43 protein-coding genes (1 of these 43 running past the window's edge) are annotated in these 57,671 nt (G+C 67.5%); 18 read left to right on the forward strand and 25 right to left on the reverse strand.

The window, feature by feature from the left end:
• Window positions 1-103: 103 nt before the first annotated feature.
• Window positions 104-1,129 (reverse strand): outer membrane protein, encoded by a 1,026-nt coding sequence (locus tag VIF40_RS01525; protein ID WP_331935755.1) that lies wholly within the window; start codon window positions 1,127-1,129, stop codon window positions 104-106.
• A gap of 302 nt (window positions 1,130-1,431) precedes the next feature.
• Here VIF40_RS01525 and VIF40_RS01530 point away from each other — a divergent pair, with 302 nt between their 5' ends.
• Entirely contained in the window at window positions 1,432-2,709 is a 1,278-nt protein-coding gene (locus VIF40_RS01530; RefSeq protein ID WP_331935756.1) for a cystathionine gamma-synthase family protein, read from the forward strand.
• Here VIF40_RS01530 and VIF40_RS01535 read toward each other — a convergent pair.
• A complete protein-coding gene (locus VIF40_RS01535) occupies window positions 2,694-2,966 on the reverse strand; it encodes a hypothetical protein (RefSeq protein ID WP_331935757.1) in 273 nt (90 codons plus the stop codon). The genes VIF40_RS01530 and VIF40_RS01535 overlap by 16 nt on opposite strands.
• Window positions 2,967-3,193: 227 nt before the next feature.
• On the opposite strand from VIF40_RS01535, the gene VIF40_RS01540 reads away from it, so the two are divergent.
• The 3 genes from VIF40_RS01540 to VIF40_RS01550 are packed head-to-tail and all read left to right on the forward strand — an operon-like array spanning window position 3,194 to window position 5,426.
• On the forward strand, window positions 3,194-3,535 hold the full coding sequence (locus tag VIF40_RS01540; RefSeq protein WP_331935758.1) for an antibiotic biosynthesis monooxygenase: 342 nt from the start codon (window positions 3,194-3,196) through the stop codon (window positions 3,533-3,535).
• Window positions 3,532-4,779 (forward strand): DUF2325 domain-containing protein, encoded by a 1,248-nt coding sequence (locus VIF40_RS01545; RefSeq protein ID WP_331935759.1) that lies wholly within the window; start codon window positions 3,532-3,534, stop codon window positions 4,777-4,779. Before VIF40_RS01540 ends, VIF40_RS01545 begins: the two co-directional genes overlap by 4 nt.
• On the forward strand, window positions 4,776-5,426 hold the full coding sequence (locus VIF40_RS01550; protein ID WP_331935760.1) for a 4'-phosphopantetheinyl transferase family protein: 651 nt from the start codon (window positions 4,776-4,778) through the stop codon (window positions 5,424-5,426). The genes VIF40_RS01545 and VIF40_RS01550 overlap by 4 nt, the downstream gene beginning before the upstream one ends.
• Here VIF40_RS01550 and VIF40_RS01555 read toward each other — a convergent pair.
• A complete protein-coding gene (locus tag VIF40_RS01555) occupies window positions 5,423-7,453 on the reverse strand; it encodes a thioredoxin domain-containing protein (protein ID WP_331935761.1) in 2,031 nt (676 codons plus the stop codon). The genes VIF40_RS01550 and VIF40_RS01555 overlap by 4 nt on opposite strands.
• A gap of 137 nt (window positions 7,454-7,590) precedes the next feature.
• Here VIF40_RS01555 and VIF40_RS01560 point away from each other — a divergent pair, with 137 nt between their 5' ends.
• Window positions 7,591-9,204 carry a flavin monoamine oxidase family protein gene (locus VIF40_RS01560; protein WP_331935762.1) on the forward strand — a complete coding sequence of 538 codons (1,614 nt, stop codon included), beginning with the start codon at window positions 7,591-7,593 and terminating at the stop codon, window positions 9,202-9,204.
• On the opposite strand, the gene VIF40_RS01565 is transcribed toward VIF40_RS01560, so the two are convergent.
• The 5 genes from VIF40_RS01565 to VIF40_RS01585 all read right to left on the reverse strand — a co-directional run bounded on the left by VIF40_RS01565 (window position 9,180) and on the right by VIF40_RS01585 (window position 15,206).
• The gene (locus VIF40_RS01565; RefSeq protein ID WP_331935763.1) at window positions 9,180-9,485 is read right to left on the reverse strand and encodes a hypothetical protein; all 306 of its coding nucleotides are present in this window, start codon (window positions 9,483-9,485) and stop codon (window positions 9,180-9,182) included. The two genes, VIF40_RS01560 and VIF40_RS01565, sit on opposite strands and share 25 nt — an antisense overlap.
• A 137-nt stretch (window positions 9,486-9,622) precedes the next feature.
• Window positions 9,623-10,021 (reverse strand): PRC-barrel domain-containing protein, encoded by a 399-nt coding sequence (locus VIF40_RS01570; protein ID WP_331935764.1) that lies wholly within the window; start codon window positions 10,019-10,021, stop codon window positions 9,623-9,625.
• 93 nt (window positions 10,022-10,114) lie between these two features.
• Complete coding sequence (locus VIF40_RS01575; protein WP_331935765.1) at window positions 10,115-12,403, reverse strand: amylo-alpha-1,6-glucosidase; 2,289 nt, start codon at window positions 12,401-12,403, stop codon at window positions 10,115-10,117.
• Window positions 12,357-13,535 (reverse strand): glycosyltransferase family 4 protein, encoded by a 1,179-nt coding sequence (locus tag VIF40_RS01580; RefSeq protein WP_414684737.1) that lies wholly within the window; start codon window positions 13,533-13,535, stop codon window positions 12,357-12,359. Before VIF40_RS01580 ends, VIF40_RS01575 begins: the two co-directional genes overlap by 47 nt.
• 69 nt (window positions 13,536-13,604) lie before the next feature.
• On the reverse strand, window positions 13,605-15,206 hold the full coding sequence (locus VIF40_RS01585; RefSeq protein ID WP_331935767.1) for a CHAD domain-containing protein: 1,602 nt from the start codon (window positions 15,204-15,206) through the stop codon (window positions 13,605-13,607).
• A 208-nt stretch (window positions 15,207-15,414) separates the two neighbouring features.
• Between VIF40_RS01585 and VIF40_RS01590 the strand changes: the two genes are divergently transcribed.
• Window positions 15,415-16,269: a nickel/cobalt efflux transporter gene (locus VIF40_RS01590; protein ID WP_331935768.1), complete on the forward strand. Its 855-nt coding sequence runs from the start codon at window positions 15,415-15,417 to the stop codon at window positions 16,267-16,269.
• A gap of 9 nt (window positions 16,270-16,278) precedes the next feature.
• Here VIF40_RS01590 and VIF40_RS01595 read toward each other — a convergent pair whose 3' ends face one another.
• From VIF40_RS01595 to VIF40_RS01605, 3 genes are read right to left on the reverse strand one after another with little or no spacing between them, the layout of a single operon-like run.
• Complete coding sequence (locus VIF40_RS01595; protein ID WP_331935769.1) at window positions 16,279-17,151, reverse strand: NAD(P)-dependent oxidoreductase; 873 nt, start codon at window positions 17,149-17,151, stop codon at window positions 16,279-16,281.
• Between the two features lie 13 nt (window positions 17,152-17,164).
• Window positions 17,165-19,984 (reverse strand): heavy metal translocating P-type ATPase, encoded by a 2,820-nt coding sequence (locus VIF40_RS01600; RefSeq protein ID WP_331935770.1) that lies wholly within the window; start codon window positions 19,982-19,984, stop codon window positions 17,165-17,167.
• 27 nt (window positions 19,985-20,011) lie between these two features.
• Window positions 20,012-20,497: an isoprenylcysteine carboxylmethyltransferase family protein gene (locus tag VIF40_RS01605; RefSeq protein ID WP_331935771.1), complete on the reverse strand. Its 486-nt coding sequence runs from the start codon at window positions 20,495-20,497 to the stop codon at window positions 20,012-20,014.
• Between the two features lie 162 nt (window positions 20,498-20,659).
• Here VIF40_RS01605 and VIF40_RS01610 point away from each other — a divergent pair, with 162 nt between their 5' ends.
• From VIF40_RS01610 to VIF40_RS01620, 3 genes are read left to right on the forward strand one after another with little or no spacing between them, the layout of a single operon-like run.
• Window positions 20,660-21,817, forward strand: coding sequence for an 8-amino-7-oxononanoate synthase (locus VIF40_RS01610; RefSeq protein ID WP_331935772.1), 1,158 nt, complete (start codon window positions 20,660-20,662; stop codon window positions 21,815-21,817).
• The gene (bioD, locus tag VIF40_RS01615) at window positions 21,814-22,443 is read left to right on the forward strand and encodes a dethiobiotin synthase (protein ID WP_331935773.1); all 630 of its coding nucleotides are present in this window, start codon (window positions 21,814-21,816) and stop codon (window positions 22,441-22,443) included. The genes VIF40_RS01610 and bioD overlap by 4 nt, the downstream gene beginning before the upstream one ends.
• 1 nt (window position 22,444) lies before the next feature.
• Window positions 22,445-23,701: an adenosylmethionine--8-amino-7-oxononanoate transaminase gene (locus VIF40_RS01620; RefSeq protein ID WP_331935774.1), complete on the forward strand. Its 1,257-nt coding sequence runs from the start codon at window positions 22,445-22,447 to the stop codon at window positions 23,699-23,701.
• A gap of 60 nt (window positions 23,702-23,761) precedes the next feature.
• On the opposite strand, the gene VIF40_RS01625 is transcribed toward VIF40_RS01620, so the two are convergent.
• From VIF40_RS01625 to VIF40_RS01635, 3 genes are all read right to left on the reverse strand, one after another.
• Entirely contained in the window at window positions 23,762-25,468 is a 1,707-nt protein-coding gene (locus VIF40_RS01625) for an AMP-binding protein (RefSeq protein WP_331935775.1), read from the reverse strand.
• 180 nt (window positions 25,469-25,648) lie between these two features.
• Window positions 25,649-26,692: a nickel/cobalt transporter gene (locus VIF40_RS01630; RefSeq protein WP_414684735.1), complete on the reverse strand. Its 1,044-nt coding sequence runs from the start codon at window positions 26,690-26,692 to the stop codon at window positions 25,649-25,651.
• A complete protein-coding gene (locus VIF40_RS01635) occupies window positions 26,689-27,333 on the reverse strand; it encodes a DUF1007 family protein (RefSeq protein WP_414684736.1) in 645 nt (214 codons plus the stop codon). Before VIF40_RS01635 ends, VIF40_RS01630 begins: the two co-directional genes overlap by 4 nt.
• Before the next feature lie 500 nt (window positions 27,334-27,833).
• Between VIF40_RS01635 and VIF40_RS01640 the strand changes: the two genes are divergently transcribed.
• On the forward strand, window positions 27,834-31,343 hold the full coding sequence (locus tag VIF40_RS01640) for an indolepyruvate ferredoxin oxidoreductase family protein (protein WP_331935776.1): 3,510 nt from the start codon (window positions 27,834-27,836) through the stop codon (window positions 31,341-31,343).
• Window positions 31,344-31,585: 242 nt separating this feature from the next.
• Here the strand turns inward: VIF40_RS01640 and VIF40_RS01645 are convergent, their stop codons facing one another.
• Window positions 31,586-31,984, reverse strand: a complete 399-nt coding sequence (locus VIF40_RS01645) for a DUF2147 domain-containing protein (RefSeq protein WP_331935777.1) — start codon at window positions 31,982-31,984, stop codon at window positions 31,586-31,588.
• A gap of 48 nt (window positions 31,985-32,032) precedes the next feature.
• Between VIF40_RS01645 and VIF40_RS01650 the strand changes: the two genes are divergently transcribed.
• The 5 genes from VIF40_RS01650 (at window position 32,033) to VIF40_RS01670 (ending at window position 36,488) form a co-directional block, all read left to right on the forward strand.
• Window positions 32,033-32,836 (forward strand): cobalt-precorrin-6A reductase, encoded by an 804-nt coding sequence (locus VIF40_RS01650; RefSeq protein ID WP_331935778.1) that lies wholly within the window; start codon window positions 32,033-32,035, stop codon window positions 32,834-32,836.
• Window positions 32,837-34,297: a cobyric acid synthase gene (locus tag VIF40_RS01655; RefSeq protein WP_331935779.1), complete on the forward strand. Its 1,461-nt coding sequence runs from the start codon at window positions 32,837-32,839 to the stop codon at window positions 34,295-34,297.
• On the forward strand, window positions 34,294-35,319 hold the full coding sequence (gene cobD, locus VIF40_RS01660; RefSeq protein ID WP_331935780.1) for a threonine-phosphate decarboxylase CobD: 1,026 nt from the start codon (window positions 34,294-34,296) through the stop codon (window positions 35,317-35,319). The genes VIF40_RS01655 and cobD overlap by 4 nt, the downstream gene beginning before the upstream one ends.
• Entirely contained in the window at window positions 35,297-36,010 is a 714-nt protein-coding gene (gene bluB, locus VIF40_RS01665) for a 5,6-dimethylbenzimidazole synthase (protein WP_331935781.1), read from the forward strand. The genes cobD and bluB overlap by 23 nt, the downstream gene beginning before the upstream one ends.
• Window positions 36,011-36,200: 190 nt before the next feature.
• On the forward strand, window positions 36,201-36,488 hold the full coding sequence (locus VIF40_RS01670; RefSeq protein WP_331935782.1) for a hypothetical protein: 288 nt from the start codon (window positions 36,201-36,203) through the stop codon (window positions 36,486-36,488).
• Between the two features lie 113 nt (window positions 36,489-36,601).
• Here the strand turns inward: VIF40_RS01670 and VIF40_RS01675 are convergent, their stop codons facing one another.
• The 7 genes from VIF40_RS01675 to VIF40_RS01705 all read right to left on the reverse strand — a co-directional run bounded on the left by VIF40_RS01675 (window position 36,602) and on the right by VIF40_RS01705 (window position 49,655).
• Window positions 36,602-39,718, reverse strand: coding sequence for an efflux RND transporter permease subunit (locus tag VIF40_RS01675; protein WP_331935783.1), 3,117 nt, complete (start codon window positions 39,716-39,718; stop codon window positions 36,602-36,604).
• A 225-nt stretch (window positions 39,719-39,943) separates the two neighbouring features.
• Complete coding sequence (locus VIF40_RS01680) at window positions 39,944-43,114, reverse strand: efflux RND transporter permease subunit (RefSeq protein ID WP_331935784.1); 3,171 nt, start codon at window positions 43,112-43,114, stop codon at window positions 39,944-39,946.
• Between the two features lie 7 nt (window positions 43,115-43,121).
• Window positions 43,122-44,438, reverse strand: a complete 1,317-nt coding sequence (locus VIF40_RS01685) for an efflux RND transporter periplasmic adaptor subunit (RefSeq protein WP_331935785.1) — start codon at window positions 44,436-44,438, stop codon at window positions 43,122-43,124.
• Complete coding sequence (locus VIF40_RS01690; protein ID WP_414684738.1) at window positions 44,435-45,994, reverse strand: efflux transporter outer membrane subunit; 1,560 nt, start codon at window positions 45,992-45,994, stop codon at window positions 44,435-44,437. Before VIF40_RS01690 ends, VIF40_RS01685 begins: the two co-directional genes overlap by 4 nt.
• Window positions 45,995-46,211: 217 nt before the next feature.
• On the reverse strand, window positions 46,212-46,673 hold the full coding sequence (locus VIF40_RS01695; protein ID WP_331935787.1) for a DUF2147 domain-containing protein: 462 nt from the start codon (window positions 46,671-46,673) through the stop codon (window positions 46,212-46,214).
• A gap of 3 nt (window positions 46,674-46,676) precedes the next feature.
• On the reverse strand, window positions 46,677-49,358 hold the full coding sequence (locus VIF40_RS01700) for an MMPL family transporter (RefSeq protein WP_331935788.1): 2,682 nt from the start codon (window positions 49,356-49,358) through the stop codon (window positions 46,677-46,679).
• Between the two features lie 87 nt (window positions 49,359-49,445).
• Window positions 49,446-49,655 carry a DUF1674 domain-containing protein gene (locus VIF40_RS01705; protein ID WP_331935789.1) on the reverse strand — a complete coding sequence of 70 codons (210 nt, stop codon included), beginning with the start codon at window positions 49,653-49,655 and terminating at the stop codon, window positions 49,446-49,448.
• 88 nt (window positions 49,656-49,743) lie between these two features.
• Between VIF40_RS01705 and VIF40_RS01710 the strand changes: the two genes are divergently transcribed.
• Window positions 49,744-51,144 carry an RsmB/NOP family class I SAM-dependent RNA methyltransferase gene (locus VIF40_RS01710; protein WP_331935790.1) on the forward strand — a complete coding sequence of 467 codons (1,401 nt, stop codon included), beginning with the start codon at window positions 49,744-49,746 and terminating at the stop codon, window positions 51,142-51,144.
• A gap of 134 nt (window positions 51,145-51,278) precedes the next feature.
• Window positions 51,279-52,946 carry a heparinase II/III family protein gene (locus tag VIF40_RS01715; RefSeq protein ID WP_331935791.1) on the forward strand — a complete coding sequence of 556 codons (1,668 nt, stop codon included), beginning with the start codon at window positions 51,279-51,281 and terminating at the stop codon, window positions 52,944-52,946.
• A gap of 77 nt (window positions 52,947-53,023) precedes the next feature.
• Here VIF40_RS01715 and VIF40_RS01720 read toward each other — a convergent pair whose 3' ends face one another.
• Entirely contained in the window at window positions 53,024-53,290 is a 267-nt protein-coding gene (locus VIF40_RS01720; RefSeq protein ID WP_331935792.1) for a GIY-YIG nuclease family protein, read from the reverse strand.
• Window positions 53,291-54,911: 1,621 nt separating this feature from the next.
• On the opposite strand from VIF40_RS01720, the gene purH reads away from it, so the two are divergent.
• Window positions 54,912-56,504 carry a bifunctional phosphoribosylaminoimidazolecarboxamide formyltransferase/IMP cyclohydrolase gene (purH, locus tag VIF40_RS01725; RefSeq protein WP_331935793.1) on the forward strand — a complete coding sequence of 531 codons (1,593 nt, stop codon included), beginning with the start codon at window positions 54,912-54,914 and terminating at the stop codon, window positions 56,502-56,504.
• 79 nt (window positions 56,505-56,583) lie between these two features.
• Here the strand turns inward: purH and VIF40_RS01730 are convergent, their stop codons facing one another.
• Both VIF40_RS01730 and prfA read right to left on the reverse strand, forming a co-directional pair.
• Window positions 56,584-56,856, reverse strand: coding sequence for a hypothetical protein (locus VIF40_RS01730; protein WP_331935794.1), 273 nt, complete (start codon window positions 56,854-56,856; stop codon window positions 56,584-56,586).
• A gap of 98 nt (window positions 56,857-56,954) precedes the next feature.
• Window positions 56,955-57,671, reverse strand: partial view of a peptide chain release factor 1 gene (prfA, locus tag VIF40_RS01735; RefSeq protein WP_331935795.1) — the 3' portion only. It continues 354 nt past the right edge of the window; the window shows 717 of its 1,071 coding nt (coding positions 355-1,071); the start codon falls outside the window, past its right edge; the stop codon is at window positions 56,955-56,957.

Consider the following 57,671-nt stretch of genomic DNA (forward strand, 5'->3'; position numbering starts at 1 on the left):
TCGCATTCTCCTAGCGCGATCCGCGCCGAAATATCCACGCCCAAATGCGAAGAGCCCGGCCGTGGCGGCCGGGCTCTCGGGATTCCGCGATGAAGTGGTCGGATCAATATCTCGCGACGACCGGCACCACCGGCGCCGAGATGAAGTGATAGTTGATGCCGACGCGCGCGATGTGTCCGTCGAATTTCACGCGCGTGGTGCCTTGATTGATCGTCGTCAGCTGCGGCGAGGTGAAGCCCAGCACGGTGAGGCTCGGACCGACCGCGGTCAGCGGGCCGTTCAGATAGTGAACCGTTCCGAGATCATAATAGAGATATTCCGCCTTGAAGCTCAGGTTCGGAGCGAACAACCATTCGATGCCGCCGCCGACCGTCCAACCGATGCGCGATTCGTCGTAGCGAGCGGTGCCGCCGATCGATCCGTAGGGCACATTGAGCGCCGCGAGCTGCACGCCGCCCGCGCTCACGGAAAGATTGTTGTTGACGAAATAAGATTGGTTCGTCGTCGCGTGAGCGCCGCCATAGGCCAGACCGCCGGTGGCGTAGATCAGCAGCGACGGGCCCCAGATGTAGCCCAAGCGGCCGCGAACCGTGCCGAGCCAATCCGTGCGCGACGTGACGGTCGTCGTTCCCGCCGCGGAGCGATTGAAGGAGGCCGAGAGGATGCCGAGCGGGCCCGTCACGTTGAATGCATTCCACGAAGATCCGCCGACGAAACTATTGTCGCTGCGAATTCCGGCGCCCTGGAGATCGGCTTCGAGACCGACGAGGAAGCTGTTGCCGAATTGATAATTGTAGCCGACCTGGCCGCCGCCGATGAATCCGTTGCGCTGGCCGTAGCCGGTCCCGCTCGCCGCGAGGCCGGCCGAGCCGGCGCGAGGATCGATGACGAGCGGCGCGAGGAAGCCGGACGGGCCGAGCGAGTCGTAGACATTGGCGGTCGCGACTTCGACATTGTTCGAGGCGCCGAAGGAGTAGCCGGCGTTCAGACCGAGATAAAACCCGGTCCACATGGGCGGCGGCGGCAGTAGGGGCGCCAGCGGCGCCTTCAGAGCGGGGAGGTCCGCGGCCAGCGCCGCTCCAGCGGATAGAGCCAGTGCAATCGCGGTGGCTGAGAAAAACGTCTTCATCGAGGAATCCTTTTCAACAAAGTTTGTAACCGCATGTGGCCGCGCGCTGTCGCTGTCCGCTCGCCGTGGGGTAATGCGGCTATTGAAATGCTAAGTCCCGCTCCGAGATTCGGTCAACGACGGCGAGCCGCAATCGCGCGAAACATCGTCGAATTTCTGTGACTGTGACGCGCAAGCGACCTTAGTGGAAAAAGCTACGTATTCATTTGTGTGGATGAGCATGCGAGACGCGAGCGCGAGCGTGAAAATAGATTGAGAATCTAAAGTAATTCATGTGCGCGCCGATCAGAGGGAGAGTCGTCATGAGCAGCGAACGCTATCACAAGACAAGCATCGGCGAGCACCGTCTCCACGCCGAGACATTGATGCTCGGCTACGGCTACGATCCGGCTCTCTCCGAAGGATCGGTGAAGCCTCCGGTGTTTCTCACGTCCACATTCGCGTTTCGCACGGCGGAGGAAGGACGCGACTATTTCGACTACATGGCCGGCCGCAGCGCGCCCGAGCGCGGCGCCGAGCCGGGCCTCGTCTATTCGCGCTTCAATCATCCCAATCTCGAGATCCTCGAGGATCGTCTCGCCGTGCATGAGAATGCGGAAGCGGGGCTGGTTTTTTCGTCCGGCATGTCGGCGATCGTCACGACGATCCTCGCCTATGCGAAGCCGGGCGACGTCATTCTGCACAGCCGTCCGCTCTATGGCGGAACGGAAGTGCTGATCGGCCGCACGCTCGCGCCTTTCCAGCTGCGAAGCGTCGGCTTCGCCGATGGTCTCGACGAAAGCGTCGTGCGCGGCGCGGCCGAGCGCGCGATGGCGGCGGGCAATGTCGCGATCATCTTCGTGGAGACGCCGTCCAATCCGATGAACAGTCTCGTCGACATCGCCATGGTGGCGCGCATCGCGCAGGAGATCGGCGCGCGTCAGGGTCGCCGTCCGATCCTATGCTGCGACAACACATTGCTCGGCCCGGTGTTCCAATCGCCGCTCGAGCATGGCGCCGATCTGTCGCTCTACTCGCTCACCAAATATGTCGGCGGCCACAGCGATCTCATCGGCGGCGCGGTCATCGGCGCCCATGCGGCGCTCGCGCCGATCCGCGCCATGCGCAACGCCATCGGCACGCAGCTCGATCCGCATTCCTGCTGGATGCTGGCGCGCTCGCTGGAGACATTGTCGCTGCGCATGCGCCGCGCCGCGAGCAATGCGGCGATCGTCGCCGAATATCTCGCCGCCCATCCCAAGGTCGCGCGTGTGCATTATCCGCCACTGCTGCCGCAAGATCATCCGGCGCGCGCGCTCATGGGGCGCCAGTCGAGCGCCGCCGGCTCCACCTTCTCCTTCGATGTCGAGGGCGGCGAGAAGGAGGCTTTCGCCTTTCTGAACCGGCTGCAGATCTTCAAGCTCGCCGTCAGCCTCGGCGGCACGGAATCGCTGGTCTGCCATCCTGCGACCACTGTGCATTCGGGGCTGACGGAGGAGGCGCGGCGCGAGATCGGCATCACGTCGGCATTGGTGCGCATGTCGATCGGCATAGAGCATCCCGACGATCTCGTCGCCGATATCGCTCAGGCTTTTGCCTGAGCGACCGCGTCTTTCCGCTTTGCGGTCGACGCGCGCCAACTGTCCGCCGCATCGCGACGCATGACGCGCGCCGCGAAATCGGCGCAGCGTCGACGCAGGCATTCGTCTGGACATTCGGTCGAATAATGGTCGCTCGCTGCGGTCATGCAGAACTCCGCGAGCGCGCTCTCGCTCGCGCTCTCGCTCGCCGGCGCGGCGCGCGCCGCCCGCTCGAGCAGGGCGTCGATCTTGCGTTTCTCTCCTTCGATGTCGCACATTCGGCGGTCTCCTTCGGTTCCATCGACGCCGATGATGGCGGCGTTTCTGGCGATATCGTGGAGAGCCGGCTGGAAAGCTTGCAGAGTGGTGATTTTGGAAAAGAGCGATGATTTTGGAACTCTTGCAGCGTCCGGGGCCGAGGCGGGGCTTGATCGCGACGCGGCGCCGGGCGACGATGGCCCCAACCAAGGCCGCCGCGCGCGGCCGACGAACTAAGGAGCTCGACATGTTCATCGCGATGAATCGCTTCAAAGTGGTCAAGGGAGAGGAAAAGGCGTTCGAGCAGATCTGGGCGTCGCGCCGCACGCGTCTCGAGGAGATGGAGGGCTTTGTCTCCTTCCATCTCTTGCGCGGGCCCGAGCGCGAGGATCATACGCTCTACGCCTCGCACACGATGTGGGAGACCAAGGCGAGCTTCCTCGCCTGGACGACGTCGCAGCAGTTTCGCGATTCGCATAAGAACGCCGGCAAGAACAAGCCGCTCTATGTCGGTCATCCGGAATTCGAGGGATTCGACGCCGTGCTCGAGCAGACAAATGCGCGCGACGTCGCGGAGACGGCGCTATGAGCGAGCGGCGGCAGCTGGTCTCGCTGAGCGTGCTGAAATCCGCGATGGCGAGCGAGGGGTTCGAGCTCGCGCCCGCCGCGCGGCGGGAGGCGGGCGCGCGCCGCCGCATATGGGAGATCATCGGCGCGTCGCATTGCTCGATCATCGGCACCTGCCTGACGATCGCGGAATTGCGCAAGATCGCGCGGCGCACCGGATTTCTCGGAGACGAGGCGCGCTATGGCGATTATCAGATCCATGGCCTCTTCGTCGAGAAGATGCATGACGAGAATGTCGTCGCCCGCGCGGTGCAAAAGCATCTCGACACGAAATATGAGGGCGCGATCCGCAAGGCCAAGGCGCTGGGCGGCGATGATGCGCTTCTCGCCTATTGGGAGACCGCCGTCGACAATGGGTTCGTTCCCGGCGCCTATTGGGCGCTGATCGGCCATCCACGCCTCACGTCGAGCGTGGAGACGCGCATTTTCGGCGACATTCACATGATGTCGCACATCAGCGGCGCTGCGCATCGCGGCGATGCGCGCGAGGTCGTCGAGGCGCGACGCGAGAAGGCGGAGATCGCGCGGCGTCTCGCCAATGTCATCGGCGAGCGCAATGACGAGCTCGCGCGGCTGCGCGCCGAGATCGGCCGGATGAGCGTCGAGCTTCGCGAAGGGCGCGCGCTTTCCGCCGAATGCGAGAGCCTGCGCCGTGAAGTCGACGCCCTGCGCGCCGAGGAGAGAAGCGACGAGACGTTGCGCGAGCTGGCGGCGATTCGTCTCGCCCACGCCGATCTGCGCGAGGATCACGTGCGCCTCGAGCGCCGTCTCGAGCGCCTCACGGCGAAGGAGGCGCGCTCCGTCGCGGCGGAGCCGGCGCGGAGCGTGCCGCCGACGGTCGCGTCCGAGATCGCCGTCGAGGCCGAGCCGCGCGAGTGCGAGACGGATCTGTGCGGGCGTTGCATTCTCTATGTCGGCGGGCGGCCGCGCACGGTCTGCCGGCTGCAGCGTCTCGTCGAGCGCCGCAATGGCTCGCTGATTCATCATGACGGGGGCATGGAGGACAATCGCGCCATGCTCGGCGAGCTGGTGCGGCGCGCCGATGCGGTGTTCTTCCCTGTCGATTGCGTCAGTCATCGCGCGGTCGGCGCGGTGAAGAGCCTGTGCGAGAGCCATGGCATTCCCTATTGTCCGTTGCGCAGCGCGAGCGCATCGGCTTTCGAGCGGGCGATCGAGACGCTCGGCGCGCGCGAGGAGCAGGCTTGACGCGCTTATGGTCTCCGGCGGTCGGCGAAGGGCGGATCGAGGTCCTGCGGCTCGATTTCGATCTCGCCGCACCCTGGCCCGACGCCGATTGGAATGTGCTGAACACGGAGGAGCGCGAGCGCGCCTTGCGCTTCTTTCGGCATGAGGATCGGCTTCGCATGGTCTCGACGCGCGCCGCTCTGCGCCGCCTGCTCGGCGAGAGGATCGGCGCCGATCCGGCGACGCTGCGTTTTACGGCCGGGCGCTATGGCAGGCCGGAGCTCGCCGGCGGCGGCGTCTCCTTCAATGTCTCGCATTCCGGCGATTGCGCGCTCGTCGCCTTCTCGCGGCATTGGGCCGTCGGCGTCGACATAGAGCGCGTGGATGCGACCGCGGATGTCGCCGGCCTCGCCACGATCACGCTGACGCGAGAGGAGCGTGAAGGGATAGACGTCGCTGGATTTTTCGAGCGCTGGGTGGCCAAGGAGGCGGCGTTGAAGGCGCTCGGGCTCGGCATAACGGAGAAGCTTCAGGCTTTCTCCGTCTGGCCGGGGCAGGGCGAGCTCTATGAGCTGTGCCACGCCGAGACGGAATGGGGCGATCTTCGCGCGGCGCGGCTCGCGGCGCCGCCGGGCTATGCGGCGGCGCTCGCCTGGAAGACGCCTTAGCGCGGCGCTCGCAAAGCCTCCTGGAGGTCCGCAGGCGCGGTGATCGGCAGCGAGCAGGTCGCGCCGCGGCAGACATAGGCGGCGGCCTTTCCGTCGATCTGCGTTTTGCCGGCGGCGGGATGGTCGGGCGGCAATGTGGAGCCGGGCGCGACGACCGCGAGCGTGCGGCCGGGCAGGCTCGCGCCATGGACGACGCGCAGCAGCGCGGTGGTATCGTCCGTGTCGCGCGCGCCGATGACGACGATCTGCAATCCGTCGCGCAAGGTCTCGGCGCCGTTCAGCAGCGTCGAATAGCCGAGCAGCCCGCGCCGCACGACGCCGGCGAAGGCTGCGAGACTCGACTCGGCGCGCTCGCGATAGCGATTGTCGCCGGTCAGATGATAGAGCTGCGCCAGCGCTTGCGTCATCGTTCCATTGCCGGATGGCAGCGGCGCGTCCTCGGCGATCTTGGCGCGGCGGATCAGCGCCTCGGCGTCGTCGGCGGTGAAGAAATAGCCGCCGGCGCTCTGGTCGCGATAATGCGTCTCGACGATCTCGATCCAGTCACGACAGCGCTCGAGGAAGCGCGTCTCGCCCGTCGCCTCGTGGAGGACCAGCGCGGCGCGGGCGAGATCGGCGTAATCGTCGAGCACCGCCATATGCTTGGCGCGTCCGGCGCCATAGGAATGCAGCAGCCGGCCCTCGGCGGTCGTCATCCGCGCTGCGATGAAGTCGAAGGCCGCCGCCGCCGCCTCGAGCCAGTCGCGCCGCTCGAAGACTTGCGCGGCAGTCGCGATCGCCGCGATCATCAGCCCGTTCCAATCGACGAGCGCCTTGTCGTCGCGGCCGGGCCGCACGCGCGCCGCGCGCGCCGCCAATAATTTTGCGCGATCCTCCGCGAGCGCCGCCTCGTCTTGCGCGGACAGCAGCGCCATGTCGCGCAGGCGATTGGGAATCGCCTTGCCCTCCCAATTGCCGCCTTTTTCTATGTCATAGACGGCGCGGAAGGCCGCTGCGCGCGGACCGAGGACGGCGTCGACCTCCGCCGCGCTCCACACATAGAACTTGCCTTCCTCATGCTCGCTGTCGGCGTCGAGGCTGCTGGCGAAAACGCCCTCGGGCAGGCGCATCTCGCGCAACGCCCATTCGATCGTCTCCTCGATGCGCGCGGCGTAGAGCGGCTTGCGCTCCTCTTGCCAGACCAGCGTCAGCAGATCGACGAGCTGGGCGTTGTCGTAGAGCATTTTCTCGAAATGCGGCGCGAGCCAGCGCTCATCGGTCGAATAGCGCGCGAATCCGCCGCCGAGATGATCATAGATGCCGCCCTGGCAGATATGGTCGAGCGTGGTCAGCGCCGCGTCGCGGAAGGAGGCGCGGCCCGTGCGCTTCCACGCCCGCCACAGGAATTCGAGGCTCGCCGCCTGCGGGAATTTCGGCGCGCCGCCGACGCCGCCGTGCACGCGGTCGATGTAGCCGTCGAGCTTCTCGGCGATGGTCTCGACGAGATCGGGCGATATGGGCTCGGCCGGCGCGGTCTCGGCGAGACGGTTCAGCCCGTCGCCGATCGCCGCGACATTGCGCGTGACGACGTCGGGCTTCTCGCGCCAGAGCTCGGAGACGGCTTTCAGAATATCGGCGAAGCCGGGCATTCCGTGGCGCGGCTCGGGCGGGAAATAGGTGCCGCCCCAAAAGGGCTCGCCGTCCGGCGTGAGGAACATGGTCAGCGGCCAGCCGCCGCGCCGCCCGGTGAGCTGCAGCGCCTGCTGATAGAGATGGTCTATGTCCGGCCGCTCCTCGCGATCGACCTTCACATTGACGAAATTCTCGTTCATCAGCGCGGCGATCGCCTCGCTCTCGAAGCTCTCGGCCGCCATCACATGGCACCAGTGGCAGGCGGCGTAGCCGCTGGAGAGCAGGATCGGCTTGCCGCTCTCCTTGGCGAGCGCCAGCGTCTCCGCCGACCAGGCCCGCCAATGCACGGGATTGTCCTTGTGCTGGAGGAGATAGGGGCTCGTCTCCTCGCCGAGGCGGTTGCGGTCGTTGGTCACTGTCGTCTCTCCCTCGGAGGCCGCGCCGACTGTGCACGCCCGGCGCCAGCCCGGAAAGGGCGCAAATGCGACAAAATCCGCGGCACGCCCTTTGCGTCGCTTTCCAGCAAAAGGCCAGACGGCTCAGGAGCTGAACGATGCTGGACGTTGTGATTGTCGGAGGCGGGGCCTCTGGCTTGGCGCTGGCGCGCGGACTTGCCGCTGCGGGTGTGAGCTTTGCGCTTTATGAGGCGCGTCCGCGGCTCGGCGGCCGCGTGTTGTCGGTCGAGGACAAAGCCTCGGGAATGCGCGTGGATCTCGGGCCGACGTGGTTCTGGCCGGACACGCAGCCGACGATTACCGCTCTGGTGAAGGAGCTCGGCCTCGCGGATTTCCCGCAATATGATCCGGGCACCGCTCTGCTGCTCGCGTTCGGCGACAAGAAGCCAGAAACGCGCATGACGCCCAATCTCCATTCCGGCGCGCGCCGGCTCGAGGGCGGCATGGCCTCGCTGATAGAGGCGCTGGCCGCCACGATTCCGGCGGAGGCGATCCATCTCTCCGCGGTGCTGCGCTCGGTCGCCGACCGCGGCGATCATGTGGAGCTCACCTTCGAGACGGACGGCAAAACCGAGACCGTGACCGCGAAGCGCGCCGTGCTCACCGTGCCGCCGCGTCTGCTCGCGGAGCATCTCGCCTTCGAGCCGGAGCTCGACGCGATGAGCCGCAACGCCATGCGCAGCGCGCCGACCTGGATGGCGGCGCAGGCCAAATGCGTGGTCGGCTTTTCCGGCGCGCCCGCCTGGCGCACGGAAGGCCATTCCGGCAATGCTTTCGCCACACATGAGCAGGCCGTGCTCGGCGAGATTTTCGACGCTTGCGACGCCAAGGGCGAGCATGCGGCGATCGGCGGCTTCTTCGCGCTCTCCGCCGAGCTGCGGGAAGCCTTCAGCGGCGGCATGTTCATGCTGCTCGAAAGTCAGCTCGTCCAATTGTTCGGCAGACCGCTCGAGGACGGCGAGCAGCATTTGCAGGATTGGGCTTGCGAGCCCTTCACCTGCTCGACGATCGATCTGACGCCGCCTTCCGAGCATCCCGATTATGGCGATCCGCTGCTGCGTCAGGCCTTCTGGGAGGGCAAGCTCTATCTCGGCGGCACAGAGACAGCGCGCGAGGGCGGCGGCTATCTCGAGGGCGCGCTGGTCGCAGCGGAGCGCATCCGGCTGCGTCTTCTCGATCAGAAGGAGACGGCGATCATGATTTCCGGCGTGAGCGAAGGCGCCACGGGCGAGGCGCTGAACGAAGCGAGCATGGCGCGTTTCCGCGAATGGGTGAACGCCAAGCGCGCGCCGACCTTCGCCAGCTATCGGCAGCGGCTGAATTTCGGCCTCTCCAACGGCCAGCGCGAGCAGATCACCCAGCGGGCCATGCTCGGCGCGATGGAGGCGGTTCTGAAAGAATCGATCGCCGTGCTCGAGGGTCTGCCCTTCGATCACTCGGTCGTCTCGGTGGACAAGGGCCGTTCCGATCTGACGCCGCTGGCGCAAAAGGCGTTCGACGGCTTCATCCAGGAGCTTCTGGACGGCGTCATCGACTATAACCGCACCTCCTGCGCGCTCTCCAATTTCCCGGAGGAGCACAAGCCGTCCAAGGACTATCTCAACGTCACGCTGCTCGACATAGCGGCGGCGTGGAAGGAGTTCTCGCTCGACGCCAATCAGATCCTGCTCGACAAGCGGCTCGCCGATCAGCAGGCGACGCGCAGTCTCTGATAGCCGAGAAAAGCGCCCCAGCCGTCGAAGATCGGGGCGTTCACGAGGCAGCCGTTGCGGGCGTAGACGTAAGGATAGGGCGCCGGATAGCGGTAGAAATAGGAATAGGGCGCGGCGGTGAGGACGCCCGGCGTGAGCACGGGCGCCGCCACTGGCGCGAGCCAGTCCGGTACGAAGAAGCCGTCGGCCTGCGCCGAAGCAGGGGCCGAAAGCGCGCAGAGCAGCGCGGCCGCGACGCCGAACGTCGCGAAAGGCCGCGACGCGAGGGGCTGAATAATCACCCGAAAATCTCCAGTCACCTGCAAATCTCCATTCGAAAAAACGAGTCGAGAAAAAGCAAAGCGCGAATCGATCGTGTGAAATTTCTATCGCATAGCGGAGAAGCCTGTCGATCCGCGCGATAGCCGCAGCGAAGGGCTCAGCCGCGCGGGCGCGGCTGCTGCTCGCTCCGTTGTGGCTGCTCGTCCCAATAGGGGCGCGCGTGATAATGCTCGTGGACGCGCTTTTCCCAATCGCGATCGCCCCAGCTGTCGTCGCTGAATTCCGGCGCATCCTGGAGCTGCTGCTCGATGATGTCGGCGACATAGCCTTCGCGCTCATTGTCATAGGCGAGCGAGTTCCACGGCAGCGGATAATGGCTGTGGCCGAGGCCCAGGAATCCGCCGAAGCTCATCACAGCGTAGCGCACGCGGCCCGAGATCTTGTCGATCATCAGATGATCGATCTCGCCGAGCTCATTGCCGAGCCGATCGAAAACAGTCGTGCCTTCGACGTCCTCGCTGGAAACGAGATTGAAGTCCGGATTGGCGCTCGCCATTGGCTCTTCCTCCTATGCGTCCCGAAGCAACGCCGCGTCCGGCGAAAGGTTCCGCCATGGCGCGGCCATCGCCGTGGGGACCAGCGGGGGGGCTCAGCCTTTCGCCGTGAGCGGGTGCTCGCGCGCATCGGGATCGAAGACCAGCGACACCTGGACGTCGCCGATCGTGCGCAGCACATGCAGCGAGATCGCCGAGCGCGCGTCCTGCCGCAGCGCTATGTCGACGCGCGCCGCGCCGAGCGAGAGATTGCGAATGACGATCTCGCCGGCGGACACGGGGACGATCGGATTGACGAGGCGGACCTGCCGCGCCTTGTGGTCGAATTCGAGGCCGAGCATCGTCTGGATGAACAAAAAGGGCGCGCTCGCCGCCCAGGCCTGCGGCGAGCAGGCGGCGGGATAGAGCGTCGGGCCGCGTCCGTGACGGCGCCGAAAGCCGCAATAGAGCTCGGGAATGCGGCGCGCCTCCATATAGCCGGCGGCGCGCATCAGCGATTCGAATATGGCGGCCACGGCGTCCTTGAAGCCGTAGCGGCCGAAACCATGCGCGATGAGCGCATTGTCATGCGGCCATATCGAGCCGTTGTGATAGGACATCGGATTGTAGCGGCTTTCGCCGCGCGCCACAGTGCGCAGGCCCCAGCCGGAAAAAAACCGCGACTCGAGCAGGCCGTCGGCGACGCGCTGCGCGCGATCGGGCTGCGCTATGCCCGAATAGAGCGCATGTCCCGCATTGCTCGTGCGCACTTTGCATTGCTTCTTGTCGCCGTCGAGCGCCAGCGCATAGCTTCCGATCTCCTCGCACCAGAACGCCGCCTCGAAACGCTCGCGCAGCGTTTCGGCGGCGCGCGCGAGCTCGGCCGCGCGATCATGCAGGCCGAGCTCGCGCGCGCAATGGGCGGCGAGACGGCGCGCGGCATAGACATAGGCCTGCGCCTCGACGAGCGCGATCGGCCCTTCCGCGAGACGCCCGTCGGCGTGGAACACGGAATCATGCGAATCCTTCCAGCCCTGATTGCGCAGGCCCTGGTCGGTGTGGCGCGCATATTCCACGAATCCATCGCCGTCCGGATCGCCGGGCCCGTCGATCCAGGCGAGCGCGCGCTCGATCGCCGGCCAGAGCTTGGAGACGAGTCCGTAATCCCCCGTGCGGCGCGCGTAATAGCCGGCGAGAACGACGAAGAGAGGCGTCGCGTCGACCGATCCGTAATAGAGGCCGAAGGGCACTTCGCCGAGCGCCGCCATCTCGCCGTCGCGCATCTCGTGCAAAATCTTGCCGGGCTCGGCGTCCGAGCGCGCGTCGAAGCCGACCGCCTGATGGGCGGCGAGCCGCTCGAGCACGCCGACGGCGATAGACGGATCGAACCACAGCATCTGCAGCGCGGTGATGATTCCGTCGCGTCCGAATGTGGTCGAATACCAGGGAATGCCGGCGTAAGGGTAGGGGCCTTCCGGCGTGCTGGTGAGCAGCATGCGCACATCGGCGGTCGAGCGCCAGAGAATTTGATTGAGCGTCGGATCGGCGGTTTCGACGCGCGCGCTCTGGCCGGCGGCGGCCTTTAGCTCGCGGTGCAGGCCGGTGAGGCCGTTGAAGAAGGATTGCGTCGACTTGGGCAGGCGTCCGCGGCTGGCCGCGGTGAGGAAGATCGTCTGCGCCTGACGCGGCGCGAGCCGCAGCGAATAGGTCGCGACGCTGTCGAGGAGCAATGACGGATCGGGCTCGAAGGAGAGCGCCGTCTCGCGCAGCGCGCCGTCGAGGCCGCGATAATAGAGCGCGACAGCGCCAGCGGCGAGACGCTGCGTCCAGGCGCGTCCGCGCTTGGCGCGCCGCACGCCGCGCACCTCGAAAATATCGGCGAAATCATTGCCGAAGCCGATCGACAGATCGAGCTGGAGCGGCTCGGCGCTCTGATTGGAGATTTCCAGCCGCTCGCGCAGCGAGCCGTCCTTGAGATACAGCGTGCGCGAGACATAGACCGAGTCTTTGAGCAGAGCGATCGTCTCGTCGCGAAAAATATCGGGATTGGTGAGATCGACGTAGAAGCTCAGATTGTCGTCGCGTATCGCCGAGTCGAGCAGCAGCGGCTGCGCGCCTTCGATGAGCAGCTCGAGATGCGACAGATAGCGCGTGTCGTGATCGAAGAGCCCGTCCGGCCCGCCCGCCGTCGCGCCTATGTCGCCATGGCTGTCGAAGACGGCGAATGTGTCATTGTGCTTGAGCGTTCGCCGCGGCCGCGACGGCGGCCCCGTGGCCGGAATATAGAATTGCAGCTCATGCGCCTGCGGCGCGTCGGCGCCGGCGTCGGGCGGCGCGCGGCGCGTCTCGTCGCTCGAGCTAAAGCGAGGGATATGAGTTGTCCGGTTCGATCTGTTCCTCGACATGCGCGTTGAAATAGGTCGGCGGCAGCACAATGGGATGCGCGCGCAGCTCGGCGGGCGCCGGCGCGCGCAGCAGCCGGCGGTAGATCGCGACATAGTCCTTCGCCATGCGCGCGGCGGAAAAGCGCGTCTCGAAGCGCCGCCGGACCTGGCCACGGTCGAGCGCGAGAACGTCGCCCATGCGCGCGATCGCCTCCTCGACGCTGTCGACGAGATAGCCGGTGACGCCCTCCTCGACGATCTCCGGCGCGGAGCCGCGACGAAAGGCGAGCACGGGCGTGCCGCAGGCCATGGCCTCGATCATCACGAGGCCGAAGGGCTCGGGCCATTCGATCGGAAACAGCAGCGCGCGCGCCTCGCCGAGAAAGCCGCTCTTGCGGCGATCGTCGATCTCGCCGACGAATTCGACGCCGGGGAGCGTGAGCAGAGGCTCGATCGTCTGGTGAAAATAGGCTTGGTCCGGCAGGTCGACCTTGGCCGCGATCTCGAGCTTCATGCCGACGGCGCGGGCGATGGCGATCGCGTGATCGAGGCCCTTCTCCGGCGAGACGCGACCGAGAAAGGCGAGATAGTCGCCGCTCGGATGAAGCGTCGGCGCGAACAGATCGTGCGGCAGGCCGTTCGGCACGGTCCCGACGAAATTGGCGTGTGGAACCGCGATGCGTTGCGAATCCGAGATCGAGACCAGCGGCATTTCGGGAAAGCCGGCGTAGAAACGCTCGACATCCGGCAGATCCTGGCGTCCGTGCAGCGTCGTCAGCGTATGCGCCGCAATGTCGCGAAACAGCGGGAAATGAAGCTGGTCGATGTGGAAATGCAAAATGTCGAACTGCGACGCCATGCGCCGCGCGCGATCCATCATCAGCAGATAATGCGGCGTCGGGTCCGGAGCGCCCTTCTGGCGCAGCGGCAGATCGCTGCAGCACACGAGCCGCGCCGAGGTGACCGAGCCGCCGCTCGCAAAGAGCGTGACCTCGTGTCCGTGTGCGACCAGCTCTTCGGTGAGATAAGAGACGATGCGCTCCGTTCCGCCATAGAGACGCGGCGGAACGCTTTCGATCAGCGGCGCGATCTGCGCGATTTTGAGCGGCGGCGACCGCGTCCATTCGATCGGGTCGCGCCGCTGTGGCGGCATGGTGTTCATTTGGCGAGTCAACGCTCTGCGAGCGTCATGGTTCCTCGCGCGCCGCTGTCGGGATCGCTGTCAGCGCCAGAAGGTCTCGAGCGTCTTCAACGACCTCTCGGTCTTCTTCCAATCGACGGCGGCGCCCGCGCGCGCATGGGCGCACCAGCCGATGGCGAAGGCGCTCGCCGGCGCAAGGTCCGCGTCGGCTTCGCCGAGCCCGCGCAGCAGCTCGGCCGCGACGGTCAGATCGTTGACGGCGCCGAGCTTGTCCTGCAGCGCGGCGGTCCGCCGCAGATAGCGGCGCGCCTTCGCATGAGCGCCGAACAGAGATTCGAAGAATTCCGCCGCATATCGCGCCTTCTTGAAGGCGATGCGGGCCTGGTGTCGTTGATCGGGCGTGAGCGCGGCGAGGTCGCGGCTCTTCTTGAGCGCGCGGCGATGCAGGCGATCGAGCGAACGCATGGCGAAGCTCTTCGCCGTTCCGGGCGCGCTCGGGTCGAAGGCGGAGCGCTGCTGCGTTGCGTCGCCGGACGGCGGGCGCCAAGCCTTGGCGGCCAGAGCGGCGCGCAGATCGATGACGAATTGCGTCGTCGCCGGCGCCGCGACGAGCGCCGCGACCGCGGCATGCGCTTCGATGCGCCGCCGCTCCGCCGCGTCGAGCAGCGCATAGAAGCGCGGCTCGCCATTGGCCTGGGCGAGCGGGCCGGCGACCAGCAAATCGACGAGCACGTCGAGATTGCGCGCCGCGCCGAGCGTCGCCGAAATGTCGCGCGCGCCGACGGCCGCTGCTTCCAGCGCCTCGCTCACGACGCCGCGGCGCAGCATGCCGACGCCGGCGCGCAAGCGTCGCAGCGCCACGCGCATCTGGTGAATGGCCTCCTCGGGCGCGTGAGATTGCAACGCCGGCCAATTGGCCACGAATTGATCGAGGCAGGCCGACAGCGCCGTGACGATCGCCTCGTCGAGCGACGCATCGGCGGCGAGCGTGGGCCGGCGCGCCTTCACCGGCGCGACGCCGGCGCCGGTCGCGCGGGCGAGCGCCAGCTCGACCTCGCTCATCGGCAGAAAACGCGCCTTCGCGCGTGGCGCGAGCTCGGCGGCGACAGTCCAGAACTCTTCTTCCGCGCCCTCGAGAAGCTGTAGCTCGATCTCGTGAAAATCGGAGCGCCGCCCGCCGCATTCGACGAAGCCGTCGTCGAAGCAGACGGCGATGCGCGTATGGGCGCGCTCGAGCACGCGCTCCCGCCGCTCGGTCTCGGCGACGCTGCGCGCCTCCAATGGGCGATTGGCGATCGATCGGCGCAAGGGCTCGGAAAAGCCGAGCATCTTGCCGACCTCGAGCGACGGCACGCGCAATTCGATCGAGCCGCGCGCGCCGCCCGGCGTCGCGGCCCGGGCCCAGCTCAGCTCGACGAAAGCGGCGCCGTGCATCTCATAGCCGCGCAGCAGAATGTTCTGCTTGCCGAGATCGTCGACGGCGGTGTCGAAGACGATCGAGCGAATGCGCCGCGTCGGCCGCGAGACGGCGCCGATGGTCAGGCTCTCGCTGCGCGCGGCGGCGTTCATGCCGGCGCGATCCGTTCCGAAGCGGACGCGCGGGCCTTCGCCGCTCCGCTTGCCGCGGATGGCGCGCCGGGTCGCCTCCTGGGCGGATGCGCTCGACGCGAGAAGGCGATCCATGACGATGAAACCGTGAGGTTTTCGAGCTCGATGTGGCAAGTTTCGGCTCTCCGGGCGAGCCGGTCAAGGGGAGGCCTCCCGTTTAGATGTCGCGAGACCGGCGATTCTCTATTCATCCTTACCGCGGCAAAACGGCCGTCGCCGCCGCGAGGGTCTTAACGCATGGGCGGAAAGTCAGTATATGCCTACGGCGGAGAATTGAGGGCGTATGGCGAATCTCGCGGATATGTTTCGGGACGGCGCGGCCAACGCCTGGTTGTTCGCGCCGACCGCGGTCGCGCTGGGCGCGCTGCACGGCCTCGAGCCCGGTCATTCCAAGACGATGATGGCGGCTTTCATCGTCGCTGTGCGCGGCACGGTCGGCCAGGCGGTTCTGCTCGGCCTCTCGGCGACGCTTTCGCATACGGCGATCGTCTGGCTCGTGGCGCTCGCCGGGCTCTACTTCGGCTCGCATTGGAACGCCGAGGCGAATGAGCCCTATCTCGAGATCGCCTCGGGCGCGATGATCCTCTCCGTCGCCGCCTGGATGACATGGCGCATCTGGCGCGACAGTCGGTCGCGCAAGCACGATCACGCGCATCACCATTCTCATGCCCACGACCACGACCATGACCATGACCACGCGCATCATCATGCGCATGGCGAGGCCGCATCGGCCAATTCCGCGCTCCTGCTCGACGAGGAGACGATGGATGCGCATGAACGCGCCCATGCCGCGGATATAAAGCGGCGCTTCTCCTCCCGCCATGTGACGACGGGACAGATCATTCTGTTCGGTCTGACCGGCGGGCTCGTTCCTTGTCCGGCGTCGATCACCGTGCTGCTGCTCTGTCTGCAGCTCGGCAAGCTGACGCTCGGCGCGGCGCTGGTTCTATGCTTCAGCGTCGGCCTCGCGCTCACGATGGTCGCCGTGGGCGTCGCCGCCGCGGTGGGCGTGCGCCATGCCTCCGACCGCTGGTCCGGCTTCGGTGAGATCGCCGCCAAGGCGCCGTATTTCTCCAGCGCGCTGATCTCTCTCGTCGGGCTCTACACGCTCTATTCGGGCTTTTCGGCGCTCGCCTGAGCGGCGCCCTCAGCCGCCGCCGAAGGGAATTTTCTGCACGCCGGCGGTGATCGGCGCGTCGAGGAAGAAATCCAATAGGGCGGGAACGCTCGGATCGACCGCATAGGCGGCGAAATCGGTCACGCCTTCTTGCATCAGAACATTCACGTCGACGAAGAAATTGCCCGTGCAGGCGCGTGCGTCGCGCGTCAAAATCGCATGGGCGGCGTCGGCGACGATCTGCGGCTTGCGCGTGCGCCGCAGCGCCGCCTCGCCGCCCAGCAGATTGCCGACCGCGGCGGTGGCGATCGCCGTCTCCGGCCATAGCGAGTTCACGGCGACGCCCTTGTCCGCGTATTCGCGCGCGAGGCCGAGCGTGACGAGGCTCATGCCATATTTCGCCATCGTGTAGGCGAGATTGGGCGCGAACCAGCGCGGGCTCATGTCGAGCGGCGGCGACAGAGTGAGAATATGCGGATTGTCGGATGTCTTCAGATAGGGCAGTGCGAGCTTCGCGCAGAGAAAGCTGCCGCGCGCGTTGATCTGATGCATCAGATCGAAACGCTTCATCTCCAGCGCCTCGATCCCGCGCAGATCGATCGCGCTCGCATTATTGACCAGAATATCGACGCCGCCGAAGATCGCCGCCGTCTTGTCGAGCGCGTCCGCGACCTGAGCGTCGAAGCGAATGTCGCAAGGCAGAGCGAGCGCTCGCCCGCCCGCTTTTTCGATCGCCGCGGCGGCCGTGAAGATCGTCCCCGGGAGCTTGGGATGCTCGGCGATGCTTTTGGCGACGATCGCCACATTGGCGCCGTCGCGCGCGGCGCGCTCCGCTATGGCGAGGCCGATGCCGCGGCTCGCGCCGGTGATGAACAGCGTCTTTCCGAAGAGCGATCCCGCCATTTGCGTGGTCTCGTCAGGCTGCGACACGCGCCGGATAGCCGGCGTCGGTGATGATCTTGGCGAGCCCGTCCGGGTCCTTGGGCGAGGGCGAGACTTCCACCTTGCCGGTGGCGAGATCGATCTTCACCTGCGCTTGCGGCTCGGCCTTCTGCACCGCCTCGGTCACATGCTTCACGCATTTGCCGCAAGACATTTCCTGAACGTCGAATGTCGTCGTCATCTGTGCTTCCTCCACTCTGGTCTCTTCGAAATGCGCGCCCGAAGGCTCGCGATCCGGGTCCGTGATGGACCGCGCGCCTTCAGGCGCGCTCTCCTCGAAACTCTTCGGTGTCGCGCTCGCCTCCACCGGCGGGCGGAAGCGTCGCAGCCGCAGCGCATTCGTCAGCACGAAGACGCTGGAAAAGGCCATGGCGCCGGCGCCGAGCATGGGCGAGAGCAGCGTTCCATTCACCGGATAGAGCGCGCCTGCCGCGACGGGAATCAGAATCACATTATAGCCGAAGGCCCAGAACAGATTTTGCGCGATATTGCGCATCGTCGCGCGCGACAGAGCGAGCGCCGCCGGCACTTTGGCGACGTGGCCGGACATCAGCACGACGTCGGCGGCCTCGATCGCTATGTCGGTCCCGGTGCCGATGGCGATGCCGACATCGGCTGCGGCGAGCGCCGGCGCGTCATTCACGCCGTCGCCGACAAAGGCGATCTTGCGGCCCTCGCGCAGGCGCTGGAGCGCGGCGACCTTGCCCTCCGGCAGCACGCCGGCGACGACCTCGTCGATGCCGAGCTTGGCCGCTATGGCGCGCGCGGCGCGTTCGTCGTCGCCGGTGATCATCGCCGTCGCCACGCCTTGGGCGTGCAGCGCGGCGACAGCGGCGACGCTCGTCTCCTCGAGCGCGTCGGCGACGCAGAGAATGGCGGCGAGCCGCCCGTCGATCGCGACATAGAGCGGCGTCTTGCCCTCCGCCGCGAGCCGATCCGCGGTCGCCTCGAAAGCGCCGACGTCGAGGCCGAGCGCGCTCATGTAGCGGGCGGCGCCGACGGCGATCTTGCGCCCATCGCCCGTCGCTTCGACGCCCATTCCGGGCGTCGCCGAAAAATCGCGCGTCTCGACGATGGCGAGGCCGCGCGCTTTCGCCGCGGCGACCAGAGCGCCGGCGATCGGATGCTCCGAGCGCGCCTCGGCGCTGGCGGCGAGCCGCAGCGCTTCATCGGCCTCGAAGCCGGGCGCGGCCTCGAGATCGGTGAGCTCCGGTCTGCCGCGCGTGAGCGTGCCGGTCTTGTCGAAGGCGATCAGCGTCACATCGCGCAAGCTCTGCAGCGCCTCGCCCTTGCGGAACAAAATGCCGAGCTCGGCGGCGCGTCCCGTGCCGGTCATGATGGCGGCGGGCGTGGCGAGGCCCATGGCGCAGGGGCAGGCGATGATCAGCACGGCGACCGCCGCCACCAGCGCATGAGAGACGTCGCGCTGCGGCCCGAAGGCGAGCCAAAGCAGGAAGGTGAGATAGGCGACGGCGAGCACCGCGGGCACGAAGACGCCGGTCACGCGATCGACCAGCGCCTGTATCGGCAGCTTGGCGCCCTGCGCCTGCTCCACCATGCGAATGACGCCGGCGAGCACAGTGTCCGCGCCGACGCGCGTCGCGCGGAAGGTGAAGGCGCCGGTGGTGTTCACCGTCGCGCCGGTGACTTCCGAGCCCTTGCGCTTGGCGGTCGGCGCGGGCTCGCCGGTGATCATCGATTCATCGACATGCGAGGCGCCGTCGACGACGATTCCATCCGTCGCGACGCGCTCGCCCGGCCGCACCGCCACGAGATCGCCGACGACGACATCGTCGATCGGCAGCTCGATCTGCTCGGCCCCGCGCAGCACGCGCGCGGTCTTGGGCGCCAGCGCGGCGAGCGCGCGGATGGCCTCCGAGGTGCGGCCCTTGGCGCGCGCCTCCAGCGTGCGGCCGAACAGGATCAGCGTCACGATGACGACGGCCGATTCATAATAGACATTGGCCGCGCCCTGCGGCAGCAGGCCGGGGGCGAAAGTCGCGACGACCGAATAGAGATAGGCGCTCATCGTGCCGATGGCGACGAGCGAGTTCATGTCCGGATGGCCGCGCCAGAGCGAGGGAAAGCCCTTCTCGTAGAAGGGGCGGCCCGGTCCGGCCAGCACCAGCGTCGCCAGCGCGAAGGAGACGTAGCGCGTCGTCTCATGGCCGATATTGGCCATGAACCAATCGCCGAGCCCCGGAATCATATGGGCGCCCATCTCGAGGAACACGACCGGCGCGCTCAGCGCCGCGGCGATGAGCAAGCGCTTTCGCAGCGACGCGGCCTCCTGCTCGCGCGCGTCCTTCTCGCGATCGGCGGCTTTGCTCCCGCTCTCGATCTCGCGCGGCTCATAGCCGGCCTCCGTCACGGCGCGGCGCAGCGCCTTGGCGGTATCGCCGCCGCCGAGCGCGCGCACCCGCGCTCGCTCGGTCGCCAGATTGACCTCGGCGGAGAGCACGCCGGGCGCGGCGCGCAGCGCCTTCTCGACATGGGCGACGCAAGAGGCGCAGGTCATGCCGCCGACGCCGAATTCGATCGTCTCGACGGAAGGCTCATAGCCGGCGTCGCTCACGGCCCGCGCCAGCGCGTCGAGATCGGCGGCGGGCGCGAGAGCGACATCGGCTCGCTCGGTCGCGAGATTGACGGAGGCGGAGAGGACGCCGGGCGCGCCACGAAGCGCCTTCTCGACATGCGACACGCAGGAGGCGCAAGTCATTCCGCGCACGCCGAAGGAAAGCCGCGTCCCATCGCCCGCGGCGGGCATGTCTGCGCGAGTCGAGGCGTCGGGCATTCTGGTTCGCTCCTCTCGCGCGTCAGTCTACAACCAACGGCGGGTTCTCGCGACATAGGCGTCGAATTCCGCGCCGAACCGTTGCGACAAATGGCGCTCTTCCCGCTCTATCGCCAGTCGCTGGAGGAGAAACGCCAGCGCGGGCGTCAGCAGGATCATCCAGACCGAGCCGAAAGCGAGGCCGATGCCTGCGACCAGCGCCACATGCGACACATAAATCGGATTGCGCGACCAGCGGTACGGGCCCGCGACGACGAGGCTCGACACGGCGCGATCGGGCCGCATCGTCGTGCCCTGGCACCGCATCAGCAGCGCGCACCAGACATCATTGGCGAGCGCCAGCGCAATGACGAGGCCGCCCGCGATGCGCGCGCTCGGCGGCCAGGCGCTGTCGGAGAGTGGGAGAAGCGCGTCGAGCAGAGCGCCGATCGCGATCGCCACGACGACGAGCCGCGGCGGCCATGCGATCCGCGACGGCGGATCGGCCTCGGCTTCGCTGGCGTTCACGGGCATGCGGCGTCCTCTCGTTTCTGCTCAGATCGCGTTGGCCGCGCGGAATTTCAAGCCGCGCGTCGAAGAAAAGCTCTTGCCGGGGCCTTTCTTGCCGTTCCGCCGCCGGCCGGCTATGTAACCGCCGCTTCGGCGCATCCGGCCGAGCTGCTCGGGAAGGGTTTCGTGACGACAGATCAGCGCGGGGGCGGCGTTCTCGACGTCTATGCGGCGGACCTCGCGAGCCTTGCCGCGCAGGACCAGCTGCGCGCGCTCGCGCCGCGCCGCGGACTCGACTTCACCTCGAATGATTTTCTGGCGCTCGCCGAGTCGCAGGAGTATCGCGACGCCGCCGCGGCGGCGCTGGCGCGCGGCGTTCCCATCGGCGCCGGCGGCTCGCGTCTGCTGCGCGGCGACCATGAGGAGCATGCGGCGCTGGAGCGCGAGGCGGCGGCCTTCTTCCATGCCGAGAGCGCGCTCTATTTCGGCGCGGGCTTTTCGGCGAATGAGGCCTTGCTCGCCACTCTGCCGCAGCGTGGCGATCTCATCGTCCATGATTCGCTCGTTCACGCCAGCGCGCATGAGGGCATGCGCCTGTCGCGCGCGGAGACCGTCGCCGCTCTGCACAACGACGCCGACGCCTTCGAGGACGAGATCGCGGCATGGCGACGCGGCGGCGGAACGGGCCGGCCCTGGATCGTCGTCGAGAGCCTCTACAGCATGGACGGCGATTTCGCGCCGCTCGCGCCGCTCGCCGAGATCGCCGCGCGTCATGATGCGTTTCTGCTGATCGACGAGGCGCATGCGACGGGCGTCCATGGTCCAGGCGGGCGCGGCCTCGCCGCTGCGCTCGAGGGCCGCGAGAATGTCGTCACGCTGCACACTTGCGGCAAGGCGCTCGGCGTGTTCGGCGGCCTCGTGCTGCTGCCCGCCGTGTTGCGCGAATTTCTGATCAATCGCTGCCGCCAGCTTATTTTCGCCACCGCGCCGTCGCCGCTGGTCGCCGCCTGCCTGCGCGCCGCTCTGCCGATCGTCGAGCGGGCGGAAGGACGCCGCGCCGCGTTGCGCTCGCGCGTCGCCGTCGCCGCGCGCGAATTGCAGGCCGTCGGACTCGCGCCGCCGCTGTCGCAGATCGCGCCGATCGTCGTCGGCTCCAACGCCCGCGCGCTGGCGCTGGCCGCCGCGATGCAGGCGCTCGGCTACGACATTCGCGCCATCCGCCCGCCGACGGTGGCGGACGGAACGGCGCGGCTGCGCATCTCCCTCACGCTGCATGTGAGCGAGACGCAGATTTCCGCGATGATCGACGATCTCGCGCATGAGCTGTCGAGACTGCCGACATGACGCGCTTCGTCATCGTCGGGACCGACACCAATGTCGGCAAGACGGTGTTCTCCGCCGCGCTCGCCGGCGCGCTCGACGCCTTTTATTGGAAGCCCGTGCAATCGGGCCTCGACGGCGAGACGGACACGATGACCGTCGCGCGGCTTTCGGGGCTCGCCGCCGCAAAGCTTTTGCCGGAAGCCTATCGTCTGACGACTCCGGCGTCGCCGCATCTCGCCGCGCGCATCGACGGCGTCACGATCGATGTGGACCGCCTCGCTCCGCCCGATCGCGCGCCGCTCGTCGTCGAGACGGCCGGCGGCGTGATGACGCCGCTGACCGAAGCGGTTTCGACGATCGATCTTCTCGCGCGCTGGCGGCTTCCCGTCATTCTCTGCGCGCGCACCACGCTCGGAACGATCAATCACAGCCTGTTGTCGCTCGAAGCGCTGCGGCGTCGCGAGATTCCGATCGTCGGCGTCGTTTTCGTCGGCGAGGAGAATGAGGATACGCAGCGCATCATCGCCAAGCTGTCCGGCGCCCGCGCGCTCGGCCGTCTTCCATTCGTGTCGCCGCTCACGGCCGAGACTTTGGCGGCGACTTTCGCGGCGCATTTTCGCCGCGCCGATTTCGACGGGGTGGGCTGAAATGACGGATTCGCCTGTCTGGCGGCCTTTCACCCAGCATGCGCTGCAAGGGCGAGCGATCCGCGTCGCGCGGGGCGAAGGCGCCTGGCTGGAGACGGCGGACGGCCGTCGGATTCTCGATGCGATCTCGTCATGGTGGGTCATCACCCATGGCCATCGCCATCCCATGATCGTGCAGGCGATCAAGGATCAGGCGGATCGGCTCGATCAGGTGATTTTCGCCGGCTTCACCCATGAGCCCGCCGAGACGCTCGCGCGTCGGCTCGTCGCGCTGACGCCGCCGGGGCTCGATCATGTGTTCTATTCGGATAGCGGCTCCACCTCGGTGGAGGTCGCGATCAAAATGGCGCTCGGCTATTTCCGCAATCGCGGCGTCGCGCGCAATCGCGTGATCGCGCTCGAGCATGGCTATCATGGCGACACGATCGGCGCCATGTCGACCGGCGCGCGCTCGGTCTTCAACGCCGCCTATGAGCCGCTGCTGTTCGATGTGACGCGCATTCCCTTCCCGCGCGCCGGAGGCGAGCAGGAAACGCTCGATGCGCTGGAGGCCGCCTGTCGCAGCGCCGACGCTGCGGTTTTCGTCGTCGAGCCGCTCTTGCTCGGCGCCGGCGGCATGCTCGTCTATGGCGCCGACACGCTGCGCGAGATGCGGCGCATCTGCGCGACGCATGGCGTGCTCTTCGTCGCCGACGAGGTGATGACCGGCTTCGGCCGCACGGGAACGCTATTCGCCTGCGAGCAGGCGGGGATCGTTCCGGACATCGCCTGCTACGCCAAGGGCATCACCGGCGGATCCTTGCCGCTCGCCGTCACGATGTGCTCGGCGGAGATTTTTCAGGCGCATTATTCAACCGACCGCTCGCGCACCTTCTTTCACTCCAGCTCCTTCACCGCCAATCCCATCGCCTGCGCGGCGGCGGCGGCCAATCTCGACATATGGGAGAGCGAGGACGTGCGCGGCCGTATCGCGCGTCTCGCAGCCATGCAGGAGGAGCGGCTGCGACGCTTTGCGAATGATGCGCGCTTTGCCGATGTGCGACGCGTCGGCACGATCGCGGCGCTCGATCTGCGCGTCGGCGACGCGGGCTATCTCGCGACCATCGGTCCCGCGCTCTATGATTTCTTCGTCGCGCGCGGGCTGCTGCTGCGGCCGCTCGGCAATGCGATCTATATTCTGCCGCCCTATTGCATAGAGGCGAGCGAGCTCGATCTTCTCTATGCGGCGATCGACGAGGCGGCGGATCGATTTGGTTGAAAGACGTGCGCATCGCTTCTCCCGCAGGCGGGAGAAGGGATGCGCACGTCAGGCGCCGCTCTACTTTCCGCGCGCCAGATAGTCTTCCTTCAGCACGCGGCGCAGCACCTTGCCGACAGCGCTCTTGGGCAGGCTGTCGCGGAATTCGAAATGGCGCGGCGCTTTGTAATGCGTCAGCGTCTCGCGGCAGAAATCATGCAGCTCCTTGCCGGTGACGCTCGCGTCGCGCGGCACGATGAAGGCGAGCGGCGCCTCGCCCGAATGCGGATCGGGAATGCCGATCACCGCGGCCTCCTTCACCTTCGGATGGCGCGTCAGCACATTCTCGACCTCGTTCGGATAGACGTTGAAGCCGGAGACGAGGATCATCTCCTTGAGCCGGTCGACGATCTTCAATTGTCCATCGGGCAGCATCACGGCGACGTCGCCGGTGCGGAAGAATCCGTCCTGCGTCGTCGCTGCGGCGGTCTCCTCGGGTCTGTTCCAATAGCCGGCCATCACCTGCGGGCCCTTCACGCAGAGCTCGCCGCGCTCGCCGAAGGGCGCGGGCTCGCCGGTGGGCAGGCGGATCGACACTTGCGTCGAAGGGTAGGGATAGCCGATGGCGCCGGAGAATTCCTCGAGATCGGGCCGGTTGCAGGCGATGACCGGCGACGTCTCCGAGAGGCCGTAGCCTTCGATGATCGGGTGGCCGGTCAGCTCTTTCCATTTGCGCGCGACGACGTCCTGCGTCGCCATGCCGCCGGAGATGCAGAAGATGAGATCGGAGAAGTCGATGAGCGGGAACTTCGGGTGATTGGCGAGCGCCGCATAGAGCGTGTTGACGCCGGAGATCATGGTGAAGCGCGATTTGCGCAGCGTCTTCACGAAGCCGGCGATGTCGCGCGGATTGGCGATGAGCAGGCAGGAGCCGCCGATCTTGACGATCAGCAGGCAGCAGGCGGTGAGGCCGAAGATGTGATAGAGCGGCAGCGCCGTCACCATCACCTGATCGAGCGGCGTCGGCAGATAGGGACAGAGCCAGGCGGCCGATTGCGCCACATTGGCCGCGACATTGCGATGCCGCAGCATGGCGCCTTTGGCGACGCCGGTCGTCCCGCCCGTATATTGCAGAAAAGCGATATCGTCGGGGACGATGGTCACGTCTCGCAATGGCGCGGCGGCGCCGGCGCGCAGCGTCTGCGAGAAGCGCAGGCTCTGCGGCAGGCGATAGCGCCGCACGGCGCATTTCACATAGCGCGAGACGAAATTCACGATTGGGCCGCGCAGGCCGAGCAGATCGCCGGGGGCGATGACGACGGCTTTTTCGACGCGCATCGACGGCCACGCCGCTTCGACCGTATGCGCGAAATTCTCGAGCACGAAGATCATGCGCGCGCCGGCGTCGTCGATCTGGAAGGCGAGCTCCTTGGGCGTGTAGAGCGGATTGACGTTGACGACGACGCCGCCGGCGAGCAGCACGCCGAAGATCAGCGGCGGATAGGCCATAACATTGGGCGCCATGATCGCGATGCGATCGCCCTTTTCCACGCCCTGCGACTGAAGCCAGGCGGCGATGGCGCGCGCGGCCTGTCCGAATTCCGCGTAGGTGAGCTTGGCGCCGAAGCTCTGGAGCGCAGTGCGGTCGGAAAATTCGACGACGCTCTGGCGGAACATTTCGACGAGCGTCGAATAGCTCGCCGGGTCGATCTCGCCGGGCGCGAACGGCGGGTAGGAGGCGACCCAGGGCCGGGCGGCATAGGGATCGGTGAGGGTTGCGGCAGTCATTAGGGGCCTCCGGGCGTGGGCGCGACGGACCGCGGCCCTGCTGTCCGCTCTATCGATAGCGATAATTTGCTGACGAAAATATAGCGCGTCGCGGGCGCGAGCGCAGCCCCAGGCGCGAGTCGATCGTCGTCGCAGCGCAGCAATTCCACGCGTATCGGGCGACCATGCAGTCGCAGCGCGTCAGGCGCCGCCGACTCCCATGCGCAGGCCGAGAAGCAGCGCGAGGCCGAAAGCGAGGACGAGGAGAGCCGCGAGAAGCTCGGCCGAGCGCAGCAGCGTTTCGGCGCGTCGGGATTTTCGCGCGGCGAGGCGCGCGGCGAAATCCTTGGCGAAGACGGCGGTCGCCGCCAAGGCGCCGGTGGTGATCGCCGTGCCGGCGGACATCAGCAGCGTCGCTCCGGCGCCGACGATAAACACGCCTTGTGACAGTGTGAAGACGAGCACGACAATGGCGCCGGAGCAGGGGCGCAGCCCCGCCGCGACGACCGTCGCGAGCGCATCCGCCCAGCGAAAGCCGGCGCCGAGACGCGCGGCGTCGATCGCATGCATATGGCCGCAGTCGGGGCTGTGGACATGAGTCGGATCGTCGACGGCCTCGCAGGCGAAGGCGCTGCGCCGCGCCACGGCGAGGGCGGGAATCGGCGCCGGCGCGAAGGCCGGCTCCCGCAATGCGGCGAGCAGCGCGCGCCCTTTGACATAGGCGAGGCGCGCGCCGAGAACGGCGATGGCGGCGTAGCTCGCCATCTCGATCCATGTCGCCGCTTCGGTCATGCGCTGCGCGGTGGCGCCGAAGAGGATCGCCGCGACGCCGACCAGCGCGATGGCCACGGCGCCTTGCAGCAGCGCCGCCAGCGCGGCGAGCGTCAGTCCGCGCTTCAGCGCCGTCTCATTGGCGATCATATAGGAGGCGAGCACCGCCTTGCCATGGCCGGGGCCCGCGGCGTGGAACACGCCATAGGCGAAGCTCGCCGCCGCCAGCGTCGCAAAGGCGCCAGGGTCGGTTTTCAGCGCTTTGGCGGCGTCCTGCAGCTCCTTGTGGAATTTGCTCTGCCAGGCGAGCACGAGGCCGGCGAAGCCGTTCGCCGCGCCGACCGGGCCCTCGGAGGGGCCGACGGCGAAAGGATGGCGCGCGGCCTCGGCGAGCGCCGCATCTTGCAGCATCAGGAGCGCGAGCGCGCCCAGCGCCGCGGCGGCGAGCGCGCGCTCCCGCGACGAAACCCTCACGGGCAGGCCACGACGACGCGCGCCGCGAGCTTCATGCCGAAATCGGCGCCGGGCGACATATTGGCGAAGAAGGCCTCGCTGAGCTTTTGCGTGTCGACGGAGAGCAGCGGCTTCGGCTCGACGACGCTCGTCGAGCAGCCGGCGGGCGCCTGTGCGAGCGTCACCGGATTTTGCTTCTCGAGATCGAAGGAGACGAAATAGGTCGGGTCATAGGTCTGGAAGGAGAAGGGCTTGTGCGCCGGCAGCGGCTTTTCCAGCGGCAGAGTGAAATGCATGGTGACGATTCGCTTGTCGTCGGCCTCGAGCCAGACGTCCTCTGGCGGTCCGAAGGCGGCATTGGCGTTCTGATATTTGGCGAAGGTGAAATAGTCGAATTCGGCGAGCGATTCGGCGTTGGTCTTGGCGAGCGGGGCGAGCTCCTCGCGGCTCGGCGGCTTGCCGTCCTTGCCGAGGCCCTGCAACGCGAAGGCCGAATACATCTCATCGAAGGTCCAGGCGTGGCGCACGCCTTTGATCTTGCCGTCCTGCGTGAACAGCACCTCGCTGCGCACGGCGACCCACACATGCGGATGCGCGGCGGCAGGAGCGGCGGCGAGCGTGGCGAGGATCGTCAGCGCAGCGAATCCAAATCTCATCGGCATAGGGGTTCTCGCCTCGGTCGGGCCGTGGCGCGGGGTTCGATCCAGCGAATCGCTCCCGTTCCGCGCGCCGTCCTGTAGTCGGGGAAGGCGGCGGAAACGGGGCCGGCGGGCCTGTTTCGACACCTTTTTCCGCGCTTGCGAAGGCTCGCTTGCTGGCCTTGCGCGTCGTGACGTATAATGTCACGTCCGACGCCGCCGAGACAAGCCGGGCGGGGGACGAGCCGGGCGAGGGGCTCGGGGGCTCCGTGGCGGCGGCGATCGCGGATGACGATCGTGGATGGAATACGGATTTACACGGATGAGGAGGACGGGAGTCTTTCCGCCGACGTGCAAATCCGCAATATGACTTCGAGAGCGCCCTGCGTGCGAGCTTTCGAGCGGGAACGCTTCATATGGAGAGCCGGCCGGCGCCTCTCTCCGTGACGATGACGTCGCGCGGCCCTGCGCGAGCGGGACTCCCTCCCCGCGAGGGCTTCGCGCCGAGCGAGGAGAGTATTCGAATGGCGGATAAAGTCGCCGGCGCGCTAGAATCCGGCTCCGCCTTCGGCGACGTCTCCCTCGCCGACCGTTTCGATCTCACCAAGACTCACGTGCTGCTCAACGGCACGCAGGCGATCGTGCGGCTCCTGCTGATGCAGAAGGAGATGGACCGTCGCGCCGGCCTGCGCACGGCGGGCTTCGTCTCCGGCTATCGCGGCTCGCCGCTCGGCGGCATGGACGCGCAGCTGCACAAGGCGAAGCCGCTCTTCGACAGAGACGACATTCTCTTCATGCCGGGCCTCAACGAGGATCTCGCCGCCACCGCAATATGGGGCGCGCAGCAGGCCGAGATGCGCGGCGAAGGCAAATATGACGGCGTCTTCTCGGTCTGGTACGGCAAGGGGCCGGGCGTCGACCGCTCCGGCGACGCGCTGCGCCATGTCAATCTCGCCGGCTCCTCGCGCAATGGCGGCGTGCTGGCGCTGATGGGCGACGACCATACGGCCGAATCCTCCACCACGGCGCATCAGTCCGAATATCATTTCGTCGATGTGATGATGCCGATCCTCTCGCCGGCCGGCGTGCAGGAGATTCTCGACTATGGCCTCATGGGCTTCGCGCTGTCGCGCTACGCCGGCGTCTGGGTCGGCCTGAAGCTCATCAAGGATACGGTCGAGTCGACCGCCTCCATCGACGGCTCGCTCGATCGCGTGCGTCCGGTCGCGCCGCTCGATTTTCCGATGCCGCCGGGCGGCCTCAACATTCGTCCGCGCGATCCCGTGCTGGCGCAGGAAGAGCGCATGCAGGAGAGCAAGCGCGACGCCATGCTCGCCTTCATCCGCGCCAATCGCCTCAACCGCATCATCACCTCCGGCGGCCCGAACGCCAAGATCGGCGTCATCACCCTGGGCAAGTCCTATCTCGACGTACGCCAGGCGATGGACGATCTCGGCATCGACGAGGTGAAGGCCAATGATTACGGCCTGCGCCTCTACAAGATCGCCTGTCCGTGGCCGCTCGAGCCGCAAGGGCTGCGCGAGTTCGTGCGCGGGCTCGATCTCGTCATCGTCGTCGAGGAGAAGCGCTCGCTCGTCGAGGTGCAATTGCGCGAGGAGCTCTATGGCTCGTCGCATCAGCCGATCTGCATCGGCAAGAAGGACGAGGCCGGCGAATGGCTGTTCCCGGTGAAGGGCTCGCTCGACGCCAATGACGTCGCCATCGCCATCGGCCGGCGTCTGTTGAATTCTGTTCGCTCCGATGATCTCGAGGAGCGCGTGCGCCGGCTCGAGCAGATGCAGGAGCGGCGCAAGGCGTTGACCGACGTCGGCGTGCGCGTGCCGCATTTTTGCTCCGGCTGCCCGCACAGCACCTCCACCCATGTGCCGGAGGGCATGCGCGCCTACACGGGCATTGGCTGCCATTATATGGCGCAATGGATGGATCGCTCGACCGAGGGCTACACGCATATGGGCGGCGAGGGCGCCAATTGGATCGGCGAGGCGCCCTTCTCGACGCGCGGCCATGTGTTCCAAAATCTCGGCGACGGCACCTACAATCATTCCGGCTCGCTCGCCATTCGCTTCGCCGTCGCGACCAAGACCAACATCACCTTCAAGATTCTCTTCAACGGCGTCGTCGCCATGACCGGCGGACAGGCGCATGAAGGCGAGCTGACCGTCGAGGCCATAGCGCATCAGGTGGCGGCGGAAGGCGTCGCGAGAATCGCGCTCGTCTCCGACGAGCCGCATAAATACGGCTCCGATATCCAATGGCCGCCGGGCCTCGGCATCTATCACCGCAACGTCATCAACAGCGTGCAGAGCGAACTCGCCGCGACGGATGGCGTCACCATTCTGATCTATGATCAGACCTGCGCGACGGAAAAGCGCCGCGGCCGCAAGCGCGGCGAATATCCCGACCCCGACGTGCGCGTCGTCATCAACGAGCTCGTCTGCGAGGGCTGCGGCGATTGCGGCCGCGCCTCCAATTGCGTGTCCGTGCAGCCGCTGGAGACGGAGTTCGGCCGCAAGCGCCGCATCGATCAGTCGAGCTGCAACAAGGATCTCTCCTGCCTCGAGGGCTTCTGCCCGAGCTTCGTCACCGTGCATGGCGCGCGCATGAAGAAAGCCGCGCCGACCAGCGAGACGCAATGTCCGCCGCCGCCCGAGCCCGTCGTGCCGCAGCTCGGCGCGACGCCCTACGGCGTGCTCGTCGCCGGCATCGGCGGGACGGGCGTGGTGACGGTCAGCGCCATTCTCGGCATGGCGGCGCATCTCGAGGGCAAGGGCGTCGGCGTCATCGACATGGCCGGCCTCGCGCAAAAGGGCGGGGCGGTCTATTGCCATGTGAAGATCGGCCGCACGCGCGCCGATGTTCATGCGATCCGCATCGCCGCGGGCGAGGCCGATCTCGTGCTCGGCTGCGATCTCGTCGTCGCCGGCGGCAAGCAGATTCTCGCGGCCATCGATCCGGCGCGCAGCCATGTCGTCGTCAACAGCGCCGAGGTGTTTCCCGGCGATTTCGAGCGCGATCCCGATTTCGTGCTGCCGGCGGCGCGCATAGAGCAGGCGATCCGCGGCGCCGCGGGCGAGCGCGTCGATTTCCTGAATGTGACGGAGCTGGCGCTGGCGCTGCTCGGCGATTCCATCGCGGCGAATATGTTCCTGCTCGGCTATGCGTGGCAGAAGGGCCTGCTGCCGCTCTCGGAAGCCGCGCTGCTGCGCGCGATCGCGCTGAATGGCGAAGCGGTGGCGATGAATCATTCCGCCTTCGCCTGGGGCCGCCGCGCCGCGCATGATCTGACGAGCGTCAGCGCTGTCGTTTCCTCGCTGCGCGAGCGCAATCCCGCGCGCGACGTCGCGCGCAGCCTGGAGGAGACGATCGAGCGTCGCGTCGCCTTTCTCACCGACTATCAGAACGCCTCTTACGCCGCGCGCTATCGTTCGAGAGTGGACGCGGTCGCGCGGCTCGAGAAGGAGCGCGTTCCCGGCATGAAGGAGCTGACCGAGGCGGTGGCGCGCGGCCTGTTCAAGCTGATGTCGGCCAAGGACGAGTTCGAGGTGGCGCGGCTCTACACGGACGGCTCTTTCCGGCGCCAGCTCGGCGAGATCTTCGAGGGCGACCTGCGCATGGAGCTGCATCTCGCGCCCAATCTGGTGGCGTTCCAGCGCAAGAACGACATCGGCGGCTCGCGCAAGATCACCTTCGGCCCGTGGATGTTCCATGTGCTGAAATGGCTGGCGCGCTTCAAAGGCCTGCGCGGCACGCTCCTCGATCCCTTCCGCCCGGACAGCGACCGTATCGCCGAGCGCAAGATGCTGGCCGATTATCAATTGCTGCTAGACGATATTCTGCCGCATCTTTCGCCCGCCAATCATGCGGCGGCGGTGGCGCTGGCGCGCGTGCCGGAGAAAATCCGCGGCTTCGGCCACATACGCGCGCGCAGCACGCAGGAGGCGCGCGCCGAGATCGAGCGACTCTACGGCGAATATCACGCGATCAGGTCGGATGTGAAACTGGCGGCGGAGTGAGCGAGCGTCGAGCGTCGCTGAAATAAGGGCGCGTCCCTTCTCCCGCTTGCGGGAGAAGGTGGCCCTCGCGTCAGCGAGGGTCGGATGAGGGCCCGTCCCACAGCGACGATCTCGAACGTCTCGCCGCGCCGCGAACCGCGGGCGCCCTCATCCGACCCCACTTCGTGGGGCCACCTTCTCCCACGAGTGGGAGAAGGAGACGCGCGTCGAGAGTTGCGGCTATAGGGCCGGATGCCCGTCCCTCACCGCACCCGCGTCCAATCCTCGCCGCCGCAGATATTCGTGCCATTCACGCAGCCTTCCAGGCGCAGCACTTTCTCGCTGCGCATGGCGAGGCTCGCGGCGTAATTCTGGCCGTCGCGCGCATTATAGATCGTGCCGGCCCAGTTATTGGCGCCATTGGGCTTCACGGTGAGGATCGGCAGGCCGAGCAGCTTGCGGCCGCGCTGCCGCGGATCGGGATTGTTCTCGTCGACGCCCGGGTCGGAGGTCCAGGCGATCTTGCCGCAAATGGCCTGGCCGCAGCGGGTGATCTGAATATGCGCGGTGCCGTCGGCGACCCGCCACTCGCCGATCGGATCGGCGAGCGCCGCGGTCGCGGCGACGGTAAAAATCGACGCGCAAATCCAGGACCGCTTCATTTCGAGCCTCCGTTTGAATTATCACGGGCGGGAGTATAGGGCTAAGCCATGCCTCAGACCAAGACGCCGGCCGCGGGGCCTCGCGCTGCGCCGCGGCAAAGGGCGGAGCCGATCCGGGCGCTCATCCTCGGCGGGACGAGCGAAGCGCGCGCGCTCGCGACCCGCGTCGCCGGCGATGCGCGCCTCCACGCCGTGGTCTCGCTCGCCGGCCGCACCAGCGCGCCGCTCGCCTCGCCGCTGCCGACGCGCATCGGCGGCTTCGGCGGCGTCGAGGGGCTGAAGCGCTATCTCACGGAAGAGCGCATCGACCGCGTGATCGACGCCACCCATCCTTTCGCGGCGCGTATGTCGGCCAATGCGCGGGCGGCCTGCGCGGCGGTGGGCGCGCCGCTGCTCGTCTACACGCGCGCGCCTTGGAGCCCTGTCGAGGGCGATCGCTGGAGAGAGGCGGCGGACAACGCCGGCGTCGTCGCCGCATTGGGCGCGGCGCCGCGGCGAGTGTTTCTCACCATCGGTCGTCTGGGCCTCGCGGATTTTCTTTGTGCGCCGCAGCATTTTTATCTGATCCGCACGATCGATCAGCCGTCGGAAAACGATCTACCGCCACGCCACCAATTGATCCTGGAGCGTGGTCCTTTCACAGTCGAGAGCGAATTGTCCCTGATGCGCGCGGCGAAGATCGACATCATCGTCTCGAAGAACAGCGGCGGCCGCGAGACCTACGCCAAGATCGAGGCGGCGCGCGCGCTCGGGCTCGACGTGGCGATGGTCACGCCGCCCGGCGGCGGCGAGGCCCGCGTGGTCCATGACGTCGAGGCGGCGGCGGCCTTTCTCTTTTGCGAGGCGCCATAGATGAGCGTCACTCTGATGTTTCAGGGCACGGGCTCGGATGTCGGCAAATCGCTGGTCGTCGCCGGTCTCGCGCGGGCGCTGGTGCGGCGGGGCTATCGCGTCGCGCCGTTCAAGCCGCAGAATATGTCGAACAACGCCGCGGTGACGGCGGACGGCGCCGAGATCGGCCGCGCCCAGGCGTTGCAGGCGCGCGCGGCGCGTCGCGAGCCGACGGCGGATATGAATCCCGTGCTGCTGAAGCCGCAGGGCGCCGCCGGCGCGCAAGTGGTGGTGCGCGGAAAGATCATCGGCTCGGCCCGCGCGCGCGAATATCAGCAATGGAAGGCGGGGCTCATGTCCGCCGTGCTGGAGAGCTATGAGCGGCTGCGCGCGACCGCCGATATCGTGCTCGTCGAAGGCGCCGGCAGCGCGGCGGAGATCAATCTGCGCGCCAATGACATCGCCAATATGGGCTTCGCGCGTCGTGTCGGCGCGCCGGTCGTGCTCGTCGGCGACATCGATCGCGGCGGCGTCATCGCGCAGCTCGTCGGCTGCAAGGTCGTGCTCGATCCGGAAGACGAAGCGCTGATCCGCGGCTTCATCGTCAATAAATTCCGTGGCGACCCCTCGCTGTTCGACGACGGGATGCGGTTCATCGCCGAGCGCACCGGCTGGCGCTCGCTCGGTCTCGCGCCCTTTTTTCCCGATGCGGCGCGGCTGCCGGCGGAGGACGCCTTCGGCCTGCGCGCCGCCGCGCCCGTCAGCGGGGAGGGCGAGCTGACGATCGTCGCGCCGCTGCTGCCCAATATCGCCAATTTCGACGATCTCGATCCGTTGCGCGCCGAGCCGGGCGTGCGCTTCGTGCTGGCGCGGCCGGGCGAGCCGCTGCCGGCCGAGGCGCGGCTCGTGATATTGCCGGGCTCCAAGGCCACGATCGCCGATCTCGCCGCCTTTCGCGAGGCGGGCTGGCATATCGACCTCGCCGCCCATATTCGCCGCGGCGGCCGGGTTTTCGGCATATGCGGCGGCTATCAGATGATGGGCCGCCGCATCGCCGATCCGCAGGGGCTCGAAGGCCCGCCCGGCGCGGTGGAGGGGCTCGGCCTGCTCGATATGGAGACGGTGTTCGAGACCGAGAAAGTGCTGAAGCAGGTGCGCGGCGCGACGGTCGCCGAGACTATTCCTTTCTATGGCTATGAAATGCACGCCGGCCGCACCGAAGGGCCCGATTGCGCGCGGCCGCTGCTGCGTTTCGAGGATGGGCGTCTCGATGGCGCCGCTTCCGCGGACGGGCGTTGCGCCGGCGTCTATGTGCATGGGTTCTTCGCCGACGATGCGCTGCGCGCCGCCTTTCTGCGCGACCATGGCGCCGGCGCCGCGGATTATTCCTATGAGCAGTCGATCGAGGCGACGCTGGACGGCCTCGCCGAGCATTTCGAGCGTCATTTGGACGTCGACGGGCTTTTGGAGCTGGCGCAATGAGCGAAGCGCTCATTCTCCACGGCGGCCGGCTCGATCTGGCGCGGGCGCGTTTTCCGCAGGCGCCGGAGCCCTGGATCGATCTCTCGACCGGCGTCAGCCCCTGTCCCTATCCGTTTCCGCCCCTCGCCGCCGAGGTCTTCACCCGCCTGCCGGACGTCGCCGCGCTGGCGGAATTGGAGCGGATCGTCGCTCGCGCCTACCGCGCCGGGCCGCAGGCGCATGTCGTCGCGGGGGCGGGGACGCAGGCCTTCATCCAATGGCTGCCGCGCATCCGGCCGGCGGCGCGGGTCGCCGTGCTCGGCCTCACTTATGAGGAGCACGCCGCCGCCTGGCGCGCCGCCGGCGCCAGCGTCGCCCGCGTCGCGACGCTCGAGGAGGTGGCGGCCGCCGAGATCGGCGTCGTCGTCAATCCCAATAATCCCGATGGTCGCCTCGCGCCGGCCGCGCGCCTCGCCGAGACGGCCCGGCGCATGGCGGCGACCGGCGGCGCGCTCATCGTCGACGAGGCCTTCGCCGATTTTCTTCCCCCCGAGGCGAGCCTCGCGCCGCTCGCCGGCGCGCCGGGGCTCATCGTGCTGCGCTCCTTCGGCAAGGCCTATGGGCTGCCGGGCGTGCGGCTGGGCTTCGCGCTTTGCGGAGCGGAGCCGGCGGCGCGGCTGCGGGCGACGCTCGGACCCTGGAGCGTCGGCGGCCCGGCGCTGGCGATCGGCGCCGCCGCGCTCGCCGATCCGGCCTGGCTCGCGGCCCGCGGCGCAGCGCTCGCGGCGGAGGCCGCCCGGCTCGATGCGGCTCTGGTCGCGGCGGGCTTCGAGATCGTCGGCGGGGTCGCGCTGTTTCGCCTCGCGCGCCATGCGGCGGCGGATCGATGGTTTGCGCATCTCGCCCGGAGCGGCATATTGACGCGAATGTTCGGCGAACGGCCGGATTGGCTTCGGTTCGGCCTGCCGGCGACGCGAGCGGCCTGGGAGCGGCTCGAGCGAGCCTTGGAGAGCGGACGAGATGGCCTCACAGCCGGCGAATGATCCCGAGGCGGCGCTCGTCGCCAGCGCGCCCTTCTCCGCGGAGGAGCGCGCCGCGGTCTATCGCGCCATCCACACCCGCCGCGACGTTCGCGACGAATTCCTGCCCGACGAATTGTCGGAGGAGGCGGTGATGCGGCTGCTCGACGCGGCGCATCATGCGCCCTCGGTCGGCTTCATGCAGCCGTGGAATTTCCTGCTGATCCGCGACGTCGCGCTGCGCGGGGCGGTCCACGCCGCCTTCGAGCGCGCCGCCGCGGCCGAGGAGGCGCTGCTGCCGCCGGAGCGCCGCGCGCCCTATCGAAGCTTGAAGCTTCAGGGAATTTTGAAGGCGCCGCTGAATGTCTGCATCACCTGCGACCGCGCGCGGCAGGGGTCGACCGGCCTCGGCCGCACCCAGCAGCCGGAGGCCGATCTCCTGTCCACCGCCTGCGCGGTGCAGAATTTCTGGCTGGCGGCGCGGGCGGAAGGGATCGGCGTCGGCTGGGTCAGCATATTGCGCGAGCAGGATTTGCGCGAAATTTTCGGCATTCCGCCCGAGATCGCCATTGTCGCCTATCTCTGCGTCGGCCGCGTCGCGCAATCCTATGCGCGACCGGAGCTCGAAATCCGGCAATGGGCGAAACGTCTGCCGCTCGAGGAATTGATCTTCTCCGACCAGTGGGGAAAACACGCTAATAATTCCAATGGTTGACTCGGTTACAAAAACTACAAGATTTTGTGATTTTTCTACCCCCTGCGAAGCGCTCGACTTTTTGACCTTCCTTTGAAGGTCTCTATAGTGGGCGCGAGGCGCAGGGGCGGATGCGCCGCAACGGGGCCATAGTTCCGCCCGCGGTATGTGTCTTGCTTGCCTTTTGGCCGGCAATCGTGGGGTCGGATTTATGAAACCAGCAGATTACGAGCTCGTTTACGACAAGACCCTTCCACTTTCGAACACGACGACGCTCACCGTCGCGGAAGTTCCCGATCGGCTCGAAGATCTTCTTCATTTGCTCGGCGAGGCGATGATCGGCGGCTTCGGCAATCATGCCCGGCTGACCGAGATCCATCTGCCGATGGCGCGTTTCCCACAAATGGACTCCAAATTCTGGCATATTCCGGTCGAGGATTGCGGCGCGCATCCGGTGCTGCGGCTGTTCTTCGAGACGCAGAGCGATTTCACGCATTAGAGCGCTGTCCGATCGAACGGAAACGTTCGATCGATCGGAATTCGCGCTAGAGAAGCAATGTTGGACCGCCGGCCTTCAGGCTCGCGGTCACTAGCGCGCGAGCGCTTTCACAGTCATTCCGCCGACTGCGGCGTCATGGCCTGCGCTTCGGCCGGCGCTTCGGCGGCCCGCCGTCCGTGTCGGCGCTCGAGCTTGCTCATCAGCAGATAGATGACCGGCGTCGTGTAGAGCGTCAGCAGCTGGCTGAGCAGCAGCCCGCCGACGATGGTGACGCCGAGCGGACGCCGCATTTCCGCGCCGACGCCGCCGGCGAAGGCGAGCGGCAGAGCGCCCAGCATGGCGGCGAGCGTCGTCATTAAAATCGGCCGGAAGCGCTCCACCGCCGCCTCCAGCGCCGCATCCCGGACCGAGAAGCCCTTCTCGCGCTCGGCGTGCAGGGCGAAGTCGACGAGCATGATGCCGTTCTTCTTGACGATGCCGATGAGCAGCAGAATGCCGATGAAGGCGATCAGCGTGAATTCCGTGCCGAAGGCCTCGAGCGCCAGCAGCGCGCCGAGCCCGGCCGAGGGCAGGGTGGAGATGATCGTCACCGGATGGGCGAGGCTCTCATAGAGCACGCCGAGAATGATGTAGACGGCCAGCAGCGCGGCGAGGATCAGCCAGGCCATTCCCGAGGAGAGCTTGCGGAAATCCTTGGCGTCGCCCGCGAAATCGGCCTGCACGCCATTGGGGAGCTGCATTTCGTCGGTCGCCGCGAGAACGGCGCTGCTGGCGGCGTCCAGCGTATGGCCGGGCGCGATGTTGAAGGTGATCGTCGCGGCCGGCTGCACGCCTTGATGATTGACGACGAGCGGCATGGTTCCGCGCTCAATGCGGGCGACGGCGGTGAGCGGAACCTGGCTTCCGTCGCTGGCGGAGACATAGAGGCCGGAGAGATCGCGCGGATCGCGCTGGCGCGACAACGGCGCCTCGACGACGACGCGATATTGGTTGCGCTGGGTGTAGATGATCGAATCCTGACGCTGGCCGAAGGAGCTGTTGAGCGCCGCGTCGATCGCCTGAATCGGCACGCCCATGCGCGAGGCGGCGGTGCGGTCGATGACGACATTGGCCTTCAGCGCGCCCTGCTGCCGATCGGTGGTGACGTCGGCGAGATCCGGCAGGCGCTTGAGCCGGGCGAGCAGCTTGGGCGTCCATTCCTCGAGCTCGTCGACCGAGCTGGCCGTGATCGTGTATTGATATTGCGCCTTGCTCTGGCGTCCGCCGGACCGCAGATCCTGCGACGGCGCCATATAGACGGCGAGGCCGGCGATCTTGCCGAACTCCTTGCGCAGGCGCGCCAGCACCTCGAAGCTCGACGCCTTGCGCTCGGTCGCGGGCTTCAGCGCCAGAAACAGCCGGCCCTGATTGCCCGCCATGCTCAAATTGGACCCGATAAAGGAGCCGACATTGACGACGTCCGGATCGGCGGCGGCGATGGCCGCGGCCTTTTTCTGCAGCGCGACCATGTCGGTGAAGGAGATATCCGCCGAGGCTTCGGTCGTGCCGTTGAGCAGGCCGATGTCGTCTTGCGGCAGATTGCCCTTGGGGACCGAGGCGTAGAGGTGGACGGTGCAGGCGATCGTCAGCACGATGGCGACGAGCGTCGCCCAGGGATGGTCGACGACGGGCGCGAGGCTGCGTGAATAGAGTCCGACGAGCCGCGCCAGCGCGCCCTCGACCAGAGTGTCGAAACGCGAGGGCGTCTCGCGCTTCGGCGACGGCAGATGCGCGCAGATCATCGGCGTGACGGTCAGCGAGACGACCGTCGAGATGACGATGGCGAAGGTGAGGGTGAAGGCGAATTCGCGCAGCAGCCGCCCGACGACGCCGTCCATCAGCAGCAGCGGAATGAACACGGCGATCAGCGACAGGCTGATCGACACCACGGTGAAGCCGATCTGCTTCGCGCCGACGAGGGACGCCTCCATCCGCCCCATGCCGCGCTCGACATTGGACTCGATGTTCTCGATCATGACGATGGCGTCGTCGATGACGAAGCCGACGGCGATGGTGAGCGCCATCAACGACAGATTGTCGATCGAAAATCCCGCGACCCACATGGCGGCGCAGGAGCCGACGAGCGACAGCGGCACCGTCACCACCGCGGCGAAGACCGGCGTGGCGCGGCGCAGAAAGACGAACACCACCGCCATCACCAGAGCGACGGAGACGAGCAGAGTGTTCTGAATCTCCGAGACGCTCGCGCGGATCGTCTGGGTGCGGTCGGAGAGGATCGAAACGTCGACGCCGCTCGGAATCCATTTCTGCAGCTCGGGCAGCAGCGCCTTCACCTGATCGACCATGGCGATCACATTGGCCTTGGGCTGCCGCGTCACGATGATGAGGACCGCCGGCTTGCCGTTGAACCATCCGGCCGCCAGCCGATTGCGCACGCCGCGCTCGACCGTGGCGATGTCGCCGAGCCTGACCACGGCGTCATTGGCCGCCGAGACGACGACGTCGCGAAAGTCCCGCGGAGTGGAAAGCTGGTCGCTGGCTCCGATCGTCCGGCCGAGCTCGTCGCCATTCAGCGCGCCGAGCGGGGCGAGCACATTTGCGGTGGTGATGGCGTTCGCCACCGCGTCGACGCCGAGGCCTATGGCGGCGAGGCGCGCCGTATCGATCTGCACGCGGATCGCCGGCTGCTCGGCGCCGGCGATGCGCACCTCGGCGACGCCGGGCACTTGCGAGATGCGCTGGGCGATGACCGTATCGGCGGCGTCGAATATGGCGCTGGTCGGCAGCGTCTCCGAGGTCAGCGCGAGCACGATGGAGGGCACTGTCGCCTGGCTCGCCTTGCGGAAGGTCGGCAGGATCGGCAGATCGGTGGGCAGGTCGGTCGCCGCGGCGTTGATCGCCGCCTGCACGTCGCGCGCCGCGGAGTCGATGTTTCGGTTGAGGTCGAATTGCGCGACGATCTGCGTCTGGCCGAGCGAGCTCACCGAGGTGAGCTCGGTGACGCCCGATATTCCCGAGAGGCGGCGCTCCAGCGGCGCGGCGACGGAGGCGGCCATCGTGGCCGGATCGGCGCCCGGCCGCGCCGCCACGACGCCGATCGCCGGAAAATCGATCGCCGGCAGGCTCGCGACCGGCAGGAAGAAATAGGCGACGGCCCCCACCAGAAACAGCGCGACGGCGAGCAGGCTCGTGCCGATCGGCCGCCGGATGAAGGGCGCGGAGATGTTCATGGCGTCAGCGCTCGATCGGCGCGCGGTCGAGATCGTTTTGCGCAGCCGCCGCCGTATTTCTTGTCCCCGCTCGCGGGGAGACGGCGAGGATGAGGGGCCTGCTCCCTGCTCGCAGGGAGACGGTGAGGATCCTGGCCCGCTTTCCGTTGCAGGCTCATGCCGCGAGCCTCTCACCCCGACTCTCACCCCGCAGGCGGGGAGAGGGAGAAATGGCGCCTGATCCCATCACTCCGCCGCCTCCTTGCGCTCGGAGGGGGCGTCGGGCGCGGCCGGCCGCGGCCGCGGCGACGCCGCCCCGTGCAGCAGATCGCGCAGCCGCGCGCGCAGCCGGTCGACCGCGAGATAGATGACCGGCGTCGTGTAGAGCGTCAGCAGCTGCGACATCACCAGGCCGCCGATGATCGACACGCCGAGCGGGATGCGCAGCTCGCTGCCGGGGCCGGTCGCCAGCGCCAGCGGCAGCGCGCCGAGCAGCGCGGCCAGCGTCGTCATCATGATCGGCCGGAAGCGCAGCCGGCAGGCGCGCACGATCGAGTCGAAGGGCGCGAGTCCGTCGTTCTTCTCCGCCTCCAGCGCGAAGTCGATCATCATGATGGCGTTCTTCTTGACGATGCCCATCAGCAGCACGACGCCGATCAACGCCACCAGAGACATGTCGAGCCCGGTCGCCATCAGCGCCAGCAGCGCGCCGACGCCGGCCGAGGGCAGCGTCGTCAGCACGGTGAAGGGATGCGCATAGCTCTCATAGAGCACGCCCAGCACGACATAGATGGCGATCGCCGCGGCGAGAATGAGCCAGGGCTCGCTGGCGAGCGATTTGCGGAATTCCGCCGCATCGGCGCTGAACAGGCCGATGATGGAGGAGGGCAGGCCGATCTCGCGCTCGGTGCGCGCGATCGCCTCCACCGCATCGCCGAGCGCGGCCGTGGGCGCGAGATCGAAGCTGATCGTCGCCGCCGGAAACTGCTCCTGATGGGCGACGGCGAGCGGCGCGGTGGTCTGCTCCACCGAGACGAAGGTCGAGATCGGCGTCTGCGGGCCGCCGCCGGCCGGCGCGACATAGAGCTTGTCGAGCGCCGTGGGATCGCGCTGATATTGCGGCGCCGCCTCCAATATCACGCGATATTGGTTGGACTGGGCGTAGATGGTCGAGATCTGCCGCTGGCTGAAAGCGTCGTTCAGCGTGTCGTCGACATTCTGCGCGGTGATGCCGAGCCGCCCCATCAGCTCGCGATCGATGTGCAGAAAGGTGCGCAGGCCGCCGTTCTGCGTCTCGGCGGCGACATTGCGGAACACGCCGTCGCGGCGAATCGCGTCGATGAGCTTTTGCGACCACTCCTGCAGCTCGACCTGATCCGGCGCGGTCAGCGTGTATTGATATTGCGAGCGGCTGGCGCGCGTCGTGATCTGAATGTCCTGCACCGGCTCGATAAAGACGGCCGCGCCCGGAATGCTCTCGGCCGCCTTCTTCAGCCGCTCGGCGAGCACATCGGCGCCGATGCTGCGCACGTCGCGTCCGCGCAGCGTGACCGACATATGGCCGACATTGGTGGTGGCGTTGAGCGGGCCGACGCCGAGCACCGAGACCGTCCCCGTCGCCTCCGGCTCGGCCTCGAAGATTTTCGAGACCTCGGCCTGTAGCTTCGTCAGCGTCTCGAAGGAGACGTCGGGCGAGGCTTCCAGAACGACATTGAGCAGGCTCGTGTCCTGGCGCGGCAGGAAGCCCTTGGGGATGAAGGCGTAGAGCGCGATGGTGAGCGCCAGAGTGCCGAAGGTCAGCGCCAGCATCAGCTTCTGCCGGCCGAGCGCTATGGCGAGCGTCCTGGCGTAGAATTCGTCGAGCCAGGCGGAAAAGCCGCCGGCCGCCGGCTCGTGCGCCCCGGGTCCGGCTCCCGCTCCCCCTCCCGCTCCATGCGCGGCGGGCTTCAGCAGCTTGGCGCAGAGCATCGGCGTCAGCGTGAGCGAGATGATCGCCGAGACGACGACCTGCGCGGTGAGCGTCAGCGCGAATTCGCGGAACATGCGGCCGACGAGGCCGGTCATGAACAAAAGCGGAATGAACACCGCGACCAGCGAGACGGTGAGCGAGATCACCGTGAAGGCGATCTCCCGCGCGCCGTCCAGCGCGGCGCGATGCGGCGTCTTGCCGAGCTCTATGTTGCGGACGATGTTCTCGATCATCACGATGGCGTCGTCGACGACGAAGCCGGCGCCGATGGTCAGCGCCATCAGCGACAGATTGTCGAGCGAGAAGCCGGCCAGCGACATCAGCGCGAAAGTGGCGATGATCGACAGCGGCAGGCTGACGCCGGCGATCACCGTCGCCCGCCAGCTGCGCAGGAACACCAGCACCACCAGAATCACCAGCCCGGTGGCCAGCGCCAGGGTGAGCTCCACATCCTCGATCGAGGCGCGGATCGTCTGGGTGCGGTCGTTGACGACGTCGAGCGACATGCCCTTGGGCAGAGCGCGCTTGATGTCGGGCAGCTCCTTGTGGAGCTGATCCACCGTGCTGATGATATTGGCGCCCGGCTGGCGCTGCACGTCGAGGATGATCGCCGGCTCGCCGCGATACCAGCCGCCGACCCGCGCATTCTCCAGCCCGTCGAGCACGGTCGCCACATCGCGCAGCATGATCGGCGCGCCATTGCGATAGGCGACGACGACGGTCTCGAATTGCCGCGCCGCCTGCAATTGGTCGTTGGCGTCGAGCGTGTAGGATTGGTGGAGGCCGTCGAGCGAGCCCTTGGCGCCGGCGACATTGGCGCCGGCGACGGCGGCGCGCAAATCCTCCATGCTCATGCGATTGGCGGCGAGCCGGGCGAGATCGGCCTGGATGCGCACCGCCGGGCGCACGCCGCCTTCCACCGCCACATGGCCGACGCCCGGCACTTCCGAGAGACGCGGCGCGATCAGCGTGTCGGCGACGTCGCTCAATTGCCGCATGGTCGCCGTGTTGGAGCGCAGCGTCAGCGTGACCACCGGCGTATCGGCCGGATTGACCTTCGCATAGACCGGCGGATAGGGCAGGTTGCGCGGCAGCGTCGAGGCGGCGGCGTTGATCGCCGACTGCACGTCCTGCGCCGCCGCGTCGATGTCGCGGTCGAGCTCGAATTGCAGCGTGATCTGCGACAGGCCGAAGGCGCTCTGCGACGACATCGTCTGCAGCGAGGGGATCTGCCCGAACTGGCGCTCGAGCGACGCCGTCACCAGCGCCGCCATCGTGTCGGGATTGGCGCCCGGCAATTGCGTCGTGACCTGTATGGTCGGGAAATCGACCTGCGGCAGCGGCGAGATCGACAGGCGCGCATAGCCCAATAGGCCGAACAACAGCACGGCGAAGCTCAGCAGCGACGTCGCCACCGGCCGTTCGATGAAGGGCGTCGACACGCTCATCTGCGCGTCACCTCTTTTGCGGCGTGCCGTCGCCGTCGCCGCGCTTTTCGCCGCCGGCCTCGCGTTTGCGGTCCTTGCGTGGTCGCGCTGCGGCGTCCGCCGCGCCTGCGCCGTGATCGGCCGTGGGCTCGATCACCCGCACCTGCGAGCCGTCGACGAGCCGCGAGAAGCCGGTCGTCGCGACCTTCTCGCCCACCTCGAGACCGGAGGCGACGACGGCCTGAACCTCGTCCTGACGTCCGACCGTGACCGGCCTCATGGAGACGGTCTCGTCCTCGTTCAGCACATAGACGAAGGCGCCGTTGGGGCCGCGCTGAATGGCCGAGCTCGGCGCCACCCGCGCGCCATTGAGCACGTCGACCGTCAACCGAACGTTGACGAACTGGCCGGGCCACAGCACCAGCCCTTTATTTTCGAAGGTCGCCTTGATCTTCACCGTGCCGGTCGTCTGATCGATCTGATTGTCGATCACCGTCACCACGCCGCTGTCGAGCAGGCTGGAATTGTCCGAGCCGAGCGCCGCCGCCGGCGCGGGCGCGCGCGCCTGCGCCTTCTGCACCGCCGGCAGAAACTGCTGCGGCACGGTGAAGACGACATAGATCGGCTGGAGCTGCGTGATGACGACGATGCCGGTCGTATCCGCGCTGTGCAAAATATTGCCGACGTCGACGAGCCTGATGCCGGTGCGGCCGTCGATCGGCGAGCGGATGGTGGCGTAGTCCAGTGTCGCCTTGGCGTTGTCGATCGCGCCCTGATCGGAGCGGATCTGCGCCTCGAGCTGGGCGACCAGCGACTCCTGGGTCGCATATTGCTGCTGCGAGCCGAAATTGCTCACCGCGAGCTTCTTATAGCGCGTCACATCGACGCGGGCGTTGGCGAGATTGGCCTCGTCCTGCGCTTTTTTGGCGACAGCCTGATCATAGGCGGCCTGATAGAGCGTCGGATCGATGAGCGCGACAATGTCGCCCTTCTTGACGTTCTGCCCCTCGTCGAAGCCGAGCTTGATCAGCCGTCCGTCGACCTGCGTGCGCGCTGTGACCGTGTTGAGCGCCTGCGCCGTGCCGACGGCGTCGATCGTCACCGGCACGTCGGCGACGCGCACCGGCGTCGCCGTGATGGAGATCGGCCCGTCGAAGCCGCGGCGGCGCCCGTCGCGCTTGCCGGCCGCCGAGGAGGCGGCGGAGTCGCTCGCTCCATCCGCGCCGAGGAGCAAGGGGCGGACGACGTAATAGCCGGCCGCCAGCGCGGCGAGCGCCGCCAGGCCGACGAGCGGCGACGGCCGCCGTGCGCGCCATCCGGCGGGCAAAGAGAGGGGCAGCTTCACGGCCAGGGGCCTTTTTCTGATTCATAGGCGCTGTCTTCGGCGGCGATCTCGAGCGCGCGGGTCGTTCCCGACCAGCCGCCGCCGAGCGCCTGATAGAGGCTCGTCGCCGCCTGAAAATAGGCGAGCCGCACCACGGCCACCGCATCCTCGGTCTGGAACAAGGTCGTCTCCGTCGTCGACAGCGTGATGATGTCGATCGTGCCCTCGCGGAGCCGCGCCTCGGCGACCTCATAGGCCCGCCGCGCCGCCGCCGCCGCCTCGCCCTGGAGCTTCAACTGCCGAGACGTCTCTTGTATGGCGATGAGCGCATTTTCGACGTCGGAGAAGGCCGTCAAAATCTGTTTTTTGTAATTCTGCGCCAGCTCGGCGAATTTGCCCTGCTGCAGCAGATACTGGCCTTGCAGATTATAGCCGTCGAAAAGCGGCTGCGTCAGATTGCCGGCGATCTGCCAGGCGATCGCCTCCGGGCGGAACAGCGTCCGCAGCGCGACGCTCTGCACGCCGTAATAGCCGGTGATCTGAATCGACGGGAAGAAGGCGGCGCGCGCCTGCAGCACCGAGAATTCGGAGGATTCGAGCTTGGCCTCGGCCTCGGCCACGTCCGGGCGGCGCAGCAGCAGCTCGGAGGGCAGGCCGGGCGAGACCTTGGGGAAGCGCAATCGGGTGAGCGAGCCGCCCTTGATGATGGCGCTCTCGGGCGCGACGCCGAGCAGGACCGCGAGCGTGTTCTTCGTCTGGCGCAGCGTCTGCTCCAGCGGCGGCACCGAGGCGCGCTGCTGGGCGACCACCGAATCCTGCTGCGAGAAATCGAGCGCGGTCGCGGTGCCGACGTCGAGCCGCGCCTTGATCGCCCTCAGCACGGTCTCGGCGATCTTGATGTTGTTCTTGGCGATGCGCAGCCGGTCTTCCGCCGTCAGCACCTGGAAATAGCCGTTCACCACCGAGGCGATGGTGGATATCTCCACCACGTCGCGATCGAAGCGGCTCGCATTGGCCAGCAGCCGGGCGGCGTTGGAGGCGTCCTGATTCTTGCCCCAGAAGTCGATCTCATAGCTCGCATTGAGCTGCGTCTGGAAGAAATTGGCGCGCCGCGTGCGCACGTTCGCGGAGCTCGCCGCGCCGGTCGTGGTGGTGGCGTCGGTGGAGGCGCTGGTGCTGGTGGCGCTGGTGATCGTCGCCGGCGTCTGCGTGCGCCGGGCGATGTCGTTCATCGTCATGACGGGCCAGAGCGGCGAGCTGTTGACGCGCGCCTGCGCATCCGCCTGCTGAATGCGCGCCACGGCCGCGGCAATGTCGAGATTTTGCTCGAGCGCCCTCGCGACGAGGCCGCTCAGCTCCGGCGAGCCGAAGGCCTGCGACCATTCCCGGGCCGCGCGAATCGGCGGGGCCGAGCGCGCCGGCCGGATGGCTTTGAAGGCGGGCGGGGCTTCGACGGTGGCGTCCGGCTTCTCCCAATCCAGCACGCATCCGGAAAGGGCGGTCGCGGCCGCGAGCGCCGCAGCGCGACCGAGGAGCAGAGGCGGCCGTGGTCGTCGTCTCAGAGGCAAGGGAACAATTCCGTTCTATCCGCATCCTCGCGCCCGGGTGCGGGCGCGCGGCCCAGGGAGAGGGCCTAGACCAATGAGCGCCGCCATCATAGCGGGCGCGCGAATTTTCCACTTCCGATCGTCGATTCAGGGGTCGCGAGGGCGGCGGCGGGAGAGCCGTCGAAAAACCTCCGATCCGCCGCTGCGGCTTGGTTCGACCCTGCGAGGGCGGGCCTTTATGGTCAAGTTACGGATTGTTAATACGTCGCCGCGGCGTCGGCGTCTTTTGCGACGGCGCCGGCTCGGCCGACACCTTGCTCCAGCTTTCGCTCTGACACAAGAAGGCGATCAGGCAGCCGGTGAGCGTGAGCTGAGTCGGACTTTCCAATGTGATGATCCCGATATAGATCTTGCCGTTCTCGGGATTGTAGAGATCGCCCTTCCAGCGATTGGGCTCGGTCCTCGCGGCGTGTCGCAGGATCAGCATCGGCTGCTGGCCGGGCGGGGGCGGCGGAAACACGCCGCGCGCGCAGAGCTTGCCGTCGCAGTCGAAGAATTCGAGCTTCTGCTGATGGCCGCCGCGCATCCAGACGCCATAGATCGGCTCCGCCGCCACAGTGGCCGCGGCGGGCTCGGGCGTGACCGGCGCGGCCGCCGCGTCGCAGGCGACCGATAGACCGAGAAGCAGAGAAAAAGCCGCTTTGATCATGGGTCAGGACCCTATCACGCCACGCGACGGCTGCACAGGCGACGGCGGCGGAGCCGAGCCGCTCGGTCCCTCCGCCAGCGCCTTCGCCTGCGCCTCTTCGGCCAGCTCCTGTCGCGGCGGGCCGAGGAAGGCGGGCACGATGATGAAGGCCGCCAGCAGCGTGAAGAACAAGGAGATCGCCAGCAGCGCCCCCATGCTGGCGGTGCCGGGATGGCTCGACAGGAACAGGCTGCCGAAGGCGGTTCCGGTGGTCAGTGCGCTGAAGAAGATCGCGCGCGTCAGGCTCGAGGCGAGCATGTCGGAGACGCCTTTGCGCCAGGCGATCACATAATAGATGTGGAAGGCGACGCCGACGCCGAACATCAGCGGCAGCGCGATGATATTGGCGAAATTGAGCGACATGCCGAGGAGGTCGGCCGCCTCGAGGCTCATGATTCCGGCGAGCACCAGCGGCCCCAGTGTGAGCGCGACGTCGCTCGCCCGCCGCAGCGCGACGACCAGGATGAGGAAGATGGCGACGAAGGCGAGCACGCCCGCCTGAAGAAAGGCGTCGACGACGGTCTTGCCGGCCTCGGCGACGATCACCGGCGGGCCGCCGGCGTCGGGGGCGAGCGTCTGCACCGCCTCGGCGAAGCGGGTCATCACCTCGCGGTCGTTGCTGTCGCCCTTGGGCGTCACCTCGACGCGCACCGCGCCGTCGGCCGATATCCATTCGGAGCGCAGATCCTCGGGCAGCGACGCCGGCGTTATCTTGTGGACGGCGAGCGCCTTGCGCAGGTCGCCGAGCAGGCGGTCGAGATCGGAGAGGGCGGCGGCCTGCGCCGCTTTGCGAATCTCGGGGGTCGCCTTGACCAGCGCATCCAGCGAATCGGCGAAGCGGACGAGGCCCGGCGGCGCCTTGGGCGCGGCTCCCGCCTTGCGAATCGTCTTGGCGGCGCGCGCGAGGGCCTTTTTCGTCTCCTCGTCGGTGGGCGCGGGCTTCGGCGTCGGGTCGAGCACTTTGCGCAGCTGATTGGCGGCGTTCTCGAGAATCGGCAGCTTCTCGTCTTGATCGGCCGGGATCAGCGAGTCGACGGTGGTGACGTGATCGACCTCGGGCAGCGCGGCGACCTTCTCGGCGAGCTCCTGGGCCGCCGGAACCGAGGCGACGAGAATCTCGATCTTATTCGGGGCCGTCTGCGGATTTTTCGACAGATCGAGGAAGGTCGCGACCGATTCGACGCTCTGGTCGCGCAGATTCATCGGATTGGAGTCGAATTTCAGATGCAGCAGGAACGGCGCGCCGGCGAGCACGACGATCGCCGTCGCCAGCAGCACGAGCTTGCGATGGCCGGCGATCCAATGGTCGACGCTGGCCAGCGAGGCCGTCTGCACCGGGGTCGCCTCGGCCTTGGGGCCGAGAATGCGGATCAGCGCCGGCAGGAAGGTGAGCGTCGCGAGATAGGCGATGATCATGCCGACGCCGGCGATGAGGCCGAGCTCGGCGACGCCGCGAAACTCCGTCGGCAGAAAGCAGAAGAAGCCGGCGAGCAGCGAGACCGCGGCCAGCGTCAGCGACCAGCCGATGCCGCGCGTCGCCGCCAGCAGGGCCTGGGGCAGATCGTCGGTATTGTGGCGCTCCTCCCGGTAGCGGGTGGTGAATTGAATGCCGAAATCGACGCCGAGGCCGATGAACAGCACGGCGAAGGCGACCGAGATGAGGTTGAAGCGGCCGATGAGCGCTATGCCGAGGCCGGACGTCATCGCGAGGCCGGCGATGATGGTGAGGAGCACGGCGAAGATGAGCCGCGCGGAGCGCAGCGCCGCCCATAGGATGAGCGTGACCACGGCGAGCGTCGCCGACACGTTCAAGCCGGTGTTCTCGGCGACGGTGGCGAACTCCTCGTCGGCGAGCGGCACCTGGCCGGTGAGGCGCACGGTCACGCCCTCGGCCGGAACGAGGCCGAGCGATTTGGCCGTGTCGCGGATGGTCTGCACCGCCTCATGGCCGGGCTCGAGCGCGGAATAGTCGATGATCGGCTTGACCAGCACGATGCGGCGCGGCTCGGCGCTGGGGCCGACCGAGAGCGCCTCCGGCTCGCGGCCGCCGGCCAAAAGCTTCTCCCAGGACACTTTGGCCGGCTTGCCGGCGAGCACGGCGTCGAAAGCGTCGGTGAAATTGTCGAGCCCCTTGGCGAAGGCGGCGACGCCGCGCTCGCTCGAGCCCACCTGCTTCAGGCCGAACAGCAGCGCCTCGGACAGGCCGCGCAGGCTCGGGTCCTCGGCCAGCGGCTGCAAAAATTCGCGCTGCGCGACCAGCGAATTCATGTCGCGGCGGATTTCCTCGACGCCGAGAAAGAGGATGCCGTTGTCGCGGAAATATTGGTTGTCGTCGGGCCGCCAGACGCGCGAGATGAGCGGCTTGCCGGTCAGCGCGTCGCGCAGCGCGTCGGCGCTCTTTTCCGCCTGCTCGCTGGTCTTGGCGTCGATGACCGCCACAATGATGTCGTCGATTTGCGGAAAGGCTTTGTAGAGCCGCGTCTCATTGGCGCGCCAGGGAACCTCGGGCGAGAAGAGATGGGCCGTATCCGTATCGATAGCGAAACGCGTGGCGGTCAGATAGGCGCCGGCGACGGTGAGCGCGAGCGTGACAATGACGACCGTCCAGGGCCTGCGCAAACACCAGGCCACGAGCTTTTCCAACATCAAGGGTCCTCGAATGGTTCGATGCGACGGCGGCGCGGGCGAGCGCCCGTTTCGAGCGAGGGCTCGGGCTCCGGCTCGGGCGCATCGTCAGAAGTCGCTGGCTATTCCTTTGCTTTCCCAGTCGCCGTAGCGAGCCGGATCGAGCCCGCCGCGGCCGCCGAGCTCGCGCGCCGGCGAGCCGGGCTCGCAAGCGGCGCGGCGGCGTTCCTCGGCCTCCGCGAGCGCGCGCAGGGCCGCGGGCGGCGGCGGGGCGCGCTCTGGCGCGGCGTCGTCTCGGTGTTTTTCCGCTTCCGTCATCGGTCCTCCCTCACCGCGCTGTCACACTCGCCTCGGGTCAGCCCCGTATGTGATATAAACGACGATTCGATCCGCGTCGAAGGTGTGAATGAGCGACCATAAACCATTATCGGCCAAGGCCAAGGCGAGAGCCGGCTTCCTGCCCGCCGACGCCGCGCGGGAGGCCGAGGCCGCCCAGGTCCCGGGCCTCTCCGTGCGTATCGCCGCCGCCAATGTGATCGCGGATGTCGCGCAGGGCGGCCATCGGCTCGACGAACGCTTTTCCCCGCAGGCGGTTCCGTTCCGACTCGCCGGAATGGAGCCGCGCGACGCCGCGCTCGCCCGCTCGATCGCCTATGTCGGCGTGCGGCGTCTCGGCGCGATCCGCCATGCGCTGGCGGTTCTGCTGGAAAAAGGGCTGCCCAAGCAGGCCGCGCGGCTCGAATGGCCGCTCGTCGCCGCCGCCGCGCAAATTCTCTATCTCGATGTTCCCGATCATGCGGCCGTCGACCTCGCCGTTCGCACCGTCAGGCTCGAGCCGAAGACGGCGCCCTTCGGCGGGCTCGTCAACGGCGTCCTGCGCAATCTCATTCGCCGCCGCGACGAATTCGCGAGCGGCGATCCGCTGACCCTCGACACGCCCGCCTGGCTGGCGCAGCGCTGGATCAAGACCTATGGCGAGGCGCCCGCGCGCGCCATTGCGGCGATCCATATGCAGGAGCCGCCGCTCGACCTCACGGTGAAGTCGGACGCCGAGGGGTGGGCGCGCCGCCTCGACGGAATCGTGCTGCCGACCGGCTCGGTGCGGCTGCGCTCGCGCACGCCGATCGTCGAGCTCGAGGGCTTCGCGGACGGCGAATGGTGGGTGCAGGACGCCGCCGCCGCTCTGCCGGCGCGCCTTCTCGCCGTCGAGCCCGACGAGCGCGTCCTCGACATGTGCGCCGCCCCCGGCGGCAAGACCGCGCAGCTCGCCCTCGCGCGCGCGCAGGTGACGGCGCTCGATCGCTCGGCCGAGCGGCTGAAGCTGCTCGCCGCCAATCTCCAGCGCGCCCATCTGCACGCCGACATCGCAGTCGGCGACGCGGCCTCCTATTCGACCGCGCGTCCCTTCGACGCCATTCTGGTCGATGCGCCCTGCGCGGCGACGGGAACGATCCGCCGTCATCCCGACGTGCCCTGGATCAAGAAGCCGGGCGATCTCGATTCCCTCGTCGCCCTGCAGTCGCGCATTCTCGAGCGCGCATCGCTGCTGCTGCGGCCCGAGGGGCGCCTCGTCTATTGCACCTGCTCGCTGGAGCCGGAGGAGGGCGAAGCGCAGATCGCGAGCTTTCTGCGCCGCCATCCGGAGATGAAGCGCGCGCCGATCGATCCGACGACCGAGGACATTCCGGCGGAATTCGTCACGCCGGACGGCGATCTGCGCACGCTGCCCTCCTATTGGCCGAACGAGGACAAGCGTCTCGCCGGCCTCGACGGTTTCTTCGCTGCGCGGCTCGTGCTGCGCGGCTGAGAGCGAAGGACGCGCGCATCCTTCGCTTTGCTCCTCCTGCGATTTATGTCATCCCAATCGAGAGTCGCTTTGCTCCGCTCCGTTCGGCGGAGCGCGAGGAGGACGCTCTGAGCGAAACGGCCCAAAGCTCGGGAATGCGATTGGCGCGCGCCGCGGCGCGCGGCGTCGCCTCTTTCGCGCGCGCTGTGCAGGGGCCGTATTTTGTCGTTCAGGCGATGGGCGTGCGCGCGCCCGAGCGGCTCTATGTCGCGCCGCAGGACATACGCACCGCCGACCCCACTGTCGCCGACGAGATCTATGCGGGCTATTTCTCCTTCGACGGCAAGGTCGTCGAGGCCAATGGACGCTCGCCCTTCTCGATCGCGCCGCCGTCGCCGGCTTGGCGGCGCTCGCTCGTCGGCTTTTCCTGGCTGCGCCATTTGCGCGCGGCGGACCGCGCATTGGCGCGCGCCAACGCTCGCGCGCTGGTCGACGACTTTCTGCGCACGCGCACCGATTTCATCGACGATCCCGCCTATGAGCCCAGCGTGGTCGCGCGCCGCACTCTGTCCTGGCTGGCGCAATCGCCGATCCTGCTCGACGGCGCCGATCAGGATTTCTATGATCGCTTCATGCGGGCGCTGGCCCGCAACATCCGCTTTTTGCTGCGCGCCATGGCCTCGGAGCGGCGCGCCTCCGACCGGCTGCTCTGCGCGGTCGCGCTGGCCGCTTTCGGCGTCTGCGCCGACGCCGGCCGCAAGTTCGAGCTGCGCGCGACACGCCTGCTCGACGCCGAGCTGTTCCGCCAGATTTTCCCGGACGGCGGCCATATCGGCCGCAATCCGGAGACGCCGGTCGAATTGCTGCTCGATCTGCTGCCGTTGCGCCAGGCCTACGCCACGCGCGGACGCCGCCCGCCCGAGCGCCTGCTCGCCTCCATCGGCGCGATGATCGCCTTTTTGCGCGTGCTGAAACATGGCGACGGCGCGCTGGCGCTGTTCAACGGCATGGGCTGCGCGCCGCCGGACCGGCTGGCGACGATCCTCGCCCATGCCGACGCCGGCGGGCCGCCGATTCTCGATGCGCCGCATTCGGGCTATCGGCGGCTGCAAGCGGGCGCGGCGGTGGTCATCGTCGACGCCGGCGCGCCGCCGCCGCCGGTCTTTTCCTCGGCGGCCCATGCCGGCTGCCTGTCCTTCGAATTTTCGATCGGGGCCGAGCGCATCGTCGTCAATTGCGGCGCGCCGGCCGGCTCCGAGGCGCTGCGCCGCGTCGCGCGCTCGACGGCGGCGCATTCGACCCTCATCGTCGAGGATCGCTCGACCTGCCGCATCGAGGCGCGGCCGGGGCGCGGCCGACAAGAGGAGCGCATCGTCGCCGGCCCCGTGCTGGTGAAGGCGGCGCGGCGCTCGACCGATTCGAGCCATGATCTCGAGCTCGCCCATGACGGCTATGCGCGCGAGTTCGGCCTCGTCCACGAGCGCACGCTGGCGCTGGCGCATGACGGCTCGCAGCTGCTCGGCGACGACAGGCTGGTCGCGCTGCGCCACGGCGCGCGGGCCGAGAATTTCGTGCTGCGCTTCCATCTGCATCCCAATGTGCGGGTGATGGGGGCGAATGAGCGCAAAGTGCTGCTGTCGAGCGGCGGCGTCGATCTCGTCTTCGAGGCCAACGCCGCTGTGTCGGTGGAGGAGAGCGTCTTCTTCGCCGGCGCGGCCGCAGCGCGCAAAAGCGCGCAGATCGTGGTCGATGGGCGCGGCGTGAAGGACGCGCATCTGCGGTGGTCGTTCTCGCGGGTGGAGGAGGAGGGCCGCATAGCGTAGCCGTCCACTCCTCTCATTTTCTAGGGCGCCGTCTTGGCCGGGCTCGTCCCGGCCATCCACGCCGCGCCGCTTCCGCCCTATCGGGAAAGCTCCTCAAAGAGATCGCGCCATTCCGGATTCATATCGAGGATCAGCCGGGCCTTCCATGCGCGGCGCCAGTGCTTCATATTCCGCTCGCGCTGAATCGCGTCGCGAATATCCTCGAAGCGTTCGTACCAGACGAGCCGCGTCAAGCCATAGTGTTTCGTAAATCCTTCATAGAGTCCTTCACGATGCTCGAAGGCTCGGCGCGAGAGATCGTTCGTCACGCCCGTGTAGAGCGTTCCGTTCGGTCGGTTGGTCATAATGTAGACCCACCCTCCAGCCATGCCGCAGTTTGCAAGGCGTGGATGGCCGGGACAAGCCCGGCCAGGACGGCGGCCTTCGGAAAACGAGGGTGAAAGCAGTCCTTTCGGTATCCGTTCTACAGCTCCACGCGCCTCGCCGGTTCTCTCCCAGGCGATCTATCCATCGAAGGCGCACATCCTCCTCGCCCTCGCGGCGTCTTGGCCGGGCTCGTCCCGGCCATCCACGCCACGCCGCTTCCGTCTTATCGGTGATTGTCCGATGCGGATTCGAGTTCGCCAAAGCGCTCGGCGAGAGGTCGCTCGTCAGGCGCGTGTAGAGCGTTTCATCCTTTATCCATGCCGCGGCGGCGTGGCGTGGATGGCCGGGACAAGCCCGGCCAGGACGGCGGCCTGCGGGAAACGAGGGTGAAAGCGGTCCTTTCGGTATCCGTTCTACAGCTCCACGCGCCCGTTGGTTCTCTCCCAGGCGATCTATCCATCGAATGCACTCATCGTCCTCGCCCTCGCGGCGTCCTGGCCGGGCTTGTCCCGGCAATCCACGCAAGGACGCCGAGGCGTCTTGAAAGTTTGGCGTGACGCCGAAGCTCCGGTAGGGCGCCCGCCGCGGGACGAATCCGTCGATGACGGGCGCTTTCCTTGGGTTTCTCGGCTGCTTGGCGTGGATGGCCGGGACAAGCCCGGCCAGGACGGCGGCCCTTGGCGAAGGCGAGTGAAGGCGTCGGAAAGAGAGGGGAATTCTCGATTTCCCAGGACGGCGGCCTGCGGAAAACGAGGGTGAAAGCGGTCCTTTCGGTTTCCGTTCTACAGCTCCGCGCGCCTCGTTGGTTTCTCGCCCCGGCGCTCTATCCCCATCCTCCTCGCCCTCGCGGCGTCCTGGCCGGGCTTGTCCCGGCCATCCACGCAAGGACGCCGAGGCGTCTTGAACGTTTGGCGTGACGCCGAAGCTCCGGAGGGCGCCCGCCGCGGGAGCAATCCGTCGATGGCGGGCGCTTTCCTTTGGTTTTTCAGCTGCTTGGCGTGGGGGCGGTTTCCATATTGGCCGGTTATGCGACGTCATGCTGACGAGATTATCACGCGGGGGCGTGAGGCCGCCCCCTTGACGCCTGCGGACTAAATTCCTATCTTCGTCCTGCCTCCGCTGGTGGGGCGTCGCCTTGAAGGGTAGGCGGCGTCGGCGGGGGTGCGGTTCGCAAGGGTGGGGGCAGACCCTCTCTCGCTCGAGCGACGCCACGCCGCCGGCACGGCTTCTCCTTCGTGCGGAGGCATGTGGGAACACATGCGAAAGTCGGCCGAATATCCGAGGCTCGCGCGGGGATAGACTACCCGAAAGGGGAAAACAACCCTGAGCCCGCAGGCGGCGAACAGAAACGGCGGCCGTGGTCCGGGATGCTTTCCGGCTTCGATGCGCAATTCCATTTACGCGACGGCCGAAACGGAGCCGCCGCGTCCCGGACCTCCCAACCTCCCGCGCCGAATTCCGGCGGCGGGCGCGAAAGCGCGCGCCTCTCCCTCGAGGGCGCTGTCGGCGGCCAGTTGGTTTCTCCCCCCGGCGATGTATGCTAAGCGCCGGGTCGATATCGTTTCCCGCGACGTCTTCGCTCCACAACGAGGGACCTGAATGCCGGTCGATCTGCGCCGTATCACGAGAGCTCTGCTGTCCGTCTCCGACAAGACCGGACTCGTCGAATTGGCGAAGGCTCTCGCTGCGTTGGGCGTCGAGCTGGTCTCGACCGGCGGCACGCGCAAGGCGCTCGCCGAGGCGGGGCTTTCGGTGCGCGACATCGCCGACGTCACCGGCTTTCCGGAGATGATGGACGGCCGCCTCAAGACGCTGCATCCCAAGGTGCATGGCGGCCTGCTGGCGATCCGCGAGAATCCCGAGCATGAGGCGGCCATGCTCGCCCATGACATTCCGCAGATCGATCTGCTCGTCGTCAATCTCTATCCCTTCGAGGCGACGCTGGCCAAGGCTGCGCCCTTCGAGACCTGCGTCGAGAATATCGACATCGGCGGGCCGGCGATGATCCGCGCCGCCGCTAAAAATCACGATGATGTCGCCGTGCTGGTCGAGCCTGCCGATTACGAGGCGTTCGCGGCCGAGCTGTCCGCCAATGGCGGCGCGGCCACTCTGGCGACGCGCCGGCGCCTCGCGCAAAAGGCCTACGCCCGCACCGCCGCCTATGACGCGGCCATCTCCAATTGGCTGGCCGGCGCGCTCGATGAGGCGACCCCGCCCTGGCGCGCCTTCGGCGGCCGTCTCGCCGAGCCGATGCGCTATGGCGAGAATCCGCATCAGAGCGCCGGCTTCTATCTGAATGGCGAGCAGCGTTTCGGCGTCGCCACGGCGAAGCAGCGCCAAGGCAAGCAGCTCTCCTACAACAACGTCAACGATACGGACGCCGCCTATGAGCTGGTCGCGGAATTCGATCCCGCGCGCACGGCTGCGGTCGCCATCATCAAGCATTCCAACCCTTGCGGCGTCGCCGAGGGCGCGACTCTCGCCGAGGCCTATAAGAAAGCGCTGCGCTGCGATCCGCTCTCGGCCTTCGGCGGCATTGTCGCGCTCAATCGCCGGCTCGACGCCGCGGCGGCGCGCGAGATCGTGAAAATCTTCACCGAGGTCATCATCGCGCCGGAGGCGGACGAGGAGGCGATCGACATTATCGCGGCGAAGAAAAATCTGCGCCTGCTGGTCGCCGGCGGCCTGCCCGATCCGCGCGCCGGCGGGCTGACCTTCCGCAGCGTCTCGGGCGGCTTTCTGGCGCAGTCGCGTGACAATAGCGTCATCGACGATCTGACGCTTTCCGTCGTCACTCAGCGCACGCCGACTTCGGGGGAGCTCGCCGATCTCAAATTCGCTTTCCGCGTGGCCAAGCATGTGAAGTCCAACGCCATCGTCTATGCGCGCGATCTGGCGACCGTCGGCGTCGGCGCCGGGCAGATGTCGCGGGTCGACTCCTCGCGCACGGCGGCCTTCAAGGCGGAGGAGGCGGCGCGCGAGGCGGGGCTGACGGAGAGCTTCGCCAAGGGCTCGGTCGTCGCCTCGGACGCGTTCTTCCCCTTCCCGGATGGGCTGTTGGCGGCGGCCTCGGCCGGCGCGACGGCGGTCATCCAGCCGGGCGGCTCGGTCAATGACAAGGATGTGATCGCCGCCGCCGACGAGGCCGGCCTCGCCATGGTGCTGACCGGCGTGCGCCATTTCCGGCATTGATGGCGGAAGGGCTGGCATTGATAGCGGAAGGGCCGGCTTGGCGCCGACCCTTCGTCAGCCGGATCATCATTCGCGACGCTCACTCGCAGACGCGCATGCGGCGGAAATAGAGGACATTGCCCCAATCGTCGGTCACCGGCTGGCGGGCGATGTAGCAATTGGTGGGCGCCTGCGAGGCGGCGACGGCGCCGAGCGTCAAGGCCGTCAGCGCGCCCACGGCGGCGACGCCGCCCCAATAATGACCGTGATGACCGTAATGCCGATAAGGGTCCGCCTGGGCGGTCGAGGCCGTGAAGGTCGTGGCGGCGATGGCGGCGGCCAGCAGGCCGGCGGTGAGGAATTTCTTGGTCATTGTGCGCTCCGTTGCTCGGTGTCGTTCACGCGTCTCGTGAACGTCCCGAACTTACGAAGCGTGCGGCCTCGTGGATGTGCGCCGTCGCACCGCGTGGATCACTCGTCGCTCTGCGCGAGCAGCCTGGCCTGATGATCCGTCGTCAGCGCGTCGAAAATCTCGTCCATCTCGCCCTCCATCACGCGATCGAGCTTGTAGAGCGTCAGATTGATGCGATGGTCGGTGACGCGGCCTTGCGGAAAATTATAGGTGCGGATGCGCTCCGAGCGATCGCCCGAGCCGACCTGCGCCTTGCGATCGGCGGAGCGCGCGCTGTCGAGGCGCTGGCGCTCGGCGTCGAAGAGACGCGAGCGCAGCACCTCCATCGCCTTGGCCTTGTTGCGATGCTGTGAGCGCTCCTCCTGCATCATCACGACGATGCCGGATGGAAGATGGGTGATGCGAATCGCCGATTCGGTCTTGTTGACATGCTGGCCGCCGGCGCCGCCGGAGCGCATCGTCTCGATGCGCAAATCCCGGTCGTCGATAGCGACGTCGACCTCCTCGGCCTGCGGCAGCATGGCCACCGTCGCCGCGGACGTGTGGATGCGTCCCTGCGTCTCCGTCGCGGGCACGCGCTGCACGCGATGCACGCCCGATTCGAATTTCAGCTTCGCATAGACGCCGCGGCCGGCGATCTCGGCGACGATCTCCTTATAGCCGCCGAGCGCCCCTTCGCTGGCCGACAGAATCTCGACGCTCCAGCCCTTGGCGCCGGCGTAGCGCTGATAGGCGCGGAAGAGATCGCCGGCGAAGAGCGCGGCCTCGTCGCCGCC

The organism is Methylosinus sp., from assembly GCF_036560965.1.
Classification (GTDB): Bacteria; Pseudomonadota; Alphaproteobacteria; order Rhizobiales; family Beijerinckiaceae; genus Methylosinus.

Excerpts from the sequence above, each read along its gene's own strand:
- VIF40_RS01525 (WP_331935755.1), bottom strand. The coding sequence starts at position 1,129 with ATGAAGACGTTTTTCTCAGCCACCGCGATTGCACTGGCTCTATCCGCT.
- VIF40_RS01530 (WP_331935756.1), top strand. The coding sequence starts at position 1,432 with ATGAGCAGCGAACGCTATCACAAGACAAGCATCGGCGAGCACCGTCTC.
- VIF40_RS01535 (WP_331935757.1), bottom strand. The coding sequence starts at position 2,966 with ATGTGCGACATCGAAGGAGAGAAACGCAAGATCGACGCCCTGCTCGAG.
- VIF40_RS01540 (WP_331935758.1), top strand. The coding sequence starts at position 3,194 with ATGTTCATCGCGATGAATCGCTTCAAAGTGGTCAAGGGAGAGGAAAAG.
- VIF40_RS01545 (WP_331935759.1), top strand. The coding sequence starts at position 3,532 with ATGAGCGAGCGGCGGCAGCTGGTCTCGCTGAGCGTGCTGAAATCCGCG.
- VIF40_RS01560 (WP_331935762.1), top strand. The coding sequence starts at position 7,591 with ATGCTGGACGTTGTGATTGTCGGAGGCGGGGCCTCTGGCTTGGCGCTG.
- VIF40_RS01570 (WP_331935764.1), bottom strand. The coding sequence starts at position 10,021 with ATGGCGAGCGCCAATCCGGACTTCAATCTCGTTTCCAGCGAGGACGTC.
- VIF40_RS01575 (WP_331935765.1), bottom strand. The coding sequence starts at position 12,403 with ATGTCGAGGAACAGATCGAACCGGACAACTCATATCCCTCGCTTTAGC.
- VIF40_RS01580 (WP_414684737.1), bottom strand. The coding sequence starts at position 13,535 with ATGCCGCCACAGCGGCGCGACCCGATCGAATGGACGCGGTCGCCGCCG.
- VIF40_RS01585 (WP_331935767.1), bottom strand. The coding sequence starts at position 15,206 with ATGGATCGCCTTCTCGCGTCGAGCGCATCCGCCCAGGAGGCGACCCGG.
- VIF40_RS01590 (WP_331935768.1), top strand. The coding sequence starts at position 15,415 with ATGGCGAATCTCGCGGATATGTTTCGGGACGGCGCGGCCAACGCCTGG.
- VIF40_RS01595 (WP_331935769.1), bottom strand. The coding sequence starts at position 17,151 with ATGGCGGGATCGCTCTTCGGAAAGACGCTGTTCATCACCGGCGCGAGC.
- VIF40_RS01600 (WP_331935770.1), bottom strand. The coding sequence starts at position 19,984 with ATGCCCGACGCCTCGACTCGCGCAGACATGCCCGCCGCGGGCGATGGG.
- VIF40_RS01605 (WP_331935771.1), bottom strand. The coding sequence starts at position 20,497 with ATGCCCGTGAACGCCAGCGAAGCCGAGGCCGATCCGCCGTCGCGGATC.
- bioD (WP_331935773.1), top strand. The coding sequence starts at position 21,814 with ATGACGCGCTTCGTCATCGTCGGGACCGACACCAATGTCGGCAAGACG.
- VIF40_RS01620 (WP_331935774.1), top strand. The coding sequence starts at position 22,445 with ATGACGGATTCGCCTGTCTGGCGGCCTTTCACCCAGCATGCGCTGCAA.
- VIF40_RS01625 (WP_331935775.1), bottom strand. The coding sequence starts at position 25,468 with ATGACTGCCGCAACCCTCACCGATCCCTATGCCGCCCGGCCCTGGGTC.
- VIF40_RS01635 (WP_414684736.1), bottom strand. The coding sequence starts at position 27,333 with ATGCCGATGAGATTTGGATTCGCTGCGCTGACGATCCTCGCCACGCTC.
- VIF40_RS01640 (WP_331935776.1), top strand. The coding sequence starts at position 27,834 with ATGGCGGATAAAGTCGCCGGCGCGCTAGAATCCGGCTCCGCCTTCGGC.
- VIF40_RS01645 (WP_331935777.1), bottom strand. The coding sequence starts at position 31,984 with ATGAAGCGGTCCTGGATTTGCGCGTCGATTTTTACCGTCGCCGCGACC.
- VIF40_RS01650 (WP_331935778.1), top strand. The coding sequence starts at position 32,033 with ATGCCTCAGACCAAGACGCCGGCCGCGGGGCCTCGCGCTGCGCCGCGG.
- VIF40_RS01655 (WP_331935779.1), top strand. The coding sequence starts at position 32,837 with ATGAGCGTCACTCTGATGTTTCAGGGCACGGGCTCGGATGTCGGCAAA.
- cobD (WP_331935780.1), top strand. The coding sequence starts at position 34,294 with ATGAGCGAAGCGCTCATTCTCCACGGCGGCCGGCTCGATCTGGCGCGG.
- bluB (WP_331935781.1), top strand. The coding sequence starts at position 35,297 with ATGGCCTCACAGCCGGCGAATGATCCCGAGGCGGCGCTCGTCGCCAGC.
- VIF40_RS01670 (WP_331935782.1), top strand. The coding sequence starts at position 36,201 with ATGAAACCAGCAGATTACGAGCTCGTTTACGACAAGACCCTTCCACTT.
- VIF40_RS01675 (WP_331935783.1), bottom strand. The coding sequence starts at position 39,718 with ATGAACATCTCCGCGCCCTTCATCCGGCGGCCGATCGGCACGAGCCTG.
- VIF40_RS01680 (WP_331935784.1), bottom strand. The coding sequence starts at position 43,114 with ATGAGCGTGTCGACGCCCTTCATCGAACGGCCGGTGGCGACGTCGCTG.
- VIF40_RS01695 (WP_331935787.1), bottom strand. The coding sequence starts at position 46,673 with ATGATCAAAGCGGCTTTTTCTCTGCTTCTCGGTCTATCGGTCGCCTGC.
- VIF40_RS01700 (WP_331935788.1), bottom strand. The coding sequence starts at position 49,358 with ATGTTGGAAAAGCTCGTGGCCTGGTGTTTGCGCAGGCCCTGGACGGTC.
- VIF40_RS01705 (WP_331935789.1), bottom strand. The coding sequence starts at position 49,655 with ATGACGGAAGCGGAAAAACACCGAGACGACGCCGCGCCAGAGCGCGCC.
- VIF40_RS01710 (WP_331935790.1), top strand. The coding sequence starts at position 49,744 with ATGAGCGACCATAAACCATTATCGGCCAAGGCCAAGGCGAGAGCCGGC.
- VIF40_RS01715 (WP_331935791.1), top strand. The coding sequence starts at position 51,279 with ATGCGATTGGCGCGCGCCGCGGCGCGCGGCGTCGCCTCTTTCGCGCGC.
- VIF40_RS01720 (WP_331935792.1), bottom strand. The coding sequence starts at position 53,290 with ATGACCAACCGACCGAACGGAACGCTCTACACGGGCGTGACGAACGAT.
- purH (WP_331935793.1), top strand. The coding sequence starts at position 54,912 with ATGCCGGTCGATCTGCGCCGTATCACGAGAGCTCTGCTGTCCGTCTCC.
- VIF40_RS01730 (WP_331935794.1), bottom strand. The coding sequence starts at position 56,856 with ATGACCAAGAAATTCCTCACCGCCGGCCTGCTGGCCGCCGCCATCGCC.